Origin of the sequence: Arenibacter troitsensis (assembly GCF_900177645.1) — a bacterium.
Classification (GTDB): Bacteria; Bacteroidota; Bacteroidia; order Flavobacteriales; family Flavobacteriaceae; genus Arenibacter; species Arenibacter troitsensis.
This window is the reverse complement of sequence record NZ_FXAO01000001.1, coordinates 461,373-519,043: the sequence shown is the minus strand read 5'-3', so window position 1 is coordinate 519,043 and position 57,671 is coordinate 461,373. Positions and strand designations below refer to the sequence as shown.

General features: G+C 39.8%; 40 protein-coding genes and 1 other RNA gene (2 of these 41 cut by a window edge). 13 read left to right on the top strand and 28 right to left on the bottom strand.

Annotated features, from left to right (window positions below):
* Positions 1 to 1,436: the 5' end (the start) of a tetratricopeptide repeat protein gene (locus B9Y87_RS02005; RefSeq protein WP_085495685.1), read on the bottom strand. The gene continues 1,588 nt to the left of window position 1, outside the view; only the first 1,436 of its 3,024 coding nucleotides appear in the window; it begins with the start codon at positions 1,434 to 1,436; the stop codon falls past the left edge of the window.
* A gap of 147 nt (positions 1,437 to 1,583) precedes the next feature.
* On the opposite strand from B9Y87_RS02005, the gene B9Y87_RS02000 reads away from it, so the two are divergent.
* Positions 1,584 to 2,267: a cell division ATP-binding protein FtsE gene (locus tag B9Y87_RS02000; protein ID WP_072862103.1), complete on the top strand. Its 684-nt coding sequence runs from the start codon at positions 1,584 to 1,586 to the stop codon at positions 2,265 to 2,267.
* Between the two features lie 272 nt (positions 2,268 to 2,539).
* On the opposite strand, the gene B9Y87_RS01995 is transcribed toward B9Y87_RS02000, so the two are convergent.
* Positions 2,540 to 5,575 carry a ThuA domain-containing protein gene (locus B9Y87_RS01995; protein WP_085495683.1) on the bottom strand — a complete coding sequence of 1,012 codons (3,036 nt, stop codon included), beginning with the start codon at positions 5,573 to 5,575 and terminating at the stop codon, positions 2,540 to 2,542.
* Positions 5,576 to 5,845: 270 nt separating this feature from the next.
* On the opposite strand from B9Y87_RS01995, the gene B9Y87_RS01990 reads away from it, so the two are divergent.
* From B9Y87_RS01990 to ppgK, 3 genes are all read left to right on the top strand, one after another.
* On the top strand, positions 5,846 to 6,661 hold the full coding sequence (locus B9Y87_RS01990; protein WP_085495681.1) for an NUDIX hydrolase: 816 nt from the start codon (positions 5,846 to 5,848) through the stop codon (positions 6,659 to 6,661).
* A gap of 55 nt (positions 6,662 to 6,716) precedes the next feature.
* Positions 6,717 to 8,204, top strand: a complete 1,488-nt coding sequence (locus B9Y87_RS01985; RefSeq protein WP_085496608.1) for a sulfatase — start codon at positions 6,717 to 6,719, stop codon at positions 8,202 to 8,204.
* Between the two features lie 144 nt (positions 8,205 to 8,348).
* Positions 8,349 to 9,101: a polyphosphate--glucose phosphotransferase gene (gene ppgK / locus B9Y87_RS01980; RefSeq protein ID WP_085495679.1), complete on the top strand. Its 753-nt coding sequence runs from the start codon at positions 8,349 to 8,351 to the stop codon at positions 9,099 to 9,101.
* A 126-nt stretch (positions 9,102 to 9,227) separates the two neighbouring features.
* Here the strand turns inward: ppgK and B9Y87_RS01975 are convergent, their stop codons facing one another.
* The 3 genes from B9Y87_RS01975 to typA form a co-directional block, all read right to left on the bottom strand.
* Positions 9,228 to 10,136, bottom strand: coding sequence for a hypothetical protein (locus B9Y87_RS01975; protein ID WP_085495677.1), 909 nt, complete (start codon positions 10,134 to 10,136; stop codon positions 9,228 to 9,230).
* A 40-nt stretch (positions 10,137 to 10,176) separates the two neighbouring features.
* A complete protein-coding gene (locus B9Y87_RS01970) occupies positions 10,177 to 10,965 on the bottom strand; it encodes an SDR family NAD(P)-dependent oxidoreductase (RefSeq protein ID WP_085495674.1) in 789 nt (262 codons plus the stop codon).
* 303 nt (positions 10,966 to 11,268) lie between these two features.
* Positions 11,269 to 13,068, bottom strand: coding sequence for a translational GTPase TypA (typA, locus tag B9Y87_RS01965; RefSeq protein WP_085495672.1), 1,800 nt, complete (start codon positions 13,066 to 13,068; stop codon positions 11,269 to 11,271).
* Positions 13,069 to 13,237: 169 nt separating this feature from the next.
* Between typA and kdsA the strand changes: the two genes are divergently transcribed.
* On the top strand, positions 13,238 to 14,056 hold the full coding sequence (gene kdsA / locus B9Y87_RS01960; protein WP_085495669.1) for a 3-deoxy-8-phosphooctulonate synthase: 819 nt from the start codon (positions 13,238 to 13,240) through the stop codon (positions 14,054 to 14,056).
* 157 nt (positions 14,057 to 14,213) lie between these two features.
* Positions 14,214 to 15,821, top strand: coding sequence for a sulfatase family protein (locus B9Y87_RS01955; protein WP_085495667.1), 1,608 nt, complete (start codon positions 14,214 to 14,216; stop codon positions 15,819 to 15,821).
* Positions 15,822 to 15,903: 82 nt separating this feature from the next.
* Here B9Y87_RS01955 and B9Y87_RS01950 read toward each other — a convergent pair whose 3' ends face one another.
* The 3 genes from B9Y87_RS01950 to B9Y87_RS01940 form a co-directional block, all read right to left on the bottom strand.
* A complete protein-coding gene (locus tag B9Y87_RS01950) occupies positions 15,904 to 16,263 on the bottom strand; it encodes a DUF1801 domain-containing protein (RefSeq protein ID WP_085495665.1) in 360 nt (119 codons plus the stop codon).
* Positions 16,264 to 16,377: 114 nt separating this feature from the next.
* Positions 16,378 to 16,968 carry a hypothetical protein gene (locus B9Y87_RS01945; protein WP_085495663.1) on the bottom strand — a complete coding sequence of 197 codons (591 nt, stop codon included), beginning with the start codon at positions 16,966 to 16,968 and terminating at the stop codon, positions 16,378 to 16,380.
* 259 nt (positions 16,969 to 17,227) lie between these two features.
* On the bottom strand, positions 17,228 to 18,433 hold the full coding sequence (locus tag B9Y87_RS01940) for an NAD(P)-dependent oxidoreductase (protein ID WP_085496606.1): 1,206 nt from the start codon (positions 18,431 to 18,433) through the stop codon (positions 17,228 to 17,230).
* A 421-nt stretch (positions 18,434 to 18,854) separates the two neighbouring features.
* On the opposite strand from B9Y87_RS01940, the gene ssrA reads away from it, so the two are divergent.
* The 4 genes from ssrA to B9Y87_RS01920 all read left to right on the top strand — a co-directional run bounded on the left by ssrA (position 18,855) and on the right by B9Y87_RS01920 (position 24,606).
* Positions 18,855 to 19,253, top strand: a transfer-messenger RNA (tmRNA) gene (gene ssrA / locus B9Y87_RS01935).
* 464 nt (positions 19,254 to 19,717) lie between these two features.
* Positions 19,718 to 20,218, top strand: coding sequence for a Crp/Fnr family transcriptional regulator (locus B9Y87_RS01930; protein WP_176225576.1), 501 nt, complete (start codon positions 19,718 to 19,720; stop codon positions 20,216 to 20,218).
* Positions 20,219 to 20,956: 738 nt separating this feature from the next.
* Complete coding sequence (locus B9Y87_RS01925; protein WP_085495660.1) at positions 20,957 to 23,683, top strand: T9SS type B sorting domain-containing protein; 2,727 nt, start codon at positions 20,957 to 20,959, stop codon at positions 23,681 to 23,683.
* 35 nt (positions 23,684 to 23,718) lie between these two features.
* Positions 23,719 to 24,606: a PorP/SprF family type IX secretion system membrane protein gene (locus B9Y87_RS01920; RefSeq protein ID WP_085495658.1), complete on the top strand. Its 888-nt coding sequence runs from the start codon at positions 23,719 to 23,721 to the stop codon at positions 24,604 to 24,606.
* A gap of 667 nt (positions 24,607 to 25,273) precedes the next feature.
* Here the strand turns inward: B9Y87_RS01920 and B9Y87_RS01915 are convergent.
* The 20 genes from B9Y87_RS01915 to B9Y87_RS01820 form a co-directional block, all read right to left on the bottom strand.
* Positions 25,274 to 26,962 (bottom strand): PQQ-dependent sugar dehydrogenase, encoded by a 1,689-nt coding sequence (locus tag B9Y87_RS01915; protein WP_085495656.1) that lies wholly within the window; start codon positions 26,960 to 26,962, stop codon positions 25,274 to 25,276.
* A 203-nt stretch (positions 26,963 to 27,165) separates the two neighbouring features.
* A complete protein-coding gene (gene agaR / locus B9Y87_RS01910) occupies positions 27,166 to 27,939 on the bottom strand; it encodes a transcriptional repressor AgaR (protein WP_085495655.1) in 774 nt (257 codons plus the stop codon).
* 164 nt (positions 27,940 to 28,103) lie between these two features.
* Positions 28,104 to 29,054 (bottom strand): glycoside hydrolase family protein, encoded by a 951-nt coding sequence (locus B9Y87_RS01905; protein ID WP_085495653.1) that lies wholly within the window; start codon positions 29,052 to 29,054, stop codon positions 28,104 to 28,106.
* 19 nt (positions 29,055 to 29,073) lie between these two features.
* The gene (locus B9Y87_RS01900; RefSeq protein WP_085495651.1) at positions 29,074 to 31,134 is read right to left on the bottom strand and encodes an alpha/beta hydrolase family protein; all 2,061 of its coding nucleotides are present in this window, start codon (positions 31,132 to 31,134) and stop codon (positions 29,074 to 29,076) included.
* A gap of 37 nt (positions 31,135 to 31,171) precedes the next feature.
* Entirely contained in the window at positions 31,172 to 32,062 is an 891-nt protein-coding gene (locus B9Y87_RS01895) for a hypothetical protein (RefSeq protein WP_139827120.1), read from the bottom strand.
* A gap of 56 nt (positions 32,063 to 32,118) precedes the next feature.
* On the bottom strand, positions 32,119 to 34,233 hold the full coding sequence (locus B9Y87_RS01890; RefSeq protein WP_085495647.1) for an alpha-galactosidase: 2,115 nt from the start codon (positions 34,231 to 34,233) through the stop codon (positions 32,119 to 32,121).
* Positions 34,234 to 34,280: 47 nt separating this feature from the next.
* A complete protein-coding gene (locus tag B9Y87_RS01885) occupies positions 34,281 to 35,519 on the bottom strand; it encodes a hypothetical protein (RefSeq protein ID WP_139827119.1) in 1,239 nt (412 codons plus the stop codon).
* A 25-nt stretch (positions 35,520 to 35,544) separates the two neighbouring features.
* Positions 35,545 to 36,624, bottom strand: a complete 1,080-nt coding sequence (locus B9Y87_RS01880; RefSeq protein WP_085496604.1) for an amidohydrolase family protein — start codon at positions 36,622 to 36,624, stop codon at positions 35,545 to 35,547.
* A 38-nt stretch (positions 36,625 to 36,662) separates the two neighbouring features.
* The gene (locus tag B9Y87_RS01875) at positions 36,663 to 38,840 is read right to left on the bottom strand and encodes a beta-N-acetylhexosaminidase (protein ID WP_176225575.1); all 2,178 of its coding nucleotides are present in this window, start codon (positions 38,838 to 38,840) and stop codon (positions 36,663 to 36,665) included.
* 116 nt (positions 38,841 to 38,956) lie between these two features.
* Complete coding sequence (locus B9Y87_RS01870) at positions 38,957 to 40,234, bottom strand: NAD(P)/FAD-dependent oxidoreductase (protein ID WP_085495640.1); 1,278 nt, start codon at positions 40,232 to 40,234, stop codon at positions 38,957 to 38,959.
* A 10-nt stretch (positions 40,235 to 40,244) separates the two neighbouring features.
* Positions 40,245 to 41,168 carry a PIG-L deacetylase family protein gene (locus B9Y87_RS01865; protein ID WP_085495638.1) on the bottom strand — a complete coding sequence of 308 codons (924 nt, stop codon included), beginning with the start codon at positions 41,166 to 41,168 and terminating at the stop codon, positions 40,245 to 40,247.
* Positions 41,169 to 41,428: 260 nt separating this feature from the next.
* Positions 41,429 to 42,949 carry a SusD/RagB family nutrient-binding outer membrane lipoprotein gene (locus B9Y87_RS01860; RefSeq protein ID WP_085495636.1) on the bottom strand — a complete coding sequence of 507 codons (1,521 nt, stop codon included), beginning with the start codon at positions 42,947 to 42,949 and terminating at the stop codon, positions 41,429 to 41,431.
* Positions 42,950 to 42,959: 10 nt separating this feature from the next.
* The gene (locus B9Y87_RS01855) at positions 42,960 to 46,097 is read right to left on the bottom strand and encodes a SusC/RagA family TonB-linked outer membrane protein (protein ID WP_085495634.1); all 3,138 of its coding nucleotides are present in this window, start codon (positions 46,095 to 46,097) and stop codon (positions 42,960 to 42,962) included.
* 894 nt (positions 46,098 to 46,991) lie between these two features.
* Entirely contained in the window at positions 46,992 to 47,903 is a 912-nt protein-coding gene (locus B9Y87_RS01850; RefSeq protein WP_085495633.1) for a DMT family transporter, read from the bottom strand.
* 92 nt (positions 47,904 to 47,995) lie between these two features.
* Positions 47,996 to 49,051, bottom strand: a complete 1,056-nt coding sequence (locus tag B9Y87_RS01845) for a dihydrodipicolinate synthase family protein (RefSeq protein WP_085495631.1) — start codon at positions 49,049 to 49,051, stop codon at positions 47,996 to 47,998.
* 19 nt (positions 49,052 to 49,070) lie between these two features.
* Positions 49,071 to 50,105 (bottom strand): NAD-dependent epimerase/dehydratase family protein, encoded by a 1,035-nt coding sequence (locus B9Y87_RS01840; RefSeq protein WP_085495629.1) that lies wholly within the window; start codon positions 50,103 to 50,105, stop codon positions 49,071 to 49,073.
* A 5-nt stretch (positions 50,106 to 50,110) separates the two neighbouring features.
* Positions 50,111 to 51,229, bottom strand: a complete 1,119-nt coding sequence (locus B9Y87_RS01835; protein ID WP_085495628.1) for a M20 family metallopeptidase — start codon at positions 51,227 to 51,229, stop codon at positions 50,111 to 50,113.
* A gap of 69 nt (positions 51,230 to 51,298) precedes the next feature.
* Positions 51,299 to 52,123: a class II fructose-bisphosphate aldolase gene (locus tag B9Y87_RS01830; protein ID WP_085495626.1), complete on the bottom strand. Its 825-nt coding sequence runs from the start codon at positions 52,121 to 52,123 to the stop codon at positions 51,299 to 51,301.
* Positions 52,124 to 52,128: 5 nt separating this feature from the next.
* Positions 52,129 to 53,076 carry a carbohydrate kinase family protein gene (locus tag B9Y87_RS01825; protein ID WP_085495624.1) on the bottom strand — a complete coding sequence of 316 codons (948 nt, stop codon included), beginning with the start codon at positions 53,074 to 53,076 and terminating at the stop codon, positions 52,129 to 52,131.
* Positions 53,077 to 53,183: 107 nt separating this feature from the next.
* Positions 53,184 to 54,344, bottom strand: a complete 1,161-nt coding sequence (locus B9Y87_RS01820) for an SIS domain-containing protein (protein WP_085495622.1) — start codon at positions 54,342 to 54,344, stop codon at positions 53,184 to 53,186.
* A gap of 284 nt (positions 54,345 to 54,628) precedes the next feature.
* Here B9Y87_RS01820 and B9Y87_RS01815 point away from each other — a divergent pair, with 284 nt between their 5' ends.
* From B9Y87_RS01815 to B9Y87_RS01805, 3 genes are all read left to right on the top strand, one after another.
* On the top strand, positions 54,629 to 55,870 hold the full coding sequence (locus tag B9Y87_RS01815; RefSeq protein ID WP_085495620.1) for an Nramp family divalent metal transporter: 1,242 nt from the start codon (positions 54,629 to 54,631) through the stop codon (positions 55,868 to 55,870).
* A 69-nt stretch (positions 55,871 to 55,939) separates the two neighbouring features.
* Positions 55,940 to 57,256 carry a Gfo/Idh/MocA family protein gene (locus tag B9Y87_RS01810; protein WP_085495618.1) on the top strand — a complete coding sequence of 439 codons (1,317 nt, stop codon included), beginning with the start codon at positions 55,940 to 55,942 and terminating at the stop codon, positions 57,254 to 57,256.
* A gap of 100 nt (positions 57,257 to 57,356) precedes the next feature.
* Positions 57,357 to 57,671, top strand: partial view of a hypothetical protein gene (locus B9Y87_RS01805; protein WP_085495616.1) — the beginning only. 876 nt of this gene lie beyond the right edge of the window; only the first 315 of its 1,191 coding nucleotides appear in the window; its start codon is at positions 57,357 to 57,359; its stop codon lies beyond the right edge, outside the window.

Genomic DNA, 57,671 nt, shown 5'->3' with positions numbered 1-57,671 from the left:
TCAAAACGGTTCATATTGTAATCCGATTCCGCCTTCCAATAGCTGGATCTTGCCTTAAAGTATTGGTCTTCGGCATTGTCCAAGGATTTCTTAAACACGCCCGATGCTTCCTCGTAATTCCCTTCCAAGAACAATTCCACTCCCCGGTAAAATGCTACTTTTTGATAGGTAGTCTTACTGGCAAAGTTTTTGTTTTTCTCCAAAAGCTCCATAGCACCCGCAAAGTTTTTGGAAGTGATATAAGAATCCACCAAAAGTTCCTGCATCTCCGATTTATTGGGGTCATTGGGGTATTTCTCCAAATAATTGGTCAATACCTTAGGAACTGGCTCGTAGGCATTCCCTATTTCATAACTTAGTCGGGCATAATTTAAATAGGCATCCTTTTGAATTTCCGGATTAAAATCCATCTGGGAAGCATTTCTAAACGCATTCAATGCCTCTTGTTTTTTGTCGAGTTTTAGATAGCATTCCGCCAAATGATAATAGGCATTCTGGGAAACATCGTTGTTGCCGTCAATTATTTTATTGAATTGCTGTATTCCATTGGCATAATCCCCCTGCATGTAATAGGAATAGCCCAATAGATAATAATCGGTATTGCTCCACTTACCTCTTTTCCCTTTGTACTCGGTTAAATAAGGAATGGCATTGGCGTATTGTTTTAGGTTGAAATAACTCTCCCCAATAATTTTATTGAGCTCCGATACTTCATTTCTATCAGATTTTGGCAATTGTTTTTTCGCCAAGGCGATAGCTTCTTCAAACTTGCCCAATTTAAAGTTCATATCCGCCTGATAATAGGACAGCTTTTCCTCTAACAATTCTTGGTCGGTTATCTGATCGAAACGCTGATTGGCCTGGGCATAATCGTCCTGCTGATACGCAATATATCCCAAGTAATACTTGGCCTGGGAACCATAGGTTGGAGAAGTGGTCACCTGGTTCAGGTACCGTTCGGCCTCTTTTGGTTTGTTAGAGGAGAACAAGGCGTAGCCGTTGTTAAAATTGAAGCGTTCCTTATCTTTTCTGGACATGGAACTTTGATCTACCTTGGCATACCATTTTAAGGCATAAGGATATTTTCCGGTTGCGAAATAATAATCGGCAACATCGAGATAGGCCGAATTACGTTTGGTAGAAGTTGGGTACTTTTCAACAAAATCTTCCATTAACCTGTCGGCCCCCAACTGATTTAGGCGAATTGCCGCAGTAGCGGCGTAATAAGCACTGTTGGCCTGGGTCTCTTCATCCCTGGTATTGTTTTTTACTCTTTCAAAGATAGTCTGAGCTGCCTGATACTGTTTATTGTTATACAAGGCCAAAGCTTCCTGGTAGTCCTTTTGGTCAAAAGTATAGATTTCGGATTCTTGGGCGTTTACGTAAAATAAAGACCCAACAAAACACAGTATTACAGCGGTTTTTTTTCTTAGCATAGTGTTCTCTAGAAGTTAAGAATTACCGTAATTAAATTATATAACGATAAATATTGTCCCTAAGTATATGATAAAGAAAAAGATTTTTAAAGAAGATTTGATTTAATTCCAAAGGAACTTATTACTTTTATATCAACATTAAAAACTATGGGCGAAAGCATATTGCGATTGAAGGATGTAGCCGTATTTCAAGGGGAAAATTTAGTATTGAACGATATTAGCCTTGAGATTAAAAAAGGGGAATTCGTATATCTTATCGGAAAGACAGGCAGTGGAAAGAGTAGCTTTATGAAAACTTTATATGGCGACCTGCCCTTAAAACAAGGAAGTGGCCATATTGTAGATTTCGATCTTACCACCTTGAAGGAAAAGGAAATTCCATATTTGAGAAGAAAATTGGGAGTGGTTTTTCAAGATTTTAAATTATTGCCAGATCGCAACGTCAACAACAACCTTCTTTTTGTGCTAAAGGCTACCGGCTGGAAAGACCCTAGTGAGATGAACGCCAAGATTGAAGATGTTTTGGACAAGGTGGGAATGAAAACTAAAGGTTTTAAATTTCCCCATGAACTTTCCGGAGGGGAACAGCAACGTATTGCTATAGCCCGTGCCCTTCTCAACGACCCGGATCTAATCCTGGCAGACGAACCTACCGGGAATCTCGACCCCCAGACCAGTGTGGAGGTAATGAAGGTGCTACAGGATATAAACAAAACAGGAAGGACCATTCTTATGGCCACCCATGACTATGCCCTTATACTAAAATACCCTTCCAAAACCTTAAAGTGCGATGGCAACAAAGTGTTTGAGGTAATACAGCGGGCCGTATAGGTCCCCAGGAGCAATAAAAGGCTAAACCTCAGGGCAGGCCCTGAACCCAATAACAGGAATCGACCCAAGGGTCGAGGAATGGAACCTAGATCCCACCGAAAAAGGCGGGATAAGTTCAACTTGTAATTTTAAGTACGAATTACTGACTTCTCAAAATTGAGTTTCACTAATAAATCCCAATTTGAAATACACAAGACCATTATTTGACCTGGATTACTCCAGCAACTCCTAATGGTCATTATCACAATTAGGTATCCTTAACCTAATCCCCATTACTTGGCCCCAACATTATCAACATTGGTATCCATTTGAAGTACTACAGACTTGGATCCTGTAAGGGGTTTCACATTGTTTCCGCCTTGATCCGTATAGCTAGCGGTTATCACCATTACCGTTGTTCCTTTTACAGGATTTGGTTTTATGGTTCCCACAGCTGGCAAAGATTTCTTTTTGACCCCTGTGCTGGCCAGTGACTGAATATACAATCCTATCTGCCTGGACTCATCCTGGGTAAGGTTGGGATGCGCCGGCATGGTTACTTCGCCCCAAACCCCGCTACCACCGGAAATTATCTTGCCTTGTAGATAGCTAAGTCCTTTTTTATCATTCTTGTATTTTTCGGCAATATCAATGTACATTGGACCAACAGATTTTTCCCTCTCCTTGTGGCAGGTTTTGCAATCCAAGGCCAAGGTTAATGCCTTACCGGTAACGGCAGCCGAAACCTCTTGATGTCCTAACGAAAGTGAGGCTTCATCCATGCCTTCCAAATAATCTACGGAGACAAATATGTTATTTTCATCTATGTCCGAACCATCCGGATCTGTAACGGAAACCTTATAATCTATAGCCATACCTGGATTAAATGAGGTTGTATTACCTCCGATAATGTCTATGGAAACTTCCGGCCTGGAATTACCTACAACTATATTAATTGGCTCACTTTTAACCGAGGCATCCTTGCTATCCGTTACTGTAGTGGATATGAAATAGTCGCCTACATTTTCATAGGTATAGGTCAGCTCAGGAGTAGCAGTTTCCTTGGTTTCCCCATTCCCTAAATCCCATATATAGGTCATTACATCCTCTTCCCTATCGCTTGCCATAACCTTGGCAGTAATGGTCAAGGGCAGTTTTCCCGAGGTTTTGTCCACCGTGATATTTTCTACAACCGGAGGCCTATTGCCGCCATTATATTCAATATAACTTAAGGCCGAATCGTCATTCTTTGAGAACCAACCACTACCGTATTCCAAAAGATAAACCCTACCATCAGGACCTACCTCCATATCTATCAGATTATTTACCTTAATTTGATCAGCAAAAGGCTCCATTTTATTAAATTCCCCATTGGGAAACAGGCTCACGGCCATCATCCAACCCCTTATCCAATCGTAAACCAGCACCTTACCATCATAATATTCGGGCAAGGCATTGGGACCGTTATAAAGGTCCGAATAATAAACAGGTCCGGCCATGGCATTCCTTCCTCCTGTTCCAGTCTGAGGAAACTCTTGGGACGCCACATAGGGATAAAAACCATAGGCCGGCATAGCCTTCGGAAGCTCCCTAAGCCCCGTATTGTTTTTTGAATCGTTGATAGGTTTGGCAGGATCAAAAGCTTCACCACTCTCCCCTGTAGCATAGTCATAGTCGCGATAGGGTTTATTGTCGGCCACAAATAATGGCCAACCAAAATTCCCGGCTTCCCTAGCCTGATTCATTTCATCGTATCCCCTTGGACCTCTTGTATCCAAACTATCCATTCGGGCATCAGGGCCCACATCTCCCCAATACACATATCCCTTCTTGGGATCTACCGAAATCCGATACGGATTTCGGTGGCCCATGGTATATATTTCAGGTCTGGTCTTGGCCGTACCTACCGGAAATAAATTTCCTTCGGGAATACTATAACTGCCATCCTCATTAATTTTAATGCGCAATATTTTACCTCTTAAATCATTGGTATTTCCGGAAGAACGACGGGCATCGTACTGTTCTTTTCCCGGTAAGTCGTTTAAGGGAGCAAAACCGCTATTCACGTATTTCACCCCTTTTTCACTGAAAGGAGTTGAATTATCCCCGGTAGACAAATACAACATGTTATCTGGACCAAAAGCTATGGAACCTCCGGTATGGCAACATATTTCACGCTGACTATCCACCTCAAGAATAATCTGCTCAGTAGTGGTATCCAAAACATCGTTCTCAAATTTAAACCTGGACAAACGATTCACCCATTTATCCCCAGTTGGACTGTAGTACAAATAAATCCAGTGATTGCTTTCAAAATTGGGATCTTTCTGCAAACCCATCAACCCTTCCTCCGCATTGGCATTCGCACTTAAGGTTTTATGATAAACATCCAAAAAACCTACTTGCGACAACTCTTTGGTAGCGTCTTTATAAAGCATGATCTCTCCCCTTCTTTGAGATATTAAAATATCATTATTGGGCAAAATGGCCATTTCCGTAGGCTCAAAAAATTCCCCATACTTTAAGGTAACCTTGGTAAAACGATCGGAATCTGGAGGAATTTGTGAAGTTACTTTTGAATAATCTAGGATCTCATTCTTCCCAATGGCATAATTAATCCCTCCAAGGAAGTGTCTTAAAAACAAATCTTCAGAGAAACTTTCAGCTGTATGGCCCAGGGCCGTATAAAAGGCTCGGCCACCATCGTATTCGTGAAACCAACTCATAGGATGATGTTCCCCATTCTTACCCCCCTCATAGGTCTCTTCGTCTACGGTCATCAAAACGTTTACCTCGGGATTCAATTTCTTGAAATTATAAAGCTCATCGGACCTATGCCAAATTGTATCCTCAAACATATTGGTCGCAGCAAAGGAGTTGTCTTTGATGATAAAATCCGCTTCCGGGGTACCTGCAGGGTGGCTATCAAAATAAGCCCCTACCAATTTTCCATACCAACCCCAATCATATTCGGTATCTGTTGCCGCATGAACACCAACAAAGCCTCCACCGGCCTGAATATACCTTTCAAATGCCGCTTCCTGCTTGGCATCCAATATATTGCCGGTAGTGCTTAAGAAAACTATGGCAGAATACTTTTTTAAGTCTTCATCATTAAAGACTTCGGCATTTTTAGTTGTATCCACAAGAAAATTATTCTCTATCCCCAACTTTTGGATGGCTTCCATACCTTGGGGTATGGAGGAGTGCTTATAGCCCATAGTTTTTGAAAAAACCAAAATCCGCGGTTCTCCCTCCCTAATATTACTGGAACAGGAAGAAAGGAAAATAATGAACACACCAAGAAAAAGCGCAATGTAATTTTTCATTTAATCAGGATATTAATAAGATTATTGAGATTTAAAGGAGAAGCTTAAATTATACATAATATGTTTGGAAGTAGGAACAACACTGGAACACAACTTTTTTTTAGAACATCCCTAAATTTTGAATTTCTCAAATATAGCATTTATTTGATTGTATTGCAGTTGGATATTTAAGAATTGAAAATAATTCATTTTACAATTTCCAACCTCGCCCAAAAAACCTTTCCCTACGGCAAAAATTAATTTATATCTTTAAGCAACCAACCAAAGCGCATGATTTTAAAAAAACAAAACTATAAGGTGGACAAAAAGGCAAACCCCTTAATTGGGATCCTCCTGTTCTTCATCTCCATCTTTTTGTTCATATTTACCATTCCATTGGGTTTTATATATGGTATTTTTCATGGGCTATTCACAAAGGGCATAGTAGGACTTGGAGAATATCTTCTAAAAATAGCCATTTCTATAGACCAATTGGGAAATGTTGGGATGCAACATCTCCTAAACCTATTGTGGATCAAAAAAGGCGGCTATAAATTTGGTAATAGGGACGAGACCATTTCCAGTGCCCTAGGCAGAAACAACAAATTGGGAACGCTCACCAAGTTTGGTGCTGCAATAGATAAGCTCCTTGATTTCTTGGACAAAAACCACTCCTTAAATTCTATTGACTATTACATTGAACCCTCAGAAGAAATTTTGGATCAGCTGGCATGGATCCATATTGTGGAAAATAAGCTATTGGCCCTAAGGCCTAAGGAAAAGTCCAAGTATATGCTTCCCGGCGCACAAAAGGACCCAAAAGTGTCGGACGTAATGGTGCTGACCCAAAAAATAATGGAGGATTTGAACATATCCCTGGATATTTCCTCTTTTGAATATGTTGGTGTTTTTGAAGCTCAGGCCGATGGCAAGAGACCTGGTGTCTTAGTTAGAAAAACTTGTTACTTTTCCTCCTATTCAGGAGAAATGTCAATTGACCCGGAACTGGGAGAAATTGTTTGGCTGAGATATCAGGACCGGAAAAATGTATGCGAAGTTGATAAATTCATATTCGATTTCCTTAAGGATTCGGACCAATTGTTTTGATATTGGATTAGCCGTTATATTTGAAGTAATTTTAAACCATGAACTTAATTTGCCCATGCCGACCATTTTTAGAGAGCTATTTGCCACACTTCTCATCTTAGTCCTTTTGACCAGCAATTTGCAATGCCAGCAAGGGCAAAAACCGCCCAATGTGCTGTTCATTGCCGTTGACGACCTAAGAACGGAATTGGGCATATATGGCCACCCTGTGGTAAAATCGCCAAATATGGACGCCATAGCCTCCGAAGGATCTGTTTTTAACAACCATTTTGTTCAGGTCCCCACCTGCGGGGCTTCCCGTTATGCCTTATTGACAGGGATGCGACCAAAGAAGCCGGCACATTTGAAGAACAGCGCCATTGAAGACGAAATATCGGGCAAGAAAGAAAATGATATTCCCGAGAGTTTTATCCATCAACTTAAAAGAAACGGTTACTACACTGTTGGCATAGGCAAAATTAGTCACTCTGCCGATGGTCTGGTTTACGGTTATGAAGAACCCGTTTCCACAAAAAAAGAACTGCCCTATAGCTGGGACGAACTCTTGTTCAATCCAGGTAAATGGGGCACGGGTTGGAACGCCTTCTTTGCCTACGCCAACGGAGAAAACCGCCAAAGCCTACGGAAGCAGGTCAAGCCATATGAGGCAGGGGAAGTGAACGACAAGGGTTATCCGGACGGACTTACCACCCAACTGGCCATTGCAAAACTTAGGGAACTAAAGGACAAGAAAAGCCCCTTTTTTATGGGAGTTGGATTTTTTAAGCCACATCTTCCGTTTAATGCGCCTAAAAAGTATTGGGACCTTTATGACAGGGAGGAGATACCTGTTTCCCCAAATCCCAATATTCCAGAAAACATAAGCTTGAAAAGTTTACATGATAGTGGCGAATTTAATGGATATGCCCTTGGTGATGAACATCCCAAACTATCAGAGCCAGCTTCCATTGATTATGCAAAAAAGTTGGGACATGCCTATTTAGCTTCCATAAGTTATATCGATGCGCAAATAGGGATGATATGGGATGAATTAAAAGCATTGGGATTGGATAAAAATACCATTCTCGTGATTTGGGGGGACCACGGTTGGCATCTTGGAGATCAGCGGGTTTGGGGAAAACACACCCTGTTCGAAAATGCCTTGAACAGTGCCTTGATCATAAGATCACCCTTTGAAGAACATCGGAATAAAAATATAAAAACCATCGTAGAGACCGTGGACATTTATCCAACCATAATGGAAATGTGCCGTATAGATATGAAACATAACATAGACGGGGAAAGTTTTAGGGACAGTTTTATTGCCGATAAACCCAATACCGATCAAGTAGCCTACAGCTATTTCAGAAATGGTATTTCGTTGAGAACCGATAGGTACAGATTAACCAAATATTTTAGGGAGGAGGAACCCACGGTAGAACTTTACGATCATGTTTCGGACCCTTACGAAACCAAAAATATAGCCCAAATAAACCAGGACATCGTCCAGTCTCTTATGCCATTGTTGGAAAAGGGAAATACGGGCCTATATGAAGGGGACTGAATAATTAACAAGAATCAGGAAGACTATTGTTGCAATTGTGTTAGCAAAGCTCATCAGGACTACAAAAGTCTGTCCTTGAGATATGCATACTAGAACTCCCAAAAGTTTTTTGTTACTTTGTTTACAAATATTTTAATATAATACATGGAAATCCTAGGAATAGATGTCGGTGGCTCGGGCATAAAAGGAGCTTTAGTGAATATGGAAACTGGTGAAATGATAACGGAGCGGTTTAGGATACCCACTCCAAAATCCAGAAAACCAAAACCCATGGCCGAAGTTGTAGCCAAAATAGTAAAACATTTTGACTATAGCGGACCTATAGGCTGTGGATTTCCTACCGTTATAAAAAATGGCATCTGCAAAACTCCGGGAAATTTACATAAAAAATGGGCCGGTGTTAATGTTAATGAATTGTTCAGCGAAGCTACGGGATTGCCTGTTACCGTGGTAAACGATGCCGATGCCGCAGGATACGCATCCATGAATTTTGGTGTAGGACGGGGCAAGGAAGGCCTTGTAGTGATGATCACTATAGGAACAGGTTTGGGTAGCGGTGCCTTTTACAACGGAGAATTGATCCCAAATTTTGAATTGGGCCAGATTCCCTATAAAAAGTATAATAAAATTGAACTTTGGGCGGCAGCTTCGGCCAAGGAAAGGGAAGAACTTAGTTATAAGAAATGGGGCAAGCGATTTAACGTCTTCTTGGAGCTGGTTGAATTGATCGTTTCTCCAGACCTAATTATATTAGGCGGGGGCACCTCCAAGGATTGGGCCGAGTTTAAGGATTATATCAGTATTGAAACCCCGGTAATACCTGCGGAATTACAAAATCATGCGGGCATTATTGGCGCAGCTGCGGCGGCTTATAATAAAAAGGGAGTTTTACATTAAAGAAAGTCGGCTATACTCTAAAAGGTATATACCAGCCAAAAAAACCAGGGTACTTTGCAATATCCGTACATAAGCAATACAAAAGCGGGGATTTTCAAAATTGAAAAACCACCGCTTTTGTTTTCATTACAGACCTTCCAAGAGCATTCCTCCTACTGGACGTTCAAAAAAACCTTCCTCCAACCGATTTTGGAACGCTATATCGCTCAATTCAATAGTGGTGATAGGTTCTCCTTTGGGAAGCCCATCTTCTGTAGACCAATAAGTATTGAATTTTAAAGGAAAATTTATGCCGTTAAAGGTCTTGCGGTTGACCAATTCCATAAACTTTTCAGGATTATTACCTCCATTGGGAAAATATCCTGGATAGGAAACTATGTACCGTAGTGCTGATAAAAGGTGCGTTTTGGCATCCAAATACAATATATAATAATCGTCCGGTGCATCACCGGTCCCTGAATCGAATGTTACCTTCACCACATCCTGTAGTGCATCCTTATAATTTACTTGTGGCAACAACTCTAAATTAACACCTTCCCCGTCCAACACTAAAGGCTGTGCGGCAAGATATAATGGGGTCAAGGCCCAAAATCGCAAATTATATTTAAATGTAGTACTGTCCTTGGCAGTGACCCAAGCATTTACTCCATCCCAGCCAAAAATTGCGGTACTATCCGTAACACTGCGGTGTCTGGCTTTATTGCTCCATGTATCAATAGTCTGATACGTATCCCTGGGCACAGAACCATCCAAGGGCTGATAATTGAATCTAAAGGACAAATAGCCATTGCTATACCATTTATTTAACCCGCCCATGGCTTCCATGGCATCCCAAACCACTTTTCCCGCTTCAGAGCCCTCAAGTCTCTTTTTTGCCTTTTCAACCCTATTGGTTACCCAAGAAATTGGAATTGCACCAAGGTTGGCTTCTTCAGCTACTTCGGTGCTGGCAACTTCCTGCTTTGGTGGAGAGGTTTCCTTACAAGATATCAAAGAGGCACTTATTACTACTGCATAGAAAAGGGCATACTTCATGTTAACCAATTGTGTTTTACTATTATTAATCCCCTTAGGATTAAACGGCCTTATGACCTATACTTGCTTTTTTTCGATCCTCATAATTCTTTGCCACTAGTTTATCAAATTCTTGAGGGGCTTCAAAATTCATGATATTTTCCTTGAGTCGCTCCTCACCTCCAAAAATTACATGTAATTCTTTATTTAATAAGCCTTCTATTGTGCGTTGGGCCACAAATTCCGGAGAATCCATTGTTCTGCCTTTAAATTTCTCCATCATATCCGTATCCGTGGCAGTTGGAAAAGAACAGGTAACACTTATATTGAACGGAGCAAGTTCCCTTCGCATTGCGTCCGAAAATTGGCGTACCGCTGCCTTAGTGCTGCCATAGGCCGCATAAAAGGGCATCCCAAGGAGCCCCAAACCAGAAGATATATTTAAAATGGCAGCCTCTTTGGATGCTTTTAAAAGTGGTATACAATATTTTGTAAGCAAAAGCACGGCAGTAATATTCACCGCTACCTGATCATAAAGGTCTTCATCCTGAATATCCTCCAAAGGACCGGCAGATACTATTCCGGCATTATTGATCAGGATATCCAAATGCCCCCATTTGTCTTCTATCCGTGCCGCAGCCTCCCGCAGCACTTCAATATCTGCCACATCGCCGGCAACCCGCAGAAACTTAACGTCCTCAAATTCTTGGGACAACTCTTTTAATTTTTGTTTATCACGGGCTATTACGGCAATGTTGCGCACACCCCCTTTTATCAATTCCTGTACCAGACATCTTCCAATACCTCTAGTACCGCCGGTGATGAGTACATTTTTTCCTTCTAGTTGCATAATTAATTTGATTTAGGAAGTATTAAGTTGTAATTCAACTTTAAATTAGCCAAAATTCATAACCAAAGCGAAGAAAAATACACTTAGTTCAAATTATTAAGAAAGTAAGAAAATGAGGGCCTAAATTTTAGTAATTTCTTAATCAAATGGCCAAAATGACAATCATCCTGACCCATTTCACCAAGCCTAATTGAATTAGTCTGAACCACAAAATTTAAGGTAAAAACAAACCCTCATTTAAGGTGGCTTATTTACTATACCAATGGAGCTAAAAAAAGCCCCATTAAAAAGGGGCTTTTCCGATTATGCTATTTTATTACGCTTACGATCATTTTCCGTTAAATGTATCTTTCTAAGACGTAGGTGTTTGGGAGTAACCTCCACATATTCGTCTTTTTGGATATATTCCAAAGCCTCTTCCAAAGAAAACTTAATGGCCGGAACAATCTTGGCTTTGTCATCCGCACCTGAAGAACGAACGTTCGACAATTTTTTGGTTTTGGTAATGTTAACTGTCATGTCGTCTCCTCTGGAGTTTTCCCCAATTACCTGACCCTCGTAAATATCCTCTCCCGGATCAACAAAAAACTTACCTCTATCCTGTAATTTATCAATGGAATAAGGAATAGACTTTCCTGTTTCCATAGATACCAAAGAACCATTTTGTCTTTGGGGAATATCCCCTTTCATAGGCTGGTATTCCAAAAATCGGTGTGCCATAATGGCCTCACCAGCGGTAGCCGTTAACAATTGGTTTCTTAGGCCTATAATGCCCCTTGAAGGGATTAAGAATTCGCATACCATACGATTTCCTTTAGCTTCCATACTGGTCATTTCCCCTTTACGGATAGATACCATTTCCACTGCCCTACCAGAAACTTCTTCCGGTAGATCTATGGTCAATTGCTCTATTGGCTCACATTTAACCCCGTCAATTTCCTTGATGATTACCTGCGGCTGACCAATTTGCAATTCATAACCTTCCCTTCTCATGGTTTCTATTAAAACCGAAAGATGCAAAACACCACGACCAAAAACCAAAAACTTATCGGCACTATCCGTGTCATTTACCCTTAGGGCCAAATTCTTTTCCAACTCCCTTTTTAATCGGTCATTGATATGTCTTGATGTTACAAATTTACCATCCTTTCCAAAAAATGGACTATCGTTGATGGTAAACAGCATACTCATGGTAGGCTCATCAATTGCAATAGTTTTTAATTGTTCGGGGTTTTCAATATCGGCAACGGTATCACCAATTTCAAAACCTTCTATACCTACCAAGGCACAAATGTCTCCTGTGGCTACCTCTGGAACCTTTAATCGGCCCATTCCTTCAAAGGTATATAGTTCCTTAATTTTAGATTTTACTATGGTTCCATTTCTTTTTATCAAAGAAACTTGCTGATTTTCCTTCAAAGTACCCCTTTGCAACCTTCCAATGGCGATCCTTCCTGTAAAGGAAGAATAATCCAATGAAGTAATCAGCATCTGTGTATTTCCTTCTTTGGCCTCAAATGTCGGGATATGCTCAATTACCATATCCAATAACGGCTCAATGTTCTCAGTTTGGTTTTTCCAATCATCGCTCATCCAGTTGTTCTTTGCAGAACCGTATACGGTGGGGAAATCCAACTGCCATTCTTCGGCACCCAGTTCGAACATCAGATCAAAAACCTTCTCATGCACTTCCTCTGGAGTACAGTTTTCCTTATCTACCTTATTGATAACCACACAAGGCTTAAGACCTAGATCAATTGCCTTTTGGAGTACAAAACGGGTTTGCGGCATAGGACCTTCAAAAGCATCCACCAATAAAAGCACCCCATCCGCCATATTTAATACACGCTCTACTTCACCACCAAAATCGGCGTGACCAGGGGTATCTATAATATTGATCTTGGTACCTTTGTAAACTACGGAAACGTTCTTGGAGGTGATTGTAATACCTCTTTCACGCTCCAAATCATTATTGTCCAAAATTAGGTCACCAGTATTCTGATTTTCCCTAAATAGTTGACAGTGATACATTATTTTATCTACCAAGGTGGTCTTACCGTGGTCAACGTGGGCTATAATAGCTATGTTTTTTGTAACTCCCATAATATGATTTTAAACGCATCTAAGCACCCTAAATGCGGGCGCAAAGATACTCATTTTTTTTACGCCAACTACAAAAGCCCAATTTTTCTTATCTTATTGATATTGAAGCAGTTTTATAAAATACCAATAACACCCAAATTCCACTATCTTTGCCCCAAAATTAAGATCGATGAATCTAGAACTCATACCTCAACTTAAACATACCAAAAGCAACAACTTTTTTCTACTCTGTGGCCCCTGTGCCATTGAAGGGGAAGAAATGGCCCTGCGCATTGCGGAAAAGGTAGTTTCCATTACCGATAAACTCAATATTCCTTACGTTTTTAAGGGAAGTTTTAAAAAGGCCAACCGCAGTAGGGTTGATTCCTTTACGGGCATAGGCGATGAAAAGGCCTTGAAAATATTAAAAAAAGTCTCCGAAACCTTTAAAGTTCCCACTATAACGGACATACATGAAATATCTGACGCCCACATGGCAGCGGAATATGTGGATGTATTGCAGATTCCTGCTTTTTTGGTGCGTCAGACCGATTTGGTAGTGGCAGCGGCAGAAACCGGTAAAGTGGTGAATTTAAAAAAGGGGCAATTTATGAGTCCGGAAAGTATGAAGCATGCGGTACAAAAAGTCTTGGATTCCAACAATGAACAGGTTATGGTAACCGACAGGGGCACCATGTTTGGTTACCAGGATATGATCGTGGATTTCCGCGGCATCCCAACTATGAAGCAGTATGCACCAGTGGTCTTGGATGTAACCCATTCCCTACAACAACCCAATCAATCTTCAGGGGTGACCGGGGGAAGACCGGATATGATAGAGACCATTGCCCGTGCCGGAATTGTTACAGGGGCCGATGGCATTTTTATGGAGACCCATTTTGACCCAGCCAATGCCAAAAGTGACGGTGCCAATATGCTGCATTTGGATCATCTTGAAAAATTACTGACCAATTTAGTGGCCATACGCAAAACGGTAAATTCCTTATAAACTGTATGTAACCCCTTAAAGCGTAAAACATATATTATTGAATGCCGCACAGGTCTGTGCGGCATTTTTTATAACCACAAATAGTTGGTCTATTACTGGTATTACAAAAACAAAACCCTATTTTTACCCATTAATTTTAGACCTTATTACAAGTTAAATGAAGCCCACATTTTTAACAATCGTTTTCGCAGGATTATTTATACTAATAACAAGTTGTAAGCAAGGAGCCAAGGATTTGGCCCCAAAGAAACCGAATATAGTATTCATCATGTCCGATGACCACGCTTATCAGGCCATAAGCGCCTATGATGAAAGGCTCATTAAGACCCCAAATATAGACAGGATTGCCAAGGAAGGCATGCTCTTTACCAATGCCAGTGTTACCAATTCCATATGTGCCCCGTCACGTGCTGTTATTCTGACAGGAAAACATAGCCACATTAACGGCAAGATAGATAACATTTCCCCTTTTGATACTACCAATGTTACCTTTCCGCAATTGTTACAAAAGGCAGGTTACCAGACCGCTATGTTCGGGAAGCTACATTTTGGCAACAACCCAAAAGGATTCGATGAATTTAAAATTCTGCCGGGACAGGGAGATTATTACAACCCCCGTTTTATTACCGCTACCGGGGATACCATTGTTACGGGCTATGTTACCGATATTACCACGGACCTCACCTTGGATTGGCTACAAAACCGTAGGGATGCCAAAAAACCCTTTATGTTGATGTATTTGCACAAGGCGCCGCACAGGTCCTGGATGCCAGCTCCAAGGCATTACAAAGAATTTACAAAAAACGCCTACCCCTTACCAGCTACTTTGTTCGATAATTATGCCACACGTGAAACTACGGCAGGACCTGCGGAAATGAACATCCTTAAGCATATGACGCTGCGTTATGACCTTAAAATAACGGATGAGGTTCTGGAAGAATTAAATATTGAGGAACATTTGGGCATAGGAGGCCTAAATAAATTTAATCCGGAACAGAGAGCCGAATGGGACAAAGTATACGGCCCCATTAACGAAGCCTTTAAAAAGGAGTACGGCAATATGAACGATTCCACCCTAATGGTTTGGAAATACCAACGGTATATGCAGGATTATTTAGGGACCATTGCTGCAGTTGATGAAAATGTGGGAAGGGTATTGAACTACCTAGATGATGAAGGTCTTACCGAAAACACCATTGTGATTTACACCTCGGATCAAGGCTTTTACTTAGGAGAGCACGGCTGGTTCGACAAAAGGTTTATGTACAATGAATCTTTTAAAACGCCACTACTTATAAAATGGCCAAATGTAATAACTCCAGGCACTACAGAGGATGAAATGGTTCAGAACTTGGATTTTGCCCAGACCTTTTTGGAAGTTGCCGGGGTAACAGCTCCTGAAGATATGCAAGGAAAAAGTCTGGTACCCCTTTTAATAGGGGAAAAGGAAAAATGGGATAGGGATGCCGTGTATTACCATTATTACGAATATCCAGCAGAACATGCTGTAAAACGTCACTATGGCATTGCCACTAAGGAGTTTAAATTAATACACTTCTATTACGATGTAGATGTTTGGGAACTCTATGATCGCGAAAAAGACCCGCAGGAACTAAACAATGTATTTAACGATCCGGATTATGCCCAAGTAGTATCCGAATTGAAGGATAAACTTAATGGACTAAGGAAAAAATACAAGGATTCCGATTCATTGAGCAACCAGTACATTCAACTATATAAGGACAAGGGGTTGATAGAAGAGTAGTTAGTGGTCAGTTAAATTTGACAAAAAGAGGGGGAATTCGCGTAAATATCATACGACCAATTGTTATTTTTTTTGGTTGATTTTATTTCCAAAATTTTCTATCCTTAACGCTATAGGCATCCTCCAGGACTTCCTTTAGAACGGTGGTATCAATGTGTTCCAAGGATTTGTAACGAAGGGATTTCATCATTTTTCGACCCTCTGTGTTCATTTGCTCTAAATGCACGGTTAAATGGGCTGCGTTCCAAAACCCAAGATCCACATAATCCTTGCTTTGGTTTAAATAACAATAAGGCCTACCATTGATGTAGTAAAAAGGGATTTTATATTTATATTTCAGTTCCACTTCTGGAATGGCACCTTCAATGACCGCTTGAAGGTACAATAGAATGCCCCTATATGGCTCTGACTGATTAAGGATATATTCTTCTGCGGGATTCACAATAAACTCGATTTACTTTTCTTGACCAATTGAATATATTATTATTTATTTTCATGCCATAGCCTTCCTTAATTTGCCATTAATAATGCTCTAATTACCAGGAATACCAAGGTTTTAATCAAAAGTTGGTTTTTTGGACTTTCGCTTGGTCGCCACCCATCCAAAATTGAACCCTAGTAAAGGACCATAACCAGAAGGCACACCATCACCTTTATAATAACCTCCTCCCAATTCCACGGTAAAGTTAAAACCCTTAGGGTAGGTTCTTTGAAATCCGTAGACAAATCCGTAAAAACCTAAATTAAAATCAGTTGGGCCGGAAATATCGGTTGCTACCCGCAATTGTGAAAAAAAGATGGCCTGTGCCGCAGCTATATAATTTCCCGAATTGCCACTAACATCCTTGCCCAAAGAATTTCGTCTATCAAGATTATGGTAATATCTATACCGATTGTTCATTGCGAGGCCAATATTATAACCCTCTTGATAGGTCGCAATTCCCAATCCCAAACTTGTTGAGACACTTTGATTTCTGAACAAACCCAATTCATAACTAAAACCTGGAGCAAAAAGGTCGAACTTAAATTGGTGTCTTTCCAAATTTATCAACCCAAAAGTGGGTCCTTTTTCAGTCACCCTTCCATATTGGGCATTGGCACTAAAAAGTGATAACAATACGATGGCAACAAACAGATTTCGAATCATAATTACATTTCAAGTATTCTAAATCTAAAAAAGAAACGATAGCCGTACACTGACTTTATGTAAATTTTAAGATATGGTCCATACTATATCCTCACAAAACAGCCATGTCCATTGCCTGGTTGAATGGACATTCAATCCCCGAATATTGTTTATTAAAAGAAGATCTCCAAACGTTATGTTTCAATCCCGCAAGACCAAAGGCGACGGAATTGATCCGTAGTATTTCAGCAAAAAGAATAATATAAAAAGATTGGGTTGCCTATTCCTTTTCATCAATGTAGTCCTGTAAATAGGCATAGCGTTTGGTAAGCTTTCCGTTCTTCGTCATTCTTGAGCGTTCCAAAACTCCGTCCGCATCCCCGTTAAAAAATGCGGGGATCACATATTTTACAAAAGCGTCGCCAAAACCTATACTGGCATCCCTAGGCAACTCGCAAGGTAAATTATCAACGGCCATAACGGCAATGGCATGGGGATCCATAAAATCCACTTCCGTTTCGCTGAGGGGGTCATAGCCATAAATGGGATCTGCAATAGTACTTGATCTTATCGTTGTGGCTACGGGACCATCAATATCGCAGCTAACGTCTGCCACGACCTTTATATTAAAATGTGGATGTTTGGCATCTTCCCGTGTAAAAAGATAAGGTGCACCGTCTCCGTAAAAATGACCCGCAATATAAAAATCGGTCACTTTGGCAAAACGAAAAAAATTGGACCTATAATCCTCTGGATGGGCAAAAAAGTCGGCTTTATTGCTCCTAACCCCATCCTTGCGCTTATTGTATTCCGAAGCATCAATCTGGCAATATACCGGTTCTTCAAAGGTTTTATTCAGATAATCGGCTACTCCAACTTTTTTGATTTCCATGGCATCAAGCATTTCTTTGGCGCCATTGCCTACCCTTCCCCTACCTGTAAGAAGAATTTTAATATTTGGCAATTTCACCCTTCTAAGTTCCGAAATCAAAGCTTGCTGGTCCGCTAAAGTCTCCGCTTTTGGCAACTGAAACAAACTGAATTTAAGTCCGTACGCCCTTAAACCATTATAGGCCCCTACAATACCTGCATACCTCCCAAATGCCACCAAGCGCTGTCCTTTAATACCTGTGATGACTTCATGATCATACAATTCAATATTCTTTTCCAATATAGCCCTAAGTAAATTTCTATTATAGGGCTGCTTTTTAATGGTATGGGAAAAAAAGAAATATTTCTTATTGGGAATCAAATCCGCTATAGGTACTTCTTTGACACCGATAAGCACATCACAATTTTCCATTTCGGACTTTACTGGAAGGCCTTTTTCCCCATATTCCAGATCCGAAAAAACCCGTATAGGGGAAGGTTCGACCATAATTTCCGCTTCCGGGAATTTGTCTAGTATCCTTGTGCAGGCATCCGGTGTTAGGACCACCCGGCGGTCGGGTGGGTTTTTTCGTTCCCTAATAATCCCAAATTTCATAAATATAATTTTATAACTATATACACTAATAAAGTTATAAATATAACACATGACAAGTTGACCAGCAAAACTTTTTTTGGAATAGTTTTTGGAGTACCTTTGGCGACCGCGTTAGGGATAGAGGCGACATCTTTTTCGATTTTTTCTGGACAGGGGTCCAGGGAAAAAATCAAAAAAATATAGCCGAAAGCCCGACCTTTTTTCTTCCTGCAAGGTTTTCAAAACCTTGTAGGTATCAAAAAAAAAGGAACGCCCAAGTAACGTTAATAAAGTTCATTGAAAAAAAAGATGAGAGAATATTTCTGCGGATAGCGGAATCAAGCCTGGCTTTATCCTAGGATTAGGCAGGTTGGATAAAAGATCCCGCCGGTGGCGGGATTCAATTCGATAACGGCATGCATAGCATGCCTATCTCATTGAAGGGGCCGACTGGTTTTGACAGCGAGACCAATTGGAATGTAAGCATGCCGAGCGCTGGGCTACAGCTCGTTAATCTCATTTTCCACACTTTTTAATTGGCGAAAATAATTACGCTCTTGCCGCTTAATCCGAATCATAGTAGGATTTAGCCTCGTCCCTACAAGGTAGGGAAGCGAGATGTTTCTGGGAAGCCCTTGTTGACGGCGTCCCTTTCAGAAGCACCATCAAAGTCAACACAAGGGTAGTGAAGCTTCGGCACTATCACCAAAACTGAAGAAGATAAGTGTGCATTAGGCTGTTTCTAGTCAGGTGCACATCGAAAATCAATTAGGAACTAAGCATGTAGAAGGCATTGTAATTGCTTGTTTGGACGAGGGTTCGAATCCCTCCGGCTCCACTTCAAAAACCACCTACGGGTGGTTTTTTGCGTTATGCCTACGGGATTCGAAAGCCAGCGCACCAACTCGCTCCTGCGCTAAAAATGTCCACTGGACATTTTCTTAACACTTGGACGTCTCCGGCTCCACTGAAATGATATCATTTCGCACCATAAACCCTGTAATCCTATGATTTACAGGTTTTTTTATTTTATTCCATATCATTTAAAACCAAATAATATCAAATAAAAAGTTACCTATTCGGTATGCATGTAAAACCGACTCTCTTAAAATGTATTTATTAAGTATTCCCTCGGTAGGTACTGAAACCGTCGTAAATAGATTGGCCTATACTTACTTTTTAAGTATTTTTACGAGGTAAATTGTATTTGTTAAAATGTCCGCACCCAACAGACTTCATTTAAATCTATTTATTCTAATTTACCTTAATGAAATAGTTCCCCTTTCCGCTGAACTAAAATCATTCTTGACCAACAAAATAAAGAGAACGGTTTACGCTAAAAATGAAATCATTAGTAAAGAAGGTGAAATTTGCAATAAACTATATGTTATAAAAAAAGGATTGGTAAGAGGATATTGTGTTAGCGATAATGTTGATGTTACAACGTGGATTAGTTTTGATAGTGAAATATTCACTTCAATAACAGGATTTTTCAAAAATGAACCCGCCAGTGAAAATATCCAATGTCTAGAAGTCACACATTGCGAATATTTGGAATTCCGGGATTATCAATACTGTTTGAAGAACTTTCCGGAAATGCGGGAAATTAACAGGATCATGCTGGTGGAATACTATATTCATGCTGAGAAAAGAGCTTTTATGACCAGGATTCCCAGCGCGCAGAAGCGGCTAGCCTATTTTTTTAAAAATGCAAACCCAAAAATGACTAAAAGGATTCCCAAAAAATATTTGGCTTCATTTCTGGCAATGCGTCCAGAAACACTTTCTAGGTTATTTAACGAATAAACCGAAGACTACAATAGTACCCAAATTCCTTTTAAGCCAATGCGTTTTGTCCAAGTTCCATTTCGTTTCTGATTAATGGACCTTATTTCCCCCACTGTTCCCCCGAAAATAATTTATCTTTTATTAAGCACCACAATAGTGCCATTGGGTCACCATGCTCATTATGTAATTTTTTCTTATAGTTTATATTTTTTAGTAACAAAAAAACACCCCTATAAAGTCGACCCAACTTGATCTACATAGACATAATTACAGAAAATCACCCTGCCACCAGTATAGGAAAAAATTCAAAAAAACCGACAAAAATTCATTTTCATCCGTCCAAATACTCAAAAATGTAAGAAAATTGACATATGTCAAGACGAATGTAAATTAAAAATACTAGAAACATTCTTACCCCGTTTAGCTGTAAACAAAAACCCATATGAAGAAAAATACTACAAACCAAAACTTGCCAAATTACAAACCTACTAACCCTTTATTTAAAATTAAAAACCCCCAAATTTAAGTCTTTCACAGGGCTCCTTTTTTCATGATTGGAGCAACCAATATTGTTGGTACAGGATGATCATCCAATCTTGAAATAAGATTCTTACAACAATATCATGTTCATAGCTTCTTTGCAGAATTTAGACGCCGCCTTCTAACCACAACAGACAGTGCCTGACCACCTTTATTTACAAAAATAAGATATCAGGAGGTGTAAAATTCAATTGGAAAAACAATAAATATAAACATATGAAAAAAATAATTCTACCATTATTGATGGTATTCTGCTTAGGGTACCAAAGCGCATTAAGCCAAATAACCTGTACAACTGAAAAAGGCTATAATGATTTTCCTTTTACTGAAAATGGATTGACAATTACCGCTTCAGGAACCGGCGGATACCAAAATTACGCCAGTAGTTTGGAAATCTGTGGGGTCACAACTAAACCAAACAGTGTCTATATTGGTTCAAGCGCAAGCACATTCACCAATACCTTTTCATCTCCTGTAAACAATATGGTTTATAATATGGTTGCTGGAAACACTGGTGAAATTGTTACTATTACTACTGATACCGGTGGATCATTAACTATAACACATGAAAACGGAGATTGCCCCGAAGCTACTATTATCAATGGTAATGTAATTTCAGTTGATGGTCTTCAAGGGGCTCGATTAAAGGTACATTCAACCAATAATTTCTCCACTATTACATTTTCACACAATGGAGGTGGAGGAGGATTATTAATGACAATGTGTTTTGATGCTGTATTTGCATCATTGGGACCAACAGTAACAACTACAGCAATAAATAGCATTACATCTACAACAGCAATAAGCGGTGGTAATATAACTGATGACGGGGGAGACCCTGTTAGTGCAAGGGGGATTTGTTGGAACACTTCGGGAGCACCAACTATAGCCGATTCAAAAACTTCCAATGGTACAGGAACGGGATCTTTTAGTAGCAATTTAACCGGATTAACCAGTGGCACTACCTATTATGTACGTGCATATGCGACAAACTCCATAGGAACAGGTTACGGAGATGAAGTTTCTTTTACAACCACCTCAAATGATACGCCCTCAGGCTCTACCTTAGCAAACCAATTTGAGTGTATTAATGGTTCCGCCTCTGGATTAGTTTTAACTATTACGGATAACTTACCTGGAGATAATACATTTATAGTAACCGCAACTTCATCGAACACAAATGTGGTAGATGATACGGATATTGTAATCGCAGGTACAGGCAATACTCGCTCACTGACAATTACGCCCATATTGGATGCAGTGGGAACAAGTACTATTACGGTGTCAATGGAGGACAGTTTGGGTGAAATAGGGACACAAACTTTTGATGTCACCTTTAATGATCTTATTGCCCCAACATTGACCACTGTAGCAGATATAGACCAAAATTTGGGTGCCAGTTGTAATTTTAATCTTCCAGATTATACGGGCTTAACAACGGCCGAAGATTATTGTGGAGCAGTAACAGTTACCCAAGCTCCGGTACCCGGTACTGTAATCAGCGATCACGGAACGACACAGACCATTACACTTACAGCTGATGATGGAAACGGAAATACAAATACAACCACCTTTAAGGTTACATTAGCGGATATCACTCCCCCATCGTTAACTGCCATAGAGGATACCTTTGAAGATTTGGATGCCTATTGTAACTTTACTATTCCAGATTACACGGGATTAACTTCGGCTTCAGACAATTGTGGAACAATTACAGTTACTCAATCCCCGATATCTGGCACTGTTCTAAGCGGTCACGGAACAGTGCAGACCATTACACTTACTGCAGATGATGGAAATGGAAATACAAATACAACCACCTTTGAGGTAACCTTGGCGGACGTCACTCCCCCATCATTAACTGCCATAGAGGATACTTTTGAAGAATTGGATGCCTATTGTAATTTTACTGTTCCAGATTACACAGGGTTAACATCGGTTGCAGACAATTGTGGAACAATCACAGTTACCCAATCCCCGATATCTGGCACTGTTCTAAGCGCTCACGGAACAGTACAGACCATTACACTTACTGCAGATGATGGAAATGGAAATACAAATACAACCACCTTTGATATCACTTTGATGGATGTGACCCCTCCAACGGCAATTGCGCAAAACATTACTGTGCAATTAGATGCCAATGGTGTGGCTGCAATAACCCCTACTCAAATAAATAATGATTCAACGGATAACTGCGGAATTATAAGTATAAGTTTAGATACTACAGACTTTACTTGTGAAAATATTGGAGAAAATACGGTTACCTTAACAACAATCGATGTCAACGGAAATGAATCACAAGCAACAGCATTAGTCACCGTTGAGGACAACATTGCACCAATGGTCATTGTTAAAGATTTGACCATTAATTTGGATGAAACTGGCTTAATCAGTGTAGCGGCGGAAGAATTCATAGAAGAAAGTTATGATAATTGTAGTATCTCCGACATAGATATGGACCGTACAAATTTTGATTGCGCCAACATAGGACAATACACCGTTACTTTAACAGCTACGGACAGCAGTGGCAACACTACTATTGAAACTGCTCAGCTAACCTTGACAGGAACGGATACTGATGGAGACTTAATAGCCGATTCTTGCGATACCGATGATGATAACGATGGGATACTGGATTCGGAAGATTATTTTCCAATCAACGCCAAGCCCACGCTTATACCAGCCCAGGCCTTTACACCAAATGGTGATGGGATCAATGATTTTTGGGTAATACCAGGAATAGAGAATTACGCCAATGCACTTATTAAGGTTTATAACCGATGGGGACACGAAGTATTTGCCAGCAAAGGCTATAAGAACGATTGGAACGCCACATATAGGTCCAACAGCAACAAACTACCTTCGGGATCTTATATGTATACAATTGATCTGAGCAATGGTACTGCACCTATACAGGGCTGGTTGTTCATTAATTATTAAACCCAATCGTTAACCACTTAAAATTCAATACTAAAATGAAACTAAAATCAATATATATTATCCTAACTACCTTACTGGCCTTTAGTGTATTAACAGCCCAGCAAGATCCCAATTTTACATTTTACCGATATAATATGAACCTTATTAATCCTGCTTTTGCTGGATCTAATGGGGAAACCGATATTGGAGTGGGTATCAGAAGCCAATGGGCCAGTGTAGAAGGCAGTCCAGAAACACAGACCGTTTTCTTTGGAACTCCAATTGGGAAAAATCTAGGAGTAGGCATCTCCGTCATCAATGACAGAACTTTCATTGAAAACCAAACGTCGGTGGCACTGGATTTTTCCTATCATTTGCAACTAAATGAAAATACACATCTATATTTGGGAATAAAAGCTGGATTAAACTCATATAAGGTCAACACGGATGGACTTATAACCTATAGCATTGAATCAGACCCAAGTTTAACAAATATCAGTGGTAGTTTTACCCCAAATATAGGAAGTGGTGCCTATTTAAAAGGAAAGTCATTTTTTGCTTCTCTTTCAGTTCCCAGAATACTCAGTCCAAACCGTTTGGACAATGACAATGGAATTGCAAAACAAGGAGAAGATAAGATTCATATATATGCTACAGCAGGTTACGACATACCCTTAAACAATAACATTACTTTCAAGCCTTCCATATTAGCCCGATATGTAAATGCTTCCCCCCTTTCAATGGACTTCACCGCAGCCTTTATGCTCGGGGAGAAAATAGAGCCAGGAGTGGCATATCGTATGGATGAAGGGTTTGGTGGTTTCTTTATTTTTAAAGCCAGCAATAGTCTACAATTGGGATATGCATATGAAAGCGCTACGGAGAATACCATTGCCAATTTGAGCAACGGCACCCATGAATTACTCTTAAAACTAAATTTGTAGACAAATAAAAGGTATTAAACCTCAAGGCAAGCCCTGAACCCAATAATATGAATCGACCCAAGGGTCGAGATATTGAACCTAGATCCCGCCGAAAAAGGCGGGATTAGTTCAACTTGCAATTTTAAGTGCGTCTTACGGACTTCTCAAAATTGAGTTTCACTAATAAACAAAATTAAACTCATATAAAGGGGGACGTTTTTTTTTCAAAAATGCCCATTGGCAATCCCTATTGAATTTTAATTTAAAATTAAACATGGCGCTATTTGGAATTTTAAGCGTGATTTTAACGCTTTTCACCAATGGTGAACAGTAGAGTAGAGTTCAATTACCTCGCAATTAAGTCGCTATATAGCTTAAAACACGTAACAAACTTACCATCAGTATGTTAATAGTTTTTTTTTGACATTCACCTTCATTTGGTATGATATTAAATCATTATAACAAATACGCACTTGAAAAAAACCTGTTGAAAAACTCAAGCGGACTTCTCGATGTTTGCACCTAACCTATCACCAAAATCCATAAATTAATATTGAAAGATTAGGGGTTCTATGCCCAAAACACAAGTTATTGCGTATCTCCTCTAAGACTGAAGCAAACCTATATAAAATACAACAGGCAATATTTCCTCTTTTGCCGCCTTTAAATCTTAGCTTTCTTAGGTTAATTATTCCATAAGTCTATAGATCTTTCCATCGGCCTTAGTGAAAATATAGATATCATCAACACATCCTCTTCCAAATTTCAAGTCTACCCTATTGCTTTTCGTTAATTCATAAAAATTGATTTGCTCATTGTTGATAGCAATTTTCAATTCTTCAATCCTAGGATTATCTGTGTTCCACAAATCGCTTATAAAGAGCCTACCTGTTGGAATATCACCAAAAATGTACTTTCCGTCGAACAATTTACCTTTAGAGATAAAACCACCGCTAATCGCCGGTCCCTCATCATGGTCATACTGAACAATAGGATATGTAATAAAATCCTCCAAGTCATTATCCGGAAGCTCATAAACGTTATTGAAATTTCCATTGGGATTAAACATAAACCTACCTTCCCTAATTGGCCAACCATAAAAATTACCGGGCTCCACAATATTCAATTCCTCAATATTTGCCTGACCTATATCGCTGGCCAAAATTCTGTTTCTGTCCATCCAGGAAATCCTATTCGGGTTTCTAAACCCATATGCCCAAATTTCCTTTTTCTTATCAGTATAACCAACGAAAGGATTATCCTTAGGAATACCATATTTAGTATTAACACTGTTATTGCCCAATGGATCTATTCGCAATATACTACCCCAGATATCAGCTCCATGGTGATCCGCAATTTTGGGATATCCAACTTGCACTGCCCCAACATCACCAATAGAAATATAAAGGTTTCCATAATCTTGATCACCCTTGTTTGCAAATGGATTAAAAGCAATCTCCTGTAGCCCATGCGAATTCGCAATAAAATCAAAACGAATAAGCTCTCGAGTTGAACCAGAGAACGACATCGAACTCGGGTCTTTGGCCTTCCACTCTGTAACAACACCTTGCATTACTACCTTAATGCTATCAGGTAATTTAAAATCTGCCGGTTTTGAACCAGCAACTTCTGTATGTGAAGTATAGAATAGACCATTTTTATTGAACTCAGGATGAAAGGCAAAACTTCCAAATCCTGTTGCCATACCATTCTTGTCTATAAAGTTGGGATGCGTTTTATTTAAGTCGAGGTATACGCTAGGTTCACCACCTTCTTTTAACTCAAAAAGAGTTCCACGCAGGTCATTAACAAATAACCGACCGGAATTCTTTTCACAGGCCAACTTATTTATCCTGGTATAAGGCTGTTGGGCGCTTGAAGCTGGAATTTGTCCTATATATTCTAGATCCGCTGTTTCACCTGAAAGGATTATTTTTTCCCGAATGGGGTTTTCTATCAAATTTGAGTCGGTTTCTTTTTTAAATTGGGCTTTGTCATAAGTATGCATATAAGCCAAAATAGCCTCAATATCAGCATCCGAAAGATGTTGAAAGTCCGGCATAACCGCTTTATATTTTTCCTTAAGGGCAACAGCGCGCGGATCCTTCAGGTCAATTTTCTTTTTGGGACTCCCAATAAACTCCTTTATCCAGTTGGTTGGCATGGTTCGGGTAATGCCACTAAGATTAGGACCAATAGCATCTTGCCCAAAATTATGGCATGAGCTGCATAATTCTTCGAAAGCTACTTTGCCATTTTTGATCAACTCTTTATTGGCACTAATGGTATTCCCAAAATCTCCCCTTTCTTTTGGTTTACAGCTATTTAACGACATAAACACCATGGCTATAACAAGGAAATAACTACATATTTTCATATCAAAATCTTAAAAGTGCTATTTGAACAAAATAATATTTTGGAAGTTGTTTGTTTTGGCAAGTAGGCTAAGGCCTAGGAAACTGCATAGTTGCATTCCTCTATGAGTGGGATTATAATAAGAATAATTTTTTATTGACAAATGGAGAAATTTGGTTTTGGATATAATCAAAAATTATCCCTAATAACAGATATTATAAGAATTTAGGCTATTACTACTTTGACACCTGCATTTTCGAAAGCAGCCTTCTGCTCATTCGTAATATCGGAATCGGTTATCAATACATCTATTTTAGAAATAGGGCCAATAAAGGCCAAACTTCTCTTACCTATTTTACTGGAATCTGCAAGTACAATAATTTGATGGGACATATCAATCATAGTACCATTAAAGTGTGCCTCCTCAATATTTGGAGTAGACAATCCATTTTCCACATCTATACCATCAACGCCAAGAAACAATTTGTCGCAAAAATAGTTTCTCAAACTTTTTTCAGCAGCTGTACCTATAAGGGAAAAGGATTTTTTACGCAGAACCCCTCCAGGTATTATCACCTGAACATTGTCATTTTGATGCAATTGATTGGCTATGTTAAGCGCATTGGTTATGACGGTCAATTCCAATTTTGAATCAAGATTTCTGACAAACTCCATTGAAGTGGTTCCCGAATCTATCATAATCGTATCCCCGCTACCTACAAATTTGGCAGCAGCTATTCCGATTCTTTGCTTGGCCTTAATATTAATCTTATCCTTCTCCGAAATATGATAATCAATTCCAACGGGATCCATACGCAGGGCCCCACCCCTAGCGCGAATCAAGATGTTCTTTTTTTCCAATTGTGCCAAGTCATTGCGAATGGTAACTTCACTAACACCTAATTTAGTACTAAGTTCCCTAACATCGACCTTCCCATTAAATTCGAGGTCCTCAATGATAAGGGATCTACGTTCCACCGTTGAATTTTTTTTAGACATATAAAGTATGTTGTATTAATGGACGACCTAAACTCTATGGCCCCTAATGATTATAATAATTAATTTTCTTATTAAAAAAAGGAATATTGCAAATCTAAGGAAAAGCAGCCACTATAACCCACATTGTTGCATATTCCACTTGGAACCCTTTTATTCCCATTTCGTTAATTCCCCGATACATACCTTTGCACTTTATCGTGCATGGTATACAATATAAACCCTGCTCCTTCATTTACCAGAATTGGGCTGGAATAATCCCCTTCCACTATGGGATTTTCCTGATATTTTGTCCAATTTATCAAATCTCTGGACATAGCCACGTTGGATGTCCATAGTGCCACCACCCCTGGTTTCATCCAATCCGGATTTGAAGAACCATGGTAATACATAAAATATTGGTCCTTATACTTAACAATTTGATTTGCCGCCACTGCTCCAGAATCATAACCTTCAGGTCCCATTTTAAGCACTTCCTCATCCTTAACATTAGTCCAAGTCTTAAAATCTTCGGAGGTTGCCAACCATATACCTAAATCATCCCGTTCATAAAAAAGATATTTTTTATCGCCTTCTATCCACACCGTAGGGGTACCAAATGGACCATCACTAATAGGTTCACCATTGGCCATCAAGATGGTGAGATTTCCTTGGGAAGTCCAATCAATTCCGTTGGGAGAAGTCAATAAATGGGCAACATCGTTCTTACCCTCAGCGAACATATAGTACTTCTGTTTATATTTAACCACCTGCATATCTTCAATCCATGTTTCAGGTACTAGGGGCTTTTCATTATAACGCTCCCAGTTAATACCATCTTTGGAAGTGGCCAACCCGAGAAACCTCTTAGGGCTAATACTATCATTATAACCGGTATACCACATTTTGTACATATTATCCTCAAATAATATATATCCCCTTTCCCTTAAGTTTCTGTCCCAGGCATTTTGCGCATTGGCCCCCTCAAAAACAGGAGCTTTGGGATTTGGTATGAAAGAAACCATTTCGGATGGAAAATCTTCAGTTGCTCGGGTTTTATCTACTTCCTCTTTTTTCCCCTTGCATCCCAAGCATAGTAAGAATGCATATAAATACACGACGTATTTTTTCTTTTTCATATTAATTTATTTTTAAGAATTATTTGTTTACCCATTGCGATATTTTGTCGACCTCCAAATATGCATCGGGAATATCTAAATTTGAGTACAGGTTTTTTGCCCATTCAAAACTACTTGGTGAATTCCCAACTATTACCAATTCATTCGGAAAATGTAAACCTGCCACCTGTGCTATGTCGGTCACCCTCAAACTATTTAGCATTTCTAAGGCCTCTCCTCTTCCAGATGGATCGCTGACCACATTTTGCGTTGAAGGCGGGTCTTTAAGCAAAAGAGTTTTTACATTTCCATCCAGCAACGCGGCATAGGCCGCGACTACCCCCATTTCTCCTTGGGCCGCTATATGAATTGTATTGGTGTTGATACCTGGTATCTCCCGTACGGCCTGTAAACACCTCAGCACATCATAAACCCTCATCGATGCTATAGTTCGCCCAGTCCACGCAGCAGATCTTCTAATATGCCATTGCAGGCTCGGTGACCAACCGGTCTCGCCTATGCCCCGGGCCTCAAAATAGGCCACCTCCATTTCCTTCAATGCACCGGCAGCCATGGACTCTGAATGCCATCGTTCCTCGTTAGGACTTTTCAGAACCAGTAATAAGGGACGGGTCTTGGTAGAATCAGAAGGTTTTCTAACTCGCAAAGAAAATTTTAATCGCCAGCCATCCTCAGGTACAAAACTGTAATCTAGTCTCTGGGTATCACTCCCGTCCAAAGCTCGAAACTCGGACCTTATATCCAGCGGAACAGGTTGTTCCGGGAATGCCCCAAATGTTTTTTCCTTTAGAAAGGTCACTACCTCCCGTTTGTAATTAGCGAACTCTATTTCCTTTCCAATTGTTGGGGGGGACGCCAGCTCAACAAAAGAATCTTGTATCGTCGTGGTCCTGTCATCTTTTGGGGGGCCACTAATTTTGTAGGCTTTTAAGGCATCCTCACTTAATTCCTTGGTAATATCGATTTCCCCGATTTGTTTTACAGACCTATTAATGCCACGCAGTTCCTTAAGAAAAAACGATAAAATTTCAGGACGTAACTCCTCATTGGACCCATAACTATGTGGCCCATCGGCCTCTTTGAAAATTAGATTCTCCGATTTTCCATAGTATGCATAAATGGGTTTTATTTTTTTAAATAAGGTTTGTACCGACTCTAGGGAGTAATAGAGATCACGATTGGTTTGGGCAATCATAAACGGCCGAGGGGCAATTAGGGCACCAATATCGGAGAAATCTATTCCATAGGTATTTATAGGCATCATACAATCACAATGGTCATCAATAGTCTTTTGTGTTATTTGGCCTTCCAAAGAGCCAGCACCCGCTACTGCAGCCGCAGCTTTAACCCGCTTATCAATTGCTGGCAAATACCAACTTTGGGATCCTCCACCAGAAATTCCTGTAACTCCTAATTTGTCCTTATCTACTTCGGGCATTTCGCTTAAAAGGTCCAACCCCCTTATTCCATTCCACATTTCGACACCTCCAGGATTGTAACCCATGCTGTACCATTGAAACCAACCATTTGACTCTTGGCCTAAATGTTCCCCTTTCACCTCTCCTCTCTGAATGGTTTCAATGATTAAACAAACAAAGCCATTTTGCGCAAAATTTTTAGCATGAGCCTGATAATGGTGCTTTTGGGTATGGGAATGCCCACAAACATACAAAATAGCCGGAACCGGCTTATTAATACCATCCGGAATATAAAGGTTGGCAGGTACATATAATCCCGGAAGGGATTCATAGTACAATTTTTCTATACGATAGCCTTCTTTTTGAATGACCCCTGTCTTGGTAATTTTAAGGGCCGGCCTATTTCCTTCGAGCTGCTTTCCCTGAAGCCCCATCATCTCCACAAATTGCTCATAACGTTCTTCCCTTACTGCTTCCCAGTCCTTAATATTATGAATATCCTTTAAAGAATTTTGAGTAATATTACGAGCAGCCTTACTCAAATAACAACGTATATTATTAGTCTGATCAAAATTGGGTGCCACTTCAAAATTGGACACTTGTGAAAATGCCACAGCATTGCCCAAAAGAAGCAGACCCATTAACATTTTTACCCTTACCATATTAATTTCTGTTTAATTTATCTTTTGCATCGGACCATTATTTTAAAGGACCAATGTATTCATTTGATACTACAACCTCGTCAAATAAAATTTGATCTATTTCCCCTTCGATCCCTTTGGTCATATAATAATTCAACCAAAATAAGGTTAATTTCAATTTTTCATTATCCCTCCATTGATAGCCTTGAAAAGCGTTCCCTGATGAACTTTCTTTATTATGTCCACCTCTATTATTTATTTTGGGAAATCCTTCCCCCAAATGGAGTACTTTTTCGCCATTTATCCAAAATGCCTGCTCTCCATTAAAAGAATCTACTGGAGAGTTCAATTTTATCATAAACTCTACACATATCCATTCCCCCACAGGTGCTTTTTTCTCGGTTTTAGGGAAGAATACGTTGCCCCAGTAGTTTTTTGGACTTCCCGCCATGTGCATCCAATAGGTATAAAATCCCCAATACCAATTTTTATTATCCGGGAATTCTATTCCAGACATTAAAAAATCCTGCCCATTAGGCTTAAGCCCTGCCAATCCCATGGGATATGGCACAGCGGGTTGATATCCCCCCAATTTTACCAAATGATGGATGTGGCTATTTCCGGTCAAAAATTTAACATAAAAACGTGCATACAACACCTCATGGCCCATTGGAAAACTTTTAAAAAGATGTCCCCCCTCATTCTTTCCGGCTACATAGGTCATCATAAGCGATTTTTTTCCTGAACTTCCTTTTGGGACATCGTTGGACAATGACATGCCTTTGGAGTTTTTACTATCGTCCCAATGCTGTAGCACCTCCTCCACTGAGGCCTTTTCAAAATCCTCGTGAAAAATAACCCTATTTTCTTTCTTAAGGGAATTCCCCCCATCATGCACAAAAGTGTCTTGTAGGACTATAAGACAGCATACCAAAATGAGTAATTTCACAAGCGTAAAATTTTAATTTGCAAATTAATATTCAATCAAATTGTTATAACCCCTTTCTATTTATTTTCAGGAACCACTTGAATCAATAGATGGTCACGGAAACCAATATTAATATAGGGACTATCTCCATGAACATTGGCCAATTTCCTATTGTTGGCATAATCATACACCACATAGGCCACCCCTTTCCTTAGTCCTCGTAACTCAATACTATCTGTTTTTGACCAAAGATCGGCGTACATTCCATAAAAAAGCTGCCCCTCTTTTTCTATTACATGTACTTCGGGCTTATCAAAGGCTATATCATAAAGATTGGTATACGTGGCACTACTTAATTTCTTGGAATTGTACTCCTGGACCCAGCGTTTCCATTCCTTTTTTTGTTCAGTATCCAGATCTGTATAAAAAGTTGTTACTTGTGCACCGGTGCCCATGGCACTTTCAAAATCCTGAGGCACTGAAAAACCACTCCACTCATCTTCTGGCACCTGATAACAGTCCCCCACGGCATAAGCAGGACCGTGAATGGCTTTTTCCACTTTTATTCTACGCCTAGTTTGCAATGAGTTAATGGGGTCGGAAGCATTCGCTATATCGTAATAAGGCATATTATATGGTGAATGGGGAACCGCACAAATACATACCTCGTGAATGGAATGCTTCTTATATTTATCCAAGGTCGATTTTATTACCTCAAATACTTTCGGAACCTCCTGGAAAGATTCCAGAGGAGTAGCATGATCGTGCACCACATTAAAACAGGGAGGTACGGCGGATAGTCCTCTGGTGTCGGAATAAAGACCATCATAATCCCAATCCACCACAAAACGTTTTACCAGATTCTCCACATGCTCCATTGCCGGCTTATATGCCGGACATAATTGGTACAACCCGCGAGCATCTACAGGATATGAGCCGGTCTCATCCACAACCAAATACTCATTGTGATTCTTAGCCAATTGGCTCTCCGCACTGACACCTAAGGGATACCACCAAAGATTGGTTTTGATACCCTCTTGATGTACTCGATTCACAAATTTGACCATATCCTGACTACCATCAGGGAATTTACCAATGGCTCTGTTAACTTCCCAGTCCCCATAATAGTCAAACCAACCATCATCCAGATTTGCTACCTTAATTCCCATATCCTTAAGCTCTGGGAGGATTCCGTAAATTTCATCCAGCGTAAAATCCAACTCAAAGCCCCAACTTTTCCAATAGGGTTCATATGCCTCCTCGGGTGATGATCTCGGAATATTCACCCCACGTTTACGCAAAAGATTGGCATAGGTATTTAGGGCATTATAATAATCCAACTTATGAAAGATTACGGTGGTCATTACAGTAGAATAAACTTCATTGGGTGTCAACCATTTTTTTAATCCAAGGCGTTCATCCGGTATTTCGGAAATACCCATTTCCACTTTTTTATCTGCCTGCATCCTTACCGGCAATGAAACCCATTCCGGTTGTTTTCCCAGATGCGCTAATGCTACTCCCATATTTTCACCCCAAACATCAATAAAGGGTATGCCTCCCCCTATAATTTCTCCTTTCTCAGTGGGATGCATCCCTTGAAAATTGTCCTGCGAAAAGCCAGGTTCCAGGCCTATTACAGCATAGTCCCTGCCCCATTCGTTTACCCCCCCTTGAAAAGAAACCAGACTATACGCTGTGTTATTGACTTTTGTGGATTCGTGGAGTTCTAACGCCAACCTTTGACTGTATATAGTATCAATTCTTATTTTTTGACTCCCCAAATTGCGATAGGAAGTTTCAAAAATGGCCGCATTAGGAAAATCTTTTGGCAAAAGAATGGAAGTTGTTTTCTTAAGGGATACATCTGGATCGGAATACAGGCCACTAATATCCATTTGTAGACATTCCCCAAATTCTTTGTGATCAATTAATTTCTGAACTACCTTATCCATGTCAATTTTGAAAGTAGAGTACAATTTACCATTGACTACAATACCTTCTTGAACCTTAGGATTAAAATAAGTCAAGTTATTGTCCTCGGCATCCAGCCACTTTATTTCCCGATTAAAATTGGAGAAGATCTTAACTTGTATATGCTTTGAATTAAAGTCCACGGATTGGGAACGAACTCCATGGCTAGCCAATAATATTATTAGACTACCATATATTTTAATTAAAACTGTCCTCATTTACGATATTGTTTTTTAATCCTTGCTTAAATTAAGTCCCTGCCACCTTATTCCACTCTAAATCCTTGATGCCATCTACTCCATGCCGACCAAAGTCCGTTGGAGCTTTGTTGACGCACCCTGGCAAAATAGATATTCCCTGAAGCCAATTCCGACTTCCCCTTCAATGCGCCTAAAAAATAACCCTTTTCAGTGCTAACAATAATTTTTTTGCTCGTTCCTAAATAAGTGGATACAAAAACTTTTTCAGTACCATTTACATCCGAAGCCAATTCTACTTCCCAATTTTTTAAATTCCCAGGTCCATAGTAAGGAGTTTTTACCAAAGTGGGATTCCTTGGGCAAACCACAGGACCTATGGGAACTGTTGAAACAACAAAATTATCATACCAGCGGCCTTGATCTTTCAGTGAACCTTTGTTCCAATATGATTCCAAAAACACCGCATTTATACCATGTTTTCTATAGGTTCCCCTTAAATTCAGATTTTTACGTTCCACTTCCAATCTCCCATCGATCCACAGCTGGTTTATGCCGTCATTTTTTCCAGGCGTATTTAACTTAACCCTTGATTCCACCAAGACCCAATACCCGGATTCTTCGGTAGCGGTCAGTGTAAATTTTGCAGTGGGACTATTACCCAGCCAAACCAGATTATCAAAATCATTATACTTGGTTGTAATGATACTATCCGATTGATTATATACACCCCGCGCCGGATCCAAAGTTAGCACAGGTCCACCCCCATTCCACACATGTGCTATCATGGCCTGTTGCCATGTGTCCGATACTATACTGGTAGCCCTGGACATTTTGGCAGGGGATCCTTCCCAACCGTGCTCATGCTTTACATATAATCTCCAATATATTTCATCAAAAAATTGCCCCTGTTTTAATACCGGACCATTACCAGGAAAATCACCAAAAGCTACCTTCCTATCTCCATTGCCAAAAACATCCCCCTTTTTAAATCCAACATTTACCGAGCCCCCTTTAGCTCCAAAATTAACAATGGTATCAATTGCCCCACGGGAGTCCATATATATTCTATTCGTAGAAAAATCGTCGTACCAGATGGTTTCCGTTAAATCCTCATGATACTGATCGACAGACATACCAACATAATCTATATGTGGAGTTTCGATATTGGATACCGCTATGGCATTAGCAGCCAATGAGATAGCCAAATCATTTTGATTCTCGTTCACTTCTTCAAAACCAAAAAGGATAAACAAGAAAATGAATGGCAATAGAACCGTTTTATATCCAGTTTTTAAGGTAGGCATAATAACTGGGGTATTTTTTAACAACCTATTCACCTGCAAACATGTTTAACCATTTCTTTGCATTGCCACTATATATCTTATCCACCACCTCCTTAGGCAATTTCAATCCTTGAAATTCTTTATTTACCCTATCACTGGTCATAATATCATCGGTTACAAAAAACTGCCAATCCAACATCCAAGTATCGTGCATCTCCTTTATTAGCTTTTTCGGGTCATCCTTTCCCCCGTCGGACAAGTCCGTGGCATATAGAATTCGGTCCTGATATTTAATAAAAAATTCCCTTACTTTTTCCCTATCCTCAATGGTTTGGAAAAAAACCTGACCTATCCGGGCAGCAAGATCTATGGACATATTGGGGAATTTATCCAATCTTTTCGCCAATTCGTCCACGCTCCATTCCAAACTGCCCATATGGGCTCCAACAAAAATGAGCTCTGGATTTTTTTCAAGCATTCTGTCCCTTGCCGCAATCTGATCCTCATAGGTAGGCAGTTCAGGATGCTTGTACATATGATACTGTGGATGCTCTTTAAAATAGACCCGATCATTGTTTACGGACATCTCCTCTAATGGCAGCCAACAATTCTTTGGTTCGCCCAAATGCCCAATTACGGGTATTTTGCGCTCGGTTAAAAATTGGAATATGGTATCGAGCTTGGGATTGTCCACCATAACTAACTGCCCTGTAGAATCCCGGAATACCATCCCTACATTTTTCCAGACTTTTACCGCTAGGGCGCCATCGTCTATATTCTTTTGCAACCAAGCCAAAGTATTGTCCAACCAATTTGGATCGTCCCATTCTTTAATGGAAAATGCCGTTGCCATTTCAAAACTTTCAGGATGCCTGGTCTTTTGATCCAACCTATAGGCGAACTCCTCTTCAACGAATTCCCTTCCCTTGGTAAAGTCCACTACAATATTCAAAAGCTTAAAATTGTCCCTCTTAGCCTGTTCCACAAATACGTCCCTATTAGTGGATACGTGAATATGGGTGTCTATCTTTTCTACCTTCCCAAAGTCTTCCAAGGTGTAGTAGGCCTGTTTTTCCGAACAGGATAAAAGCGTGGATAACACTAAGCAACATAAAACAATTTTCATGGATTTTGTATTTATCATATACTTGGTAAATATTACTCTTAAAATTTCAACTGGAACGACTTGCGATACGCTCGCAACTTTTCAAGATACCCTTCCATATCCAACAATTGTTCATCATAAATTAAATAGCTCATGTCCGGGGTTCTATTGGCAAAATGTCTTGAACGGTCCATTTTAAAGAAGTATTTTTTAGCTGGGGTGGACATACCTTTTGGCAATCTTGTTTTTTCCCATACGCTTACCAGATCTGCAAACACTTTTTCTCTTCGCAGGAGACTATTCCCAATGAGCAGTTCCGCCTTTTCCAAACTTCTCAATGTCGCCGCCCTATCCGAGAACGCATTCTTATGGGCCTGGGTTATAGTATATTCCAATTCGGAAAGATCCAAATAAGTAAGACAGGTATGTTCTATCAATTTTGCAATACTTTGATATACTTCAAAATCGTAGGCATTTCTCTCCACCTGCCCCATATTTATATTTATAATCTGCAGAGCCCTTTTCATACTCTCTTTTTGCGTTCTGGACCTCTTTATTATTTCTGAGTACTCGTTATTCCAATATTGGTCATATTCTACATATTGCCCTCTAGGTAGATCAGGCAAATGGGTCTTACCTATATCTCCATGATGCCAGACATTGCGCTCCATGGAATGGGCATAATAATAGGCTCCCTCATTGAGAAGCTCATATAGCTCTTCCATATCCTTGACATTCGGACCATAATAGTTCTGAAAAAAAGAATTTTCAAATTCCTCCAAGCCAGGCGCTGTTGCATTCCATGAGTATTGAGCCGATGTTGCGAAACTTAACATCCACATTTGGTTATGTAGCCCTGAATCGTCCCAAGACGTATTGACCATCCCATGAAACAGACCAGAGTTGGCCGATGCCGTCAATAAATCATATGAATCCTTCAGACTTCCCTTAACTTTCCTCGGGGAACTTGAAATACGATTGGAAGTCATTTTAAAATGATAGGGAAGAAAAAGTGGTTCCAAGCCTGGATTAGGGTCGTACATAAACATTTCAAACCCCATATTTTTAGCCTGCCTTGCAAATTTAAAGTCAGGACTCTCATAATGATATTCTTCGGTCAGCACTAAATCCTTATCCGGTTCCATATTCTTAATTGGGGAGCCACTGTTTTCCCAACCCATAGGTCTTTCCCAAAGCATTACTTTTCGTGATTTCTTTAAATGCTTGGCCGCTTTTTCCGCAAACAAATGATACAACCCACTATTCCCGATTTCCTTGGCCTTATCCTGGCATTTATCACAGACTCCCAGTTCAAAAGTCTCGTCCGAACCAATATGAATGTATTTGGATCCAGGCGTTGCTTCCATGGCTTCGTCCCAAAGATCAAAAAGCAGATCATAGGTGCCCTCTTCCAAGGGGCAAAACTCCCAATCAGAATCCTCTACTTCCCTTAAATCCCTGTACTGTGGCCATTTCAATATGAAACTCACATGCCCCAACCCCTGTACCAACGGAGTTAATTCTATATGATAATCTTTGGCATAGGCCGTAAATTCCTTCATTTCTTCCATGGTAAAAGCACCTGGTGCCCCAATTTCAGGATGACTTTTATATGCCAGTTTATCTTCCCATTCCCATACTAGCATATTGATCTTATATTTGGCCAAATCCCTTATAAAACTTTTAACATAACTAGCCCTATCCTGGTGGTGCTTCGTATCGTAATGTGCTGCACGGATTTTTACATCGGGCCAGTCCAAAATTTCCATTCCAGGAACAAACGGCCCGGTTCTATGTTTTTTAATAAGTTGTAAGAAAGTCTGTACTCCATAAAATAAACCATCCTCATCTTTAGCCAATATCGTCAATCCGTTCTTGCCTGTACTTAGGCTATAACCTTGATCCTTTATGGAAGCGCCAACCCCCTCTCTAGTGAGAACAATACCCTTGGTGCCATTTTCCCGAGTAATATTTACGGTCAGTCCCCAGTCATCAATTAGGGATTTTTTTAATAATTCCGCTGTTTTAAGATCCGTGGACGTTGCGTTCTTATCCAGAATAATGTCCAGACCGTTCTGCAATATAAAATCATCGCCCCCTAATCGTACTTCCTGTGGATATGGAATTATATGTATTCCCAATGAGGCAAGTTCCGATGTTCCCTTTTGGGCAGCGACTGTATTTAGAATGCCAAAAAATACTATGATCAAGCTTTGAAATAATGAGATTCTTTTCATCTTTAAATATTTATTCTTTTTTAAATATCCAATTACCATTATCTAATTAAAACATAAGATAAGGACAAATTTTTACTGGTTCAATTTAAATTCAACACCCTATTGGCTCAATATTATCAAGCGAAAGCATACGGATCACTTTCAAGGTGTTTCTCTTTACCTATCACCATTTCGGTTATAAGTTTTCCTGTACTGGGAGCCATACTTAACCCCAGCATATTATGGCCACAGGCCACAAATAAATTGTTATGCACGGGAGATTTATCTATAATGGGCAACCCATTATTAGTCATTGGTCTCCACCCGTACCAATCTTCAACCTCTTCATTTGTATAAGGCTCCTTCAAATATAGATTAGCTACATTTTTAAGCGTTTGGAGCCTATGCTCATTATATGTGGTATCGTAACCCGAAAACTCCATTGTTCCCCCCAATCTATAGCCCTCTTTCCAGGGTGTAACAACTACCTTGTTCTCTTCAAAGATAATGGGACACGATGGTTGGATTGTAGGCGATTTCATTGTGATACTATAGCCCTTTCCAGGGATAACCGGGATTTTAAGTTTTAACTGTTTTGCTAAATTGGCCGTCCATGCTCCGGTAGCCAATACTACATCCCTTGCCTTGAAAACACCACGATTTGTTGTTATTTCGGTAATTCTACCTTTGGATTCCTTAAAAGTATCCACCTTACATAATTCCTTTATTTCAACTCCTCTTGATACCAAATGCCCACGTAGTTCATTTAGCAATTTCCCTGGATTGACAGAAGCATCTATCTTATAAAACCAAGAACCATAGGCGTGTTCTGATAGTGCGGGCTCCTTATTGAAAAGCTCTTTGCCTATTATGGGCTCGGCCGCCAGACCCAAATTGGCAAGTTTTGAATCTTTACTCTTATAGGCATTGAAATTCCTTTCCTGGCTGTAAACAAAATGTATGCCAGTGGGCGCCCAATTACAATTCCATTTATGTGCTTTAAATATTACTTCGTACAATGTTCTAGAATCCTTTAATAGGCTGGCACGTCCTTTCATGCTTTTTTCCAGCTGCTTCTTATTAAAGGAATTAAATGCAAAACCCATCATCCAACCCAGAAATTCCATATCCATTTGTGGTTTGATATAAAAAGGGGAATTCTTTTGAAAAAGCCATATCATAGCCTTTAATAGTAGTTGAGGACTGTTCAATGGCAGGGCGTGACTTGGGCTCACTAGACCACAATTGCCATAGGAACAAGAATCCTTCATCTGCCCTTGATCCAGTACGGTTATACTTTTACCCTCTTCCAATAAATAATAGGCACAAAACAATCCTATAATGCCACCACCTATGATAACTACGTCAGATTCCGTACGATTCGTTATAATCCCTTCCAATTTATTAATGCTCATTTAGACACCTCTATTCACCATCGACAATAAAAAGGTTATCCTTTTTGGTTTTGGCCTTTAGCACCGGCCGTAAATATATTTTTTGATCACCCGATCTCAATCGACCGGCCATACGTTTCATGGCCTCGTCGGAAAACTGTGTCTTATAGCATTGAAAAGCAAGAATTGTATTCTCCCTATCCTCCTCGGAATACGCAATTTGAGTGGTAAGGTAATCGTCCGCAATACCTGCCAAGAGTCGCTGATCTTCATCCTCTATATGGGACGAAGGGGTCGCCACATAATACAAACTTAGCGGTTTTACCCTGGACTTGCTCAAATACACTTGGGTAATGGAAGCGCTAACCAACCTGTGGTCCATATGATTGGAACCTCCATCCGGACCCCATGTAATAATTACATCCGGTTCAATATCAACTACGAGACTATCCAGTTTTACCATAATTTCCTGTATGTAAGGAACATGTCCAAAAAAACCATCCTTTAATTTCAATTGATCGTGATATCCCATCCAAATGGGCTTTTCAATTCCCATGTGATCTGCTGCACAATTTACTTCCTCATGGCGCAAAGCCGTTAATTCATCCCCGGGCTTCAAATCGGTCTGCCCGGTACCATAACGTCCATCGGTTACGGTAACTAATTGCACTTTAGCTCCTTCACGTGCATATTTTGCCATTAGTGGGCCAATGTAAATTTCATCGTCCGGATGTGCAAAAACAGCCATAATAGTTTTGCCCTTTGCGGAAACATCCACTGGGACAACGTTAGATTGTTCTGTTGGATTTTTTTTCTTCCCTTCACAGGAGAATAGGGTTCCTGCAAGAATAAATATGGTAAAAATTGATTGCAACCACTTGCCAAAACCTCCCATAAAGACCAGAGGAGTACCTTTGGATATTAAATAAAATATTATGTATTGTTTGTTTTTCATATAGTCATCATTAAAAGTGGGATGAAGCTAATTTTAAAACTTTTATATCTATGGGTAAACAAATTATTAAAATTGTTATATGTAATAATACGGTTTGGCTATATGGCAAAGTTGCAGGTTATCCCCGCAACTTCGCAACATAACTAACTAACAAACCAACTCAATATGCTTAACAGTTATCATCTTGTACCAATCCATCCCCAAAAAAATTATATAGGGGGGGAATGAAAGGCTTTCGATGGATTAGCGATCCGCTAAAATTATTCATACGGAGGAAAAGTCCCCTGTTTTGGGTGAGCAAAAGGCACACCAGCTTTAGCATCCCACCAAATTCTTGATTTCATTTTGTCTCCACCGACCAATCTTCCAGCAGCTTCTTCAACACCTTGTGCATTTAAATTATACTCTATTAATGGATAGGGCAACCTTCTAGGCAAAGCGTTATCTGTTTCAGCTGCAGGTTCGCTCCCTATCCAAACCCTAGGATAACCAGTTCTACGATGTTCAGCAAAAACCTCGTATGAATCCCCTATAAGTGCCAAATACTTTTGTGTTATGATCATTTCCAGCTTCTCTTCATCTGTCCCTGAAAGAACACCAGCCGTAGAGGAAAGGAAAGCTGTAATATCAGCTTGATCAACCCCATATTGCTCCATGGCCAGCGTAATCCCATTTTGATAAAAGGCATTGGCATCTCCGGTTGCAAATCCTGCCAAAACCGCCTCTGCTTTTAAAAAGTTAACTTCAGAGGCCTGCATTACATTAAAATCATATGTGGCATTACGAAAATATTGGCTCCATTTGGCCGACTGAGGGTAAAGTGCCTTTTCTTCTGCTGTTAGATTAATGGCCCCGCCTATATATTCCAAATCATTATTAGGTTCCAAATATATCGTCAATCGCGGATCATCATTGTTCAACAGATTCTCTACCAATGCCAGGCCGGCTGATATTGAAGATCCCGCACCAGGGTTACCATTCACTACTTCTTGGTATAAAGGATTGGTGTTTGACAAATCCGCTGCATCCGGGCCCTCACTAGTAATGACCGCATTTTGATCATTGGTAGCAATTAAACTAGAATTAAATACATCACCAACATTTTGTTGCGCTATAGTTTCATCTGCATAACGAACCCTTAAAGCCAATCTCAATCTCAAGGAATTTGCAAACCTCTTCCAAGAATCAGCATCACCTGCAAAAAGGACATCTGCGGCGCCAAAACTTTTTTGATCCGATGAAACACTCAATGCTGAGGCAGCTTCTTTCAATTCCTTTAACATGTCCACATAAATAGATTCTTGTGTATCGTATTTCGGATATAGCACTATATCCTCAAAAGAAGTGGCAACCTCCGTATAAGGAATATCACCATAGGCATCTGTCATACGATGATACACCCAAACTTTCCATATTCTAGCCATAGCATTCTGATTGCGCAACTCAGGATCATCGGCCGTAAGCCTAATAATTGCCGCCAAGTTTTCTATGTAGGCAGTATAATAATTAAACGGTTCCGAAAAATCGGTAAGAGCCAGCATATTACCCGAATCCGCTCTTTTTATATAGCTTGAAAATTCTCCAATTCTGCCCACATTTAAAATATCAAAACCAGATTCTTTTAACACCCTTGTAAACAATAGGGAAGGTTTAATATCATCGTCAGTAATCAGTTTTGGATTAGTATTAAGCTCCTCAAAACCATCTGTACAGGAAAGAGGTATACATAGTAGTGCTATAAGAACCGATAGCGCAATTGGTAGTTTTATTATAGTTTTCATTATATATCGTTTAAAAAGTTACTGAGAGATTAAAACCTAGACTTCTAGTGGTCGGCATTGAAAAAGATTCATAGCCCTGTGCGGCTGCCGTAGGAGAAAACGCCGTATCTGGGGCAATACCCATTTCAACGAATTTGGAATCCCTATAAAGATACAATACGTTACGGGCTACCAATGTTAATCTAGCGGTATCAAAAGGTGTATTCAACAAAGTCTTCTTATTAAAAGTGTAGCCTAAGGTTACCTCCCTGAGCGCAGCATTGGTTGCATCCAAAACAAATTCCTCACCGATATTCCCCCATGACCTAGCTGCAAAATAATCCTGTCCCAAAACGTTGTTTTGAACAGATGGTGTATAGGTACCATCCCCATTATCTATTACACCTTCTACGGTTAAATTCTCCCTAACATTGGTCCAAACACCCGTACCTTTGGCATTTTGATCATATCTACTCCAAGAATATACTTCACCCCCCATCCTTACATCGATCAAAGCACTTAAAGACAATCCTTTATAAGTAAAAGTATTTGTAAATCCTCCCAACCAATCTGGTTGGATATTCCCTAAAATCGACAATTCATCTGCACGCACATAAGATTTTCCATCTGCGTTAACCACCAATTCGCCAGTTGGACTTCTCTTATACTCATACCCCAAGATACTTCCATATGGCAACCCGGGCTGGGCAATAATACTGGCATTGCCCGTAGAAATAAAATTATATCGATCTATACCCTCTACTAAACTCTCAATATTGGAGGTGTTTTTGGAAAAATTAACATCGGAAACCCATTTAAAGGAATCAGCAACCTTTATTGGGGTCATGGATACAAATAATTCTATCCCTTTGTTGGAAACCTCCCCCGCATTTAAGTACAATCCACCAAACCCCGTAGATTCCGACAAGCCGATTTGCATAATTTGATTACTCGTCTTAGAGTTGTAATAGGTAAAGTCCAAACTCAATCGGTTATTAAAGAATCTCAAATCAGTACCAACCTCAAAAGAGGTTGTCAACTCATTTTTTAAATCTGTTGCGGGGACACTTCCATTGATTCTTGCGAATCGTTGTCCCTGAAAGGTATTACTTTGTACGGTGTATCCACCTTTGGTCTGATATGGGTCTGCATCATTCCCAGCTTGGGCGTAGGAAAGTCTAAGCTTAGAAAAGGTTATTGCGTTGGAATTAAAATTAAAAGCATCCGAAAGCACATAACTCAAACTCGCAGAAGGATACATAAACGAATAATTTCCGTTACCCAAGGTGCTGGACCAATCGTTTCTGGCCGTGAGATCAAGGAAGGCATAATTCTTATAAGCCAATTGTCCTGTCATGAACACGGATTGGATTTCCTTTCTTATCAAGGAATAGGAAGGAATTACCAAATCTGCATTTTCAATGGTATACAATTCAGGAATGTTCATATTTTGCCCAATGGTTGCCGACCTTTCATAACGACGCTTAAACTGATTGGCCCCTAAAGAAAGTGAGCCCGAAAAGTCATTTGAAAGTTTTCCACTTGCCGTTAAGAGCACATCGGTATTTAATTCATTTACCTTATAGGTATCAAAATCCACCCTACCATTTACATAGGAACCTCCAGGTGTACCGGCACTGTACTGTTGACGTTGAGTTTCTACATAGCTATCGCTACCTATCCGACCCATTATATTTAACCAATCCGTAATTTTATAGGTAGCGGACAAAAGCCCCACAAAACGGTCACGATTATCCTCACTGGTCACTTCATTAATCAGCCAAAAAGGATTTGTTGGACTACCACCCTTATAATTACGGTAGCTACCATCCTCATTTCGACCACCATTCATAGCTAACCAAGCAAGGTCAATGTTCCTTGGCACTAAATTTAATGCCGCCGCCACATTTCGACCACTGGATACACCAACAATTGGTCTATTGTCTGCACCACTTTTTATAAAATTCGCCTTTGTTTCAACATGAAGCCTATCCGACACATCAGCCCCAAAAGTTGCGGTAAAAGTTTGTCTTGCAAACTTGGAATTCGGAATTATACCCTTATTGTGCAAAGTGGAAGCAGACACCCTATAATTAATTTTTTCAGAACCACCGTCAACCGCAACGGTATTGGTGAGTGTACTGCCCACATTGTAAAAATCCCTTAAATTTTCCTTGGGCTGCGCGGAATAGGGCACAGGACCTAGATCCAAAAGGCTTCTTATAAGCACCAATCTGCCATCAAACTTCCCACCCCAACTATCAACACCGCCACCTTGGGCAGGATATTCAACACCTTCATACACTTCGGTACCAAATCCAAATGTATCATCATATCCAACCCCATAATTATTTTGAAACTTGGGCATAACATTAACCATTTCTATAGTGGTATTGGAATTATAGGTAACACCCATTCTCTTTTTAGAGGAAGATTTTTTGGTAGTTATCAATATAACACCATTAGCCCCGCGAGAACCATAAAGTGCAGCGGCGTTTGGCCCCTTTAAAACAGAAATAGTAGCAATATCGTCAGGGTTGATATCTTTTATACCGTCACCAAAATCCCGTCCAGCAAAAATATCTGTTTGGTTTAGGTTATCGTTACTTATAGGGATCCCATCAACCACGTAAAGGGGCTGATTGTTACCACTTAAAGAACTACTTCCCCTTATTTGGACAAATGTAGATCCGGCTGGACCCCCAGAGCTAGAAGTAACAAAAACACCTGCCACTTTACCCTTAAGGGAATTTGCAACGTTTACCTCCCTAGCCTCTGTCAAAGATTCTCCAACTATTTCCTGCGCGGAATACCCCAGAGCCTTCTTTTCCCGTTCTATTCCAAAGGCCGTAACAACCACTTCGGAAAGTTCGGTACTGGAAGCATTCATAGCAATATCTATCACCGACCTAGAACCCACAACCACCGATTGAGTTTCGTAACCTATATATGAAAATTCCAAGGTCACGGTATTATTGGGCACCTTAATCGTATAATTACCATCAAAATCCGCCGACACTCCCGTGGAACTTCCTTTAATAACAACATTAACTCCTGGAAGGGGAGTGCCGTCACTTGCATCGGTCACAGTTCCGGAAACCGACCGTTCTTGCGAAAACACTTGCGAAACACAAAGTGTAAAAATGGCAAAAATCAAAATTTTCTTCATAGTTATCTAGTTTTGGTTAATTTAAGTTATTCTTCATTTCAAAGCGTTAAATCAATACGGTTTCGTAAGAGACTCTATTAATTCATTGCAATATAATAAGTTGAAATGTAATAAACAACTAAAAATAATAAATTATTTACATAAAAATAATGTTACGAAAGTTATCTGTGTAAAATATAAACTATACGAAACTTAAATTCATTACTAAATAATTATTTAAAAGGTGTGTTTTTTAAGATATGCCTTCTTAGAACTGCAAATTTTGGAGAGAATAACAATTCAATGAAATCTACACCCAACAACAGTGAATGACCACGCCTTACAGAAATGAAAATTATTTGGCGATAATACTTGAGCCATATATTAATCATGCTTATTATTACCATAAACACCGCACAACAATACTCAAGACATGCATTTGATTAAAAACTAAAGAGCACACTAAGGTTCCAATGTGAAGAAAAATACTCCCAAATAAAGGATTTTATAAAAGGAAGCCATAAAACCAAAGAAATGCATAAAATTAATCCACCTAGACGATTGAAACAGGGAAGTACTTTCGATTAATTCTGAAAAATTAAATGCAAAACAGCATCAAATAATCCTATAATCACTTTCGAAACCTTATTGTAATTCACAAACAGGGAATACTTGCTACCATATCGGCATAAGAGACCCACCCTTTTAATGACAAAACTACTCGGAGAAATGAACAAGGATATAACCCAAAATTTATTTAAATATTCGCCCATGGATATCAGCATTTACTATTCAAAGCTGAAAGCTTTTTTTATACCTGTTAACTTTAAACAAGCTCCATGGTACTAGCAAATCGGCAATAGCCAAATGCGGCAGGCCAACTAAAAATTTAAGGTGGATTTCAATTAATACGGACTAATCTTCATCAGGTTTCTTGCCTTCGGGCTGTATTGCCAAAAGGAATGCAGCAATAACCGCCAATACTATTCCTGCAATTTTATAATGCCCCGGCATGACGCCCAAGACCAATAATGAAATAATCGAGGTCATCAAAGGCGCTCCGGCATTGGTCATTGGCGACACTACTATCGCCTTACCGTACCTAAAGGCGAATACAAGGCAAAGGGCCCCTATGGCATTTAAAATTTGGATGGCCCCAGCCAAATAGGGGCCGTCCCAGCCCCAGTTGATTTCTTGGGAAAAATCGGTCATATAAAAAGCTATCGGGATCAGCATAATTCCTGTAACCATCATGTAGAAAAATATACTCTCCGCACTCATGGAGCTATTTGCCAACTTCATAAAATACGCTTGTACGCCCCAAGCCACCAAAACCAAAATGGCAAGCAAGAACCACAAGGTTCCATTTTCGTCCAACTCTTCGGTGTTCAGGTCCCCGCTATATTCAAATAACGGCAAAGAAAGTAATGCCAAGGAAATGCCAATAATCCCCAACAAACCGGTGCGCTCCCTTAAAAACAGTAGGGAGAGTACAATCGTTATCAGAGGGGAAAGGGATATTATCGGGAAGATCAAATAGGTTGGCCCCACCGTTACCGCATAAAAAAGAATCATCTGCCCCCCTGCCCCCAAAAGACCAATAATTAAACCATATACTATAGCTTTTTTATCCCTTTGCAATTTCCAATTGATGCGCCATAGCACAAAAACAGCAGGTATAATCATTGTAAGGGCCCATACGCAATAGATCAATGTATCCGGAAACCCATTGCGCGAAGGGACACTGGTAAATGCACCCCATACTCCCCAAAACACAGTAGCAACTATTGCATACAACAACCAAGGCTTCTTCTTGCTTTCTTTCATATCCTATTCAAAAATATTATACATCTTAATACTAATCCTCTAATTTCTTCCTTTTAAAGTCCAAAGGCACGTCTACCATTAAAAGCTTCCTATCACCGCAACCAATTATCGATGTTCTCCCTAACAAACACATCATCGTTCAATTCGGGATATAAGGCATAAACTCTGTCAATTTCTTCTTTCTGACCCGGACTTAACCTCTCCTTTGGATTGATAGTGTAATTACCCTCTAACAATCCCTGCCTTATCAACACCTCATGAATTCCGGCTATGGAGCCTTTAAAACCGTTCCTAGAATCAAAGAAGGCCGCATTAGCATCTGTTATACCAGCGCCCACGGACAAAAGGTCCAATGCTTCTGATGGAGATGCATTTTTTATTCTTTCAAAAAGATCGACAGCTTTTTTATTCCATACGGCCCAATGTCCCAATAAGCCGCCCACAATTTTTTTCGCAATTACCTTCCCTTCTATCGGTATTTTGTATTCCGTTAATAAATCCGCCACAATGTTGTCATCATTTCCAGTATACAGGGCTATGTCCTTAGCCCTTCCGGACTCCACAACCCCCCGAACCACATCTAGGGTATTATACCTGTTGAAAGGTGCCATTTTTATTGCCACCACATTTTCAATCTTAGAAAATTCGCGCCAAAATTCAGTATCCAACACAGCTCCCCCAACCGAAGTCTGCAAGTAAAATCCGATTACAGGTATAACTTCTGCGACTGCCCTGCAATGTGCTACCAACTCCTTGTTCGATTTACCTTTTAAAGCTGCCAGACCCAGCAACCCTGCATGGTATCCTAAATCGGATGCTATCCCGGCCTCGTTTACAGCTTGAGCTGTATTGCCCAATACTCCTGCGATCCTAAAAACTGACTTCCCACTTTTATTTAAAAAAGAATCCATCTCTTCCTTTCCCAATTCCAATACAGGTTGGTACAGCCCAACTTCCCTAATCTCAAATTGACTTGTGTGCACTCCAATGGCCAGACCCCCTGACCCTGCATCCAAGTAATACCTGGACAAAGCGCGCTGTCTTCGTTCATCCAATTTCAGATCTCTGGTTAAAGCTGTGGGATTGGCAGGTATGGCCAGCCCTCCCTGCAATAATTCCTTTAATTCGTATGTCAAAAATGCACTCAATGTTCCTGATCTTTATTCATTAATACTTGCCATCTCTAACCTCAAAATGGGTTGACTTGCCCAACAAACGTTTGTTTGAACCGATCCAATGGGCAGTCCATTCAATTAACTGCTCCAAACATACAGAAGGTTTTCCTAACATCCCGATGCTCCTTGAAACGTCGACCGATAGGGCTGAATTTGCCTCAACACCTTTAAACTTGACCTTCTTACCCATTATTTTACCAAACTTCTTAGCCACATCGGCTACGGAAATCAATTCGGATCCACTAATATTCAAATGCGCCGCAGGGGAAGTACAATACTGCAAACTTCTTAGAATCATCTCATTGGCATCTCCTTGCCAGATAACGTTTGCATAGCCCATAGTTAGATCCAATGTTTCCTGATGGTATACCTTGGTAGCAATATCCACCAATACCCCATACCTCATTTCCACGGCGTAATTCAATCTTATAAGCACTACTGGAGTTCCATACTTTATACTTCCATATTCGAACAAGCGCTCCCTTCCCAAACAGGATTGTGCATACTCCCCTACCGGCTCCGGCATATCTGTTTCCTTAGATCCACCCGAAGTGATATCTACCAAGGGGTAAACACAACCAGTAGAAAATGCCACAATTCTTGATTTTTTAAACTTATGGGCCACTAAACCTGGCAAAAAGGAATTCATTGCCCAGGTAATGGATTCATTACCCGCGGTGCCAAATTTCATTCCTGCCAAATAAAAAACGTTTTCTACTTCCGGAAGACTATTAATGAATTCCAAATCCAAAAGATCTCCCTTAATAGTCTCAATGCCACTTTCCTCCAGATAAGACTGTTGTTCCTTATCACTAAATCTGGACACTCCGATAATTCGCTTTTCCATTCCGGCCATTATACTGGCCCTTTTGGCCATACGGGCCATCGATACACCCATTTTGCCGGCGACACCCAATAAAATAACATCACCCTTCAGTGTTTTGAACATTTCCACCAATTCCGAGGTAGGCCTGGACAATGCCTCTTCAAGTTCATTTTCGTCCTTAAAATATTTTTGATGCCCCATTACATTTACATTTTACCGTTTTCCTGAATAATTCTCTTATATATTCTTACAGCTTCTTCCAATTTATGAACAAAGCAGAATTCATCTGTCTGATGCGCCATTGTAGCCTCTCCTGGACCCAAAATTATGGTTGGCACGTTATTTAGCCAAGGAGCAAGTACAGAGGCATCGGTTAAATAGGTAGCAGCCTTTTGTATTTTCGCGGAACTAAGATCTACATTACAAACCTGGGCGACCAATTTTACAAAGGAATGATCCTCCGCAGTCGCAATAGCGTCAAGGTCTACCATTTTTGTCAGTTCCACCTCTGGCCCCAATGTTTTGCCCAAAATAGAAAGTGCCGTAGCATTTTCCAATTTCGGGGTCGACCTAACATCAATTGTGAATTCGGCTTTATCGGGAACCGAATTTAAATTTAATCCGCCACTAATAGTACCCACATTGATGGTGGGAAACCCCAATAATTGATCTTTCGCAACATCAAATTTTAATTTTTCAATACTGTTTATCGCCTTTGCAGCTTTATAGATTGCATTATCCCCCAATTCTGGCATGGAGGAATGCGCAGTAACCCCTGAAGTACTTGCCTTTAAATACAAGCCTCCTTTATGCCCTATTAAAGGTGCATTGGAAGTAGGCTCACCAACCAACATAGCGCTTGCATTTCCAATATCATAACCACTGGCACATAATTGCCTTGCGCCGTTACACCCCAACTCCTCGTCTGCCGTAAAAATAAGTTTCACCCCTCCCTTGGGCGCAACATCATTAAAACATTCTATTGCCGCAATCATCATGGCCGCTATACCGCCCTTCATATCTGAAGAACCGCGCCCGAATAATTTACCTTCAAATACGCTACCTTCAAACGGATCTGTACTCCATTCCTTTGCGCCCAAAGGAACAACATCCAAATGTCCTGTAAGTACTATGGGCGCCTTTTCCTCCGAAAGGCCTTTGGTCGCTACTAGGTTTAATCGCCCTTCCGAATGTTCAGGATAGTCCACATCAAAACCATGAGCCAAAAGTATGGAGCCCACATGCCTGGCAACTTCTTCCTCATTGCCCGGAGGGTTAATTGTATTGAATTTGATTAGGTCCCGCGTTAAAGAGATAACATTCATTTACTTATTTGTTATGCCGCAAAACTAGATCCACTTAACCTACTAAATTAGGGCCGAATTACTAGCACATTATTTTATATTCTTTACAATATCCAATTTTTCCTTCACCAATTCCACAATTTGATCTGTTGCTACCGGAAAAACCTTTCGCAAATCAATTTCCTCATTGGTCAACAACTTTACCTTCAAGGTCTGCATAAAAATATTCTTGATTTCAGTTGCAAGGTTTATTTTACATATCCCCCTATCCACAGCTTCCCTTAAACTATCCCTAGGAACACCGGAACCACCGTGCAGTACTAATGTTGCATTGGTTATTGCTGCAATCTCAGAAAGCCTTTCAAGTTGTAACTCCGGCTCTTTATCGTAAAAACCATGGGCAGTACCAATAGCAATGGCCAGGGCATTTACACCCGTGGCATCCACAAATTCCTTGGCCTCCAACGGCTGGGTAAACCCTCCTTTTTCCTTATTCTGACCCAATTTGGCAATATAACCCAGTTCGGCCTCTACATTGGCACCGTAACTTTCGGCCAATTTCACTACCTTACTGGTAATGGCTACATTTTCACTAAAAGACTTTTCACTGGCATCTATCATCACTGAATCGAATCCAGCATCCAGACATTGGGCCACCAGTTCATAGGAATCCCCATGATCTAAATGCACCCAGCCCTCAACTCCGTGATAATTCAACATGGATTTGGCCATTTGAAATGCCACAGGGAGTCCCATATAGTCAATAGAACTCCTAGTCAACTGTAAAACTAATGGTTGCTCCATAGCCTTTGCTGCCAATAGAACACCTTTTAGTGTTTCGTAATTGTAAAAATTGGTGGCCAGTATTCCTTGTTGTCTACTTCTTAACTCTATAAACTTGTCCTGTAATTTCATTCTCTTTATTCCTGATAATTAAACCTATTACGTGCAATTTCCATTATCCCTTCCAGATTTTTAAATGCCCCGGTCCCGCCTGCCTGGGTAGTGGAAATGGCACCGATTAAGTTGCCAAATTCTTGGCACTCCTCAGGGGTAGCCCCCTTTATAAACTTTGAAATAAAACCTGCATTAAAACTATCCCCCGCACCAATAGTATCTACCACCTCCTTGTTCACAAAAGGATTGAGCCTTACCTCTTTATTATCATAATACATAACAGACCCACTACTTCCACATTTGACCACTACAAACCTGCTTATATTTTTAATGCTTTCAATGGCCCGATTTACATTCGGAAGCCCGGTCAATTTTTTCAACTCCACTTCATTAGGAATAAAAACATCTACAAAAGGAAGTACTTGATTCAAATTAAGCTCCCAGGTTTCGGCCGGATCCCATTGTACATCCAAAGAAGTGGTAATTCCCACATTTTTTGCCATTTCAAACAACCTGTGAACATTGTTTTTAAACCCCGGCTGAAAAAAATAAGAAGAAAAATGAAGGTGCTTGCCCCTTAATAACTGACCTTCGTCAATATCATCCAATCCCAAATGGGACATAGCTCCTTGATGAGTTATCATAGCCCTATCCTCACCATAACTTAGCGCTACCGTAGCACCAGTTTTAAGGTTCTCGTCGATCATCAACATAGACGTATCAACACCAGATCTATTTAATTTATCAATTACAAATTGCCCAAAAATATCATTGCCGATCTTGCCAATAAATGCCACCTTTAAACCCAAGGAACTTAAATTACTGGCACAAATGGCCGAAGAGCTCCCCAAGGTCAAAGTCATGTGATCCGACAAAATTTCCTTACCAACTTCTGGAAACCCATTAACCTGATTAAAAATCAAATCTACATTAAGCTCCCCCACAACTATGACATCAAATTCCCTAGTCATAAACTACATTTTCTAATGTTATATAATATTTTCCTGTACCCTTTCTAAATTATTACAAAATATGTGATTGTATAATGACAACAAAAAATCTGAATTGGATTTAGTCTTTACAACTTACTTTTATTCTTATAAATTTTCACCCCTTGCACTACTCGATTAATGGAATTATTTATCGATGGTGAATCCGGGGAAAGACCTAAATCCAATGATTTGTACAATCCTAAGAGTTGACTGGGCAGCACAGAGCATACAGCAAAAAACTCTTCCGGGATGTTATTGGATTCCGCTACTTCGATAGACAAGTCCAAGGAAAAGGATTCTTTATTTTTTATCACCTCCCCGATTCCAATTTCATACAACTTTTCTTTTTGCCTATTTATAGACCTAACCAGATCGAACTCATAATTGTTGACAAAATCATCGTTGGAAAAAAGATACACTACTAAAGTAGATTCATTGATTACCGCCTTGGGCCCATGCCTTAACCCCAAAAAGGAATCGTATTTGCAAACCACCTGGCCATCGGACAATTCCTGTACTTTTAAATGGGACTCCCTTGCAATCCCTTTTAAAGTACCTGATCCCAAGAAAACAACCCGGTCAAACTCCAGAGCGGCTACAGCCTTGATCTTTTCCGAATATTTACTTAGAATAGTTTTCCCATACCTCACCAATTGGTCAACATGATTCCTATTCCGTTCCAATCCATCAATATCAGAGACCAAAATCCCAGCTAACAACATAGTGGTAAAGGATGCCGTCATTGCCAAGCCTTTGTCATTGGCTCCTGCCGGCATCAATAATACAAAAGAATTATCTAGATTGGCCAAATTTGCAAGCTTACCGGTAGCATTACAAGTGATTATCAAATGAAAGATAGTTGAACAATACTCATTTGCCAGATCCACGGTCGCAACACTTTCGGGACTATCTCCGGAACGCGCAAAGGACACCATCAATATTGGTTGCTCCGAATCCATAATATAATCTGAGGGATGCGAAATAAAATCGGTTGATGCGATCACCTCTGTAGGCCTTCCAAAATTTTTTTGAAATTTTTTATGGAGCACGTCTCCAATAAAAGCCGAAGTACCGGCACCTGTTAAGATCACCCTAAGATTATCATAAACCAATACTCTATTCAAGAAAACAGACAATTCCTGTTTTGCCGCTACAACATCTTCATAGGTCCGATTCCACAAATAAGGTTGCCCCATTATTTCGGTGGCCGTATAACTTGAATCTGTTCTATTTTTATTTTCAATCATACTTTCAATATCAAAATTAATCTTAAAAGAAATCAAATGTAACTATATTTTTAAGTAAACGAAAGTATTTTTTACGTTTTTATTTATTATTCCTTATTATTTAAATAATATTTAAATATATTTGTTAAACAAAAATCAACTATTTGCGTACCTTTCTATTTCATAAAAAAGAATGGAGTTGGTTTGCATAAATCCAAAAAAACCATAAGCCAAGGAAATTAAATCAACCAAAGGCTTTACATAAATTGCGCTCCGACCGTTGACCTCACAAAAATTTACACATAATGAGTTTGATAAAAAAGTACAACCTAAAAAGACCTATTAAAAACACTCCCAAATCCTTTCTAAAGAAGCTAGGCCCGGGCATTATTACGGCAGCCTTGGTATTTGGACCTGGGAGTCTAACCATTAATACCAAACTCGGTGCCAATTATAGTTACTCACTTCTATGGGTTATCCTCTTATCCATGGTACTAATGACCGCCTTTACCAACATGTCCACTAAAATAGGTTTGTATAGTAGGGATTCATTTATTTCGCGTATAAAGAACGAATTTGGGCATCGAACTGCCTTGTTGGTTGGCGTTGGTATCTTCTTGACCACAGCTTCCTTTCAAGCGGGTAATACCGTTGGGGCCAGCTTGGCCTTTTCTGAGTTATTCTCCACCCCTATGTTGGTCTGGATAATCATTTTCACCTTTTTAGCTATTTTTCTCCTCTACTTTAAATCATTTTACAAGATTCTGGAAAAATTGATGATCGGTTTGGTAATTCTTATGTTAACTTCCTTTTTACTGACCATAATCATGGTGGCCCCAAATATCCAGGAAATACTTTTAGGTATTATCCCATCCATACCTAAGGGATCGGAGTATTTTATCATAACCCTAACTGCTTCTAGTTTTTCCATTGTAGGAGCATTTTATCAATCTTATCTTACCCAGGAAAAAGGTGTGGATATTGCAGATAAACAAGATAGTTTAAGGGAAAGTAGAACGGGAATCATTATCCTAGGCCTACTTTCAACATTGGTTATGATTTGTGCCTCATCGGTTCTTAAAAACAATAATATTGACGTGCTAAGTGCTTCCGACCTTGGCATGGCCTTGGAGCCTCTTTTTGGGCCATTTACTTCCTATGCTTTCATGATAGGTTTTTTTGCAGCATCCTTTTCCTCCATGATCGGCAATGCAACCATAGGTGGAGTAATCTTGGCAGATACTTTGTTTGGCATTAGTAATCTTCGGGAGTGGAAGGTGCGTTCCATGATTATTGTGGTAATCTTAATTGGAGCCATTATAGCCCACGTATTTGGACAATTGCCTTTGGAACTGATCATTTTTGCACAAGGTATTACCATCATGATAGTCCCAATGATCGCCGTTATTATCGTGATTTTTTCTAATGGCAAAAGAATATCCGAAGAACTAAAAAATAATTCGTTTACCACCGCCCTAGGTATTATTGGTATTACAATTTTAATATTAATGTCTTTTTACAGCATCTATTTTTTATTCTTTAAATAAAATTAGATTATAAATAAAAAAAACAAACGCCCATTTAACAAATTAACTATCACTGTAAAACCTTCAACGATGAAAAAACATAGAACAGCCAAAAGCAGAAGGGATTTTGTAAAAACTGGGGTTATCCTTGCAAGCGGATCCCTATTCGGCGGAGTACCCATAAATGCCTTCGGAAATATTGAATCAAATGAAAAAACCGCTTTAAAAGTTGGACTTGTAGGTTGCGGAGGACGAGGAACAGGGGCCGCTTATGAAGCCATGAGCACTACCTCCACCGTGAAGTTAGTAGCATTGGGCGACGTTTTTGAAGACAGACTCATCAGTGCCTATCAAAACTTAAAAAATAACTTCCCTGATCAGGTCGATATTCCAAATACCCAAAGATTTGTTGGATTTGACGCCTATAAGCAGGTTTTGGAACTATGTGACGTTGTTATCCTGGCCACCCCTCCTCCGTTCCGACCAATTCATTTGGAAGCAGCCGTTGAAGCAGGAAAACATGCTTTTGTAGAAAAACCCTTGTTTGTAGACATCCCGGGATACTTAAAAATTAGGGAGACCAACAAGGTTGCTAAACAAAAAAATTTGAGTATTGGTGTTGGCCTACAATTGCGTTATGAAAGTGGTTATCAAGAAATGAAGCAAAGAATAGACAATGGTGAAATTGGCGACATTACCTCCATGGACGTGTATTATAATGTAGGTGCTCCTGTAATATTCCCAAGACAACCTGAACAGTCCGAAATGAATTATCAATTGAGGAATTGGAGGTATTTTACTTGGTTATGGGGCGGACAACTGGCAGGACAGGCTATTCATCAAATAGACCTTATGAATTGGATAATGGATGATTATCCTACATCTGTCAACGGATTAGGTGGCCGACAGGCATTTTCCGGGCCTAATCAAGGAAATACCTATGACCATCATTACGCAGAATACGAATACCCAAACAAAGTAAAATTACACGTTCAATGTAGAAATATTGATAACAATTGGAATAAGAGCGGATTTCATATTCGGGGAACAAAAGGCTATGCCGACGATAAATCCCAAATATTCGACGCTACTGGTAAATTATTATGGAGGTTTCGCGACAAAGAAGAAGCATTAGGGTCGTCCCAAAAATGTCAATCTAATTTCATAAACTCAATTTTAGAAAATAAACCAATAAATCAGTTAGAATATGGTACAAAATCCACATTAACTACAATCATGGGAAGAATGTCCATTCACTCAGGTCAAAGGTATACTATAGATCAAGTCTTGGCTTCCAAAAGAAGTATTCTACCTAAAGAATTTACATGGGATGCCAAAATGCCCGATATGCCAGGAGAAGATGGAAATTACTCCATCCCCATACCGGGTAGAACCGAGGTAATTTAAACTTATCGAATCTAAAATTTATAGTCTCAAGCCCCATTAGCTCGAGGCAATTATTAGCTAATAGTATCTAGTTTTACTTTATACAGCACTAATTAAAACAATGAAACTCTTAATTTTTATCCTTTTACTCCTTGCCACTTTTTCATGTAGCAAGACAAATGTATATACTTCTTTTTCAGTTATTGAAACGAACGGAATTTCTCGGGAAATGGAATACATCGAAGTGGCATGGGAAATGCCAATCAAGCCCAACAATGACAGTAATTTTTCTATCTCTGGAAATGATGGCAATAGGGCTGGACAAATCCTTGAAGTTGTCCCGAACAAAGAAAAATATAAAGTTACTGGGCTTTTTCCGGTTTCCATTGAGGCCCATCAAATCAAAAATTACAACATTATTGCATTGGACTCCGAG

What these genes read in the sequence shown, in the direction of transcription:
- B9Y87_RS02000 (WP_072862103.1), top strand. Translation starts at nt 1,584, where the DNA reads ATGGGCGAAAGCATATTGCGATTGAAGGATGTAGCCGTATTTCAAGGG.
- B9Y87_RS01995 (WP_085495683.1), bottom strand. Translation starts at nt 5,575, where the DNA reads ATGAAAAATTACATTGCGCTTTTTCTTGGTGTGTTCATTATTTTCCTT.
- B9Y87_RS01990 (WP_085495681.1), top strand. Translation starts at nt 5,846, where the DNA reads ATGATTTTAAAAAAACAAAACTATAAGGTGGACAAAAAGGCAAACCCC.
- B9Y87_RS01985 (WP_085496608.1), top strand. Translation starts at nt 6,717, where the DNA reads ATGCCGACCATTTTTAGAGAGCTATTTGCCACACTTCTCATCTTAGTC.
- ppgK (WP_085495679.1), top strand. Translation starts at nt 8,349, where the DNA reads ATGGAAATCCTAGGAATAGATGTCGGTGGCTCGGGCATAAAAGGAGCT.
- B9Y87_RS01975 (WP_085495677.1), bottom strand. Translation starts at nt 10,136, where the DNA reads ATGAAGTATGCCCTTTTCTATGCAGTAGTAATAAGTGCCTCTTTGATA.
- B9Y87_RS01970 (WP_085495674.1), bottom strand. Translation starts at nt 10,965, where the DNA reads ATGCAACTAGAAGGAAAAAATGTACTCATCACCGGCGGTACTAGAGGT.
- typA (WP_085495672.1), bottom strand. Translation starts at nt 13,068, where the DNA reads ATGGGAGTTACAAAAAACATAGCTATTATAGCCCACGTTGACCACGGT.
- kdsA (WP_085495669.1), top strand. Translation starts at nt 13,238, where the DNA reads ATGAATCTAGAACTCATACCTCAACTTAAACATACCAAAAGCAACAAC.
- B9Y87_RS01955 (WP_085495667.1), top strand. Translation starts at nt 14,214, where the DNA reads ATGAAGCCCACATTTTTAACAATCGTTTTCGCAGGATTATTTATACTA.
- B9Y87_RS01945 (WP_085495663.1), bottom strand. Translation starts at nt 16,968, where the DNA reads ATGATTCGAAATCTGTTTGTTGCCATCGTATTGTTATCACTTTTTAGT.
- B9Y87_RS01940 (WP_085496606.1), bottom strand. Translation starts at nt 18,433, where the DNA reads ATGAAATTTGGGATTATTAGGGAACGAAAAAACCCACCCGACCGCCGG.
- B9Y87_RS01925 (WP_085495660.1), top strand. Translation starts at nt 20,957, where the DNA reads ATGAAAAAAATAATTCTACCATTATTGATGGTATTCTGCTTAGGGTAC.
- B9Y87_RS01920 (WP_085495658.1), top strand. Translation starts at nt 23,719, where the DNA reads ATGAAACTAAAATCAATATATATTATCCTAACTACCTTACTGGCCTTT.
- B9Y87_RS01915 (WP_085495656.1), bottom strand. Translation starts at nt 26,962, where the DNA reads ATGAAAATATGTAGTTATTTCCTTGTTATAGCCATGGTGTTTATGTCG.
- agaR (WP_085495655.1), bottom strand. Translation starts at nt 27,939, where the DNA reads ATGTCTAAAAAAAATTCAACGGTGGAACGTAGATCCCTTATCATTGAG.
- B9Y87_RS01905 (WP_085495653.1), bottom strand. Translation starts at nt 29,054, where the DNA reads ATGAAAAAGAAAAAATACGTCGTGTATTTATATGCATTCTTACTATGC.
- B9Y87_RS01900 (WP_085495651.1), bottom strand. Translation starts at nt 31,134, where the DNA reads ATGGTAAGGGTAAAAATGTTAATGGGTCTGCTTCTTTTGGGCAATGCT.
- B9Y87_RS01890 (WP_085495647.1), bottom strand. Translation starts at nt 34,233, where the DNA reads ATGAGGACAGTTTTAATTAAAATATATGGTAGTCTAATAATATTATTG.
- B9Y87_RS01885 (WP_139827119.1), bottom strand. Translation starts at nt 35,519, where the DNA reads ATGCCTACCTTAAAAACTGGATATAAAACGGTTCTATTGCCATTCATT.
- B9Y87_RS01880 (WP_085496604.1), bottom strand. Translation starts at nt 36,624, where the DNA reads ATGAAAATTGTTTTATGTTGCTTAGTGTTATCCACGCTTTTATCCTGT.
- B9Y87_RS01875 (WP_176225575.1), bottom strand. Translation starts at nt 38,840, where the DNA reads ATGAAAAGAATCTCATTATTTCAAAGCTTGATCATAGTATTTTTTGGC.
- B9Y87_RS01870 (WP_085495640.1), bottom strand. Translation starts at nt 40,234, where the DNA reads ATGAGCATTAATAAATTGGAAGGGATTATAACGAATCGTACGGAATCT.
- B9Y87_RS01865 (WP_085495638.1), bottom strand. Translation starts at nt 41,168, where the DNA reads ATGAAAAACAAACAATACATAATATTTTATTTAATATCCAAAGGTACT.
- B9Y87_RS01860 (WP_085495636.1), bottom strand. Translation starts at nt 42,949, where the DNA reads ATGAAAACTATAATAAAACTACCAATTGCGCTATCGGTTCTTATAGCA.
- B9Y87_RS01855 (WP_085495634.1), bottom strand. Translation starts at nt 46,097, where the DNA reads ATGAAGAAAATTTTGATTTTTGCCATTTTTACACTTTGTGTTTCGCAA.
- B9Y87_RS01850 (WP_085495633.1), bottom strand. Translation starts at nt 47,903, where the DNA reads ATGAAAGAAAGCAAGAAGAAGCCTTGGTTGTTGTATGCAATAGTTGCT.
- B9Y87_RS01840 (WP_085495629.1), bottom strand. Translation starts at nt 50,105, where the DNA reads ATGGGGCATCAAAAATATTTTAAGGACGAAAATGAACTTGAAGAGGCA.
- B9Y87_RS01835 (WP_085495628.1), bottom strand. Translation starts at nt 51,229, where the DNA reads ATGAATGTTATCTCTTTAACGCGGGACCTAATCAAATTCAATACAATT.
- B9Y87_RS01830 (WP_085495626.1), bottom strand. Translation starts at nt 52,123, where the DNA reads ATGAAATTACAGGACAAGTTTATAGAGTTAAGAAGTAGACAACAAGGA.
- B9Y87_RS01825 (WP_085495624.1), bottom strand. Translation starts at nt 53,076, where the DNA reads ATGACTAGGGAATTTGATGTCATAGTTGTGGGGGAGCTTAATGTAGAT.
- B9Y87_RS01820 (WP_085495622.1), bottom strand. Translation starts at nt 54,344, where the DNA reads ATGATTGAAAATAAAAATAGAACAGATTCAAGTTATACGGCCACCGAA.
- B9Y87_RS01815 (WP_085495620.1), top strand. Translation starts at nt 54,629, where the DNA reads ATGAGTTTGATAAAAAAGTACAACCTAAAAAGACCTATTAAAAACACT.
- B9Y87_RS01810 (WP_085495618.1), top strand. Translation starts at nt 55,940, where the DNA reads ATGAAAAAACATAGAACAGCCAAAAGCAGAAGGGATTTTGTAAAAACT.